This window comes from Sphingomonas sp. CFBP 8760 (genome assembly GCF_014841615.1).
Lineage (GTDB): Bacteria > Pseudomonadota > Alphaproteobacteria > Sphingomonadales > Sphingomonadaceae > Sphingomonas.
In genome coordinates, this window is the sequence record NZ_JACYUG010000012.1 from 56,178 (window position 1) to 113,848 (window position 57,671).

48 protein-coding genes and 1 pseudogene (2 of these 49 cut by a window edge) are annotated in these 57,671 nt (G+C 67.3%); 21 read left to right on the forward strand and 28 right to left on the reverse strand.

Going from position 1 to position 57,671, the window contains the following annotated elements; translation table 11 throughout:
* From IFT82_RS14515 to IFT82_RS14550, 8 genes are all read right to left on the reverse strand, one after another.
* Positions 1–561: the 5' end (the start) of a glycosyl transferase family protein gene (locus IFT82_RS14515; RefSeq protein WP_192128039.1), read on the reverse strand. 813 nt of this gene lie to the left of the window's left edge; 561 of the gene's 1,374 nt are visible here — the first part of the coding sequence; it begins with the start codon at positions 559–561; its stop codon lies beyond the left edge, outside the window.
* A 105-nt stretch (positions 562–666) separates the two neighbouring features.
* Positions 667–1,848, reverse strand: coding sequence for a copper resistance protein B (locus IFT82_RS14520; protein ID WP_192128041.1), 1,182 nt, complete (start codon positions 1,846–1,848; stop codon positions 667–669).
* A complete protein-coding gene (locus tag IFT82_RS14525; protein WP_192128043.1) occupies positions 1,845–3,629 on the reverse strand; it encodes a copper resistance system multicopper oxidase in 1,785 nt (594 codons plus the stop codon). The genes IFT82_RS14520 and IFT82_RS14525 overlap by 4 nt, the downstream gene beginning before the upstream one ends.
* 62 nt (positions 3,630–3,691) lie before the next feature.
* A complete protein-coding gene (locus IFT82_RS14530) occupies positions 3,692–4,285 on the reverse strand; it encodes an RNA polymerase sigma factor (protein ID WP_342355118.1) in 594 nt (197 codons plus the stop codon).
* A complete protein-coding gene (locus IFT82_RS14535) occupies positions 4,282–4,722 on the reverse strand; it encodes a periplasmic heavy metal sensor (protein ID WP_192128045.1) in 441 nt (146 codons plus the stop codon). Before IFT82_RS14535 ends, IFT82_RS14530 begins: the two co-directional genes overlap by 4 nt.
* The gene (locus IFT82_RS14540; RefSeq protein WP_192128047.1) at positions 4,719–4,991 is read right to left on the reverse strand and encodes a hypothetical protein; all 273 of its coding nucleotides are present in this window, start codon (positions 4,989–4,991) and stop codon (positions 4,719–4,721) included. The genes IFT82_RS14535 and IFT82_RS14540 overlap by 4 nt, the downstream gene beginning before the upstream one ends.
* Before the next feature lie 61 nt (positions 4,992–5,052).
* Positions 5,053–6,858 carry a sensor domain-containing diguanylate cyclase gene (locus IFT82_RS14545; protein WP_192128054.1) on the reverse strand — a complete coding sequence of 602 codons (1,806 nt, stop codon included), beginning with the start codon at positions 6,856–6,858 and terminating at the stop codon, positions 5,053–5,055.
* Positions 6,859–6,998: 140 nt separating this feature from the next.
* Positions 6,999–9,917 (reverse strand): TonB-dependent receptor, encoded by a 2,919-nt coding sequence (locus IFT82_RS14550; RefSeq protein WP_192128056.1) that lies wholly within the window; start codon positions 9,915–9,917, stop codon positions 6,999–7,001.
* Between the two features lie 301 nt (positions 9,918–10,218).
* Between IFT82_RS14550 and IFT82_RS14555 the strand changes: the two genes are divergently transcribed.
* A complete protein-coding gene (locus IFT82_RS14555; protein WP_244646776.1) occupies positions 10,219–11,007 on the forward strand; it encodes a TSUP family transporter in 789 nt (262 codons plus the stop codon).
* Between the two features lie 78 nt (positions 11,008–11,085).
* Here the strand turns inward: IFT82_RS14555 and IFT82_RS14560 are convergent, their stop codons facing one another.
* Positions 11,086–13,113, reverse strand: a complete 2,028-nt coding sequence (locus IFT82_RS14560; protein ID WP_192128058.1) for an alpha/beta fold hydrolase — start codon at positions 13,111–13,113, stop codon at positions 11,086–11,088.
* A gap of 165 nt (positions 13,114–13,278) precedes the next feature.
* Here IFT82_RS14560 and IFT82_RS14565 point away from each other — a divergent pair, with 165 nt between their 5' ends.
* Positions 13,279–14,577, forward strand: a complete 1,299-nt coding sequence (locus tag IFT82_RS14565) for a cation:proton antiporter (RefSeq protein WP_192128060.1) — start codon at positions 13,279–13,281, stop codon at positions 14,575–14,577.
* 7 nt (positions 14,578–14,584) lie between these two features.
* On the opposite strand, the gene IFT82_RS14570 is transcribed toward IFT82_RS14565, so the two are convergent.
* The 7 genes from IFT82_RS14570 to IFT82_RS14600 form a co-directional block, all read right to left on the reverse strand.
* Complete coding sequence (locus tag IFT82_RS14570) at positions 14,585–15,268, reverse strand: response regulator transcription factor (RefSeq protein ID WP_192128062.1); 684 nt, start codon at positions 15,266–15,268, stop codon at positions 14,585–14,587.
* The gene (locus IFT82_RS14575; protein ID WP_192128064.1) at positions 15,268–17,937 is read right to left on the reverse strand and encodes a sensor histidine kinase; all 2,670 of its coding nucleotides are present in this window, start codon (positions 17,935–17,937) and stop codon (positions 15,268–15,270) included. The genes IFT82_RS14570 and IFT82_RS14575 overlap by 1 nt, the downstream gene beginning before the upstream one ends.
* On the reverse strand, positions 17,934–18,509 hold the full coding sequence (kdpC, locus tag IFT82_RS14580) for a potassium-transporting ATPase subunit KdpC (RefSeq protein WP_192128066.1): 576 nt from the start codon (positions 18,507–18,509) through the stop codon (positions 17,934–17,936). Before kdpC ends, IFT82_RS14575 begins: the two co-directional genes overlap by 4 nt.
* An 11-nt stretch (positions 18,510–18,520) precedes the next feature.
* Positions 18,521–20,557 (reverse strand): potassium-transporting ATPase subunit KdpB, encoded by a 2,037-nt coding sequence (kdpB, locus tag IFT82_RS14585; protein ID WP_192128068.1) that lies wholly within the window; start codon positions 20,555–20,557, stop codon positions 18,521–18,523.
* 14 nt (positions 20,558–20,571) lie between these two features.
* Positions 20,572–22,275, reverse strand: coding sequence for a potassium-transporting ATPase subunit KdpA (gene kdpA, locus IFT82_RS14590; protein ID WP_192128070.1), 1,704 nt, complete (start codon positions 22,273–22,275; stop codon positions 20,572–20,574).
* A gap of 13 nt (positions 22,276–22,288) precedes the next feature.
* Positions 22,289–22,378 (reverse strand): K(+)-transporting ATPase subunit F, encoded by a 90-nt coding sequence (gene kdpF, locus IFT82_RS14595; RefSeq protein ID WP_157175503.1) that lies wholly within the window; start codon positions 22,376–22,378, stop codon positions 22,289–22,291.
* Between the two features lie 141 nt (positions 22,379–22,519).
* Positions 22,520–23,389 carry a TorF family putative porin gene (locus tag IFT82_RS14600; protein WP_192128072.1) on the reverse strand — a complete coding sequence of 290 codons (870 nt, stop codon included), beginning with the start codon at positions 23,387–23,389 and terminating at the stop codon, positions 22,520–22,522.
* Positions 23,390–23,665: 276 nt separating this feature from the next.
* On the opposite strand from IFT82_RS14600, the gene IFT82_RS14605 reads away from it, so the two are divergent.
* The 9 genes from IFT82_RS14605 to IFT82_RS14645 are packed head-to-tail and all read left to right on the forward strand — an operon-like array spanning position 23,666 to position 32,896.
* Entirely contained in the window at positions 23,666–24,844 is a 1,179-nt protein-coding gene (locus IFT82_RS14605; protein WP_192128074.1) for an inositol-3-phosphate synthase, read from the forward strand.
* 10 nt (positions 24,845–24,854) lie between these two features.
* Positions 24,855–25,748, forward strand: coding sequence for a hypothetical protein (locus IFT82_RS14610; RefSeq protein ID WP_192128076.1), 894 nt, complete (start codon positions 24,855–24,857; stop codon positions 25,746–25,748).
* On the forward strand, positions 25,745–26,854 hold the full coding sequence (locus IFT82_RS20980; protein WP_342355119.1) for a methyltransferase domain-containing protein: 1,110 nt from the start codon (positions 25,745–25,747) through the stop codon (positions 26,852–26,854). Before IFT82_RS14610 ends, IFT82_RS20980 begins: the two co-directional genes overlap by 4 nt.
* Entirely contained in the window at positions 26,851–27,858 is a 1,008-nt protein-coding gene (locus tag IFT82_RS14620; RefSeq protein ID WP_342355120.1) for a Gfo/Idh/MocA family protein, read from the forward strand. The genes IFT82_RS20980 and IFT82_RS14620 overlap by 4 nt, the downstream gene beginning before the upstream one ends.
* Positions 27,849–28,664 (forward strand): hypothetical protein, encoded by an 816-nt coding sequence (locus IFT82_RS14625; protein ID WP_192128080.1) that lies wholly within the window; start codon positions 27,849–27,851, stop codon positions 28,662–28,664. The genes IFT82_RS14620 and IFT82_RS14625 overlap by 10 nt, the downstream gene beginning before the upstream one ends.
* A complete protein-coding gene (locus tag IFT82_RS14630; RefSeq protein ID WP_192128082.1) occupies positions 28,661–30,169 on the forward strand; it encodes a YcaO-like family protein in 1,509 nt (502 codons plus the stop codon). The genes IFT82_RS14625 and IFT82_RS14630 overlap by 4 nt, the downstream gene beginning before the upstream one ends.
* Complete coding sequence (locus tag IFT82_RS14635) at positions 30,166–30,996, forward strand: sugar phosphate isomerase/epimerase family protein (protein ID WP_192128084.1); 831 nt, start codon at positions 30,166–30,168, stop codon at positions 30,994–30,996. Before IFT82_RS14630 ends, IFT82_RS14635 begins: the two co-directional genes overlap by 4 nt.
* Positions 30,972–32,210, forward strand: coding sequence for a glycosyltransferase family 4 protein (locus tag IFT82_RS14640; protein WP_342355121.1), 1,239 nt, complete (start codon positions 30,972–30,974; stop codon positions 32,208–32,210). The genes IFT82_RS14635 and IFT82_RS14640 overlap by 25 nt, the downstream gene beginning before the upstream one ends.
* Positions 32,207–32,896, forward strand: coding sequence for a PIG-L family deacetylase (locus IFT82_RS14645; RefSeq protein WP_192128086.1), 690 nt, complete (start codon positions 32,207–32,209; stop codon positions 32,894–32,896). Before IFT82_RS14640 ends, IFT82_RS14645 begins: the two co-directional genes overlap by 4 nt.
* A gap of 9 nt (positions 32,897–32,905) precedes the next feature.
* On the opposite strand, the gene pdeM is transcribed toward IFT82_RS14645, so the two are convergent.
* Positions 32,906–33,568 carry a ligase-associated DNA damage response endonuclease PdeM gene (gene pdeM / locus IFT82_RS14650; protein ID WP_192128088.1) on the reverse strand — a complete coding sequence of 221 codons (663 nt, stop codon included), beginning with the start codon at positions 33,566–33,568 and terminating at the stop codon, positions 32,906–32,908.
* A 120-nt stretch (positions 33,569–33,688) separates the two neighbouring features.
* On the opposite strand from pdeM, the gene IFT82_RS14655 reads away from it, so the two are divergent.
* Positions 33,689–34,054: a hypothetical protein gene (locus IFT82_RS14655; protein WP_192128090.1), complete on the forward strand. Its 366-nt coding sequence runs from the start codon at positions 33,689–33,691 to the stop codon at positions 34,052–34,054.
* Here the strand turns inward: IFT82_RS14655 and IFT82_RS14660 are convergent.
* Positions 34,035–35,441 carry a M20/M25/M40 family metallo-hydrolase gene (locus tag IFT82_RS14660; RefSeq protein ID WP_192128092.1) on the reverse strand — a complete coding sequence of 469 codons (1,407 nt, stop codon included), beginning with the start codon at positions 35,439–35,441 and terminating at the stop codon, positions 34,035–34,037. The genes IFT82_RS14655 and IFT82_RS14660 overlap by 20 nt on opposite strands.
* A gap of 153 nt (positions 35,442–35,594) precedes the next feature.
* Between IFT82_RS14660 and IFT82_RS14665 the strand changes: the two genes are divergently transcribed.
* A complete protein-coding gene (locus tag IFT82_RS14665; protein ID WP_192128094.1) occupies positions 35,595–35,939 on the forward strand; it encodes a hypothetical protein in 345 nt (114 codons plus the stop codon).
* On the opposite strand, the gene IFT82_RS14670 is transcribed toward IFT82_RS14665, so the two are convergent.
* On the reverse strand, positions 35,929–36,582 hold the full coding sequence (locus IFT82_RS14670) for a PAS domain-containing protein (RefSeq protein WP_192128103.1): 654 nt from the start codon (positions 36,580–36,582) through the stop codon (positions 35,929–35,931). The two genes, IFT82_RS14665 and IFT82_RS14670, sit on opposite strands and share 11 nt — an antisense overlap.
* 131 nt (positions 36,583–36,713) lie before the next feature.
* Positions 36,714–39,746, reverse strand: a complete 3,033-nt coding sequence (locus tag IFT82_RS14675; protein ID WP_244646778.1) for a sugar-binding domain-containing protein — start codon at positions 39,744–39,746, stop codon at positions 36,714–36,716.
* Between the two features lie 19 nt (positions 39,747–39,765).
* Here IFT82_RS14675 and IFT82_RS20570 point away from each other — a divergent pair, with 19 nt between their 5' ends.
* The 3 genes from IFT82_RS20570 (at position 39,766) to IFT82_RS14685 (ending at position 41,110) form a co-directional block, all read left to right on the forward strand.
* The gene (locus IFT82_RS20570) at positions 39,766–39,960 is read left to right on the forward strand and encodes a hypothetical protein (RefSeq protein WP_207105793.1); all 195 of its coding nucleotides are present in this window, start codon (positions 39,766–39,768) and stop codon (positions 39,958–39,960) included.
* A gap of 43 nt (positions 39,961–40,003) precedes the next feature.
* Positions 40,004–40,753: a FadR/GntR family transcriptional regulator gene (locus IFT82_RS14680; RefSeq protein WP_192128105.1), complete on the forward strand. Its 750-nt coding sequence runs from the start codon at positions 40,004–40,006 to the stop codon at positions 40,751–40,753.
* Positions 40,754–40,924: 171 nt separating this feature from the next.
* Positions 40,925–41,110 carry a hypothetical protein gene (locus IFT82_RS14685; RefSeq protein WP_244646789.1) on the forward strand — a complete coding sequence of 62 codons (186 nt, stop codon included), beginning with the start codon at positions 40,925–40,927 and terminating at the stop codon, positions 41,108–41,110.
* A gap of 102 nt (positions 41,111–41,212) precedes the next feature.
* Here the strand turns inward: IFT82_RS14685 and IFT82_RS14690 are convergent, their stop codons facing one another.
* Positions 41,213–43,003: a putative bifunctional diguanylate cyclase/phosphodiesterase gene (locus IFT82_RS14690; RefSeq protein WP_244646779.1), complete on the reverse strand. Its 1,791-nt coding sequence runs from the start codon at positions 43,001–43,003 to the stop codon at positions 41,213–41,215.
* A gap of 302 nt (positions 43,004–43,305) precedes the next feature.
* Between IFT82_RS14690 and IFT82_RS14695 the strand changes: the two genes are divergently transcribed.
* A complete protein-coding gene (locus tag IFT82_RS14695) occupies positions 43,306–44,955 on the forward strand; it encodes a Na+/H+ antiporter (protein ID WP_192128109.1) in 1,650 nt (549 codons plus the stop codon).
* Between the two features lie 65 nt (positions 44,956–45,020).
* Entirely contained in the window at positions 45,021–46,028 is a 1,008-nt protein-coding gene (locus IFT82_RS14700) for a zinc-dependent alcohol dehydrogenase family protein (RefSeq protein WP_192128110.1), read from the forward strand.
* Positions 46,029–46,032: 4 nt separating this feature from the next.
* Here IFT82_RS14700 and IFT82_RS14705 read toward each other — a convergent pair whose 3' ends face one another.
* From IFT82_RS14705 to IFT82_RS14730, 6 genes are all read right to left on the reverse strand, one after another.
* A complete protein-coding gene (locus IFT82_RS14705; protein WP_192128112.1) occupies positions 46,033–47,811 on the reverse strand; it encodes a methyl-accepting chemotaxis protein in 1,779 nt (592 codons plus the stop codon).
* Position 47,812: 1 nt separating this feature from the next.
* Complete coding sequence (locus IFT82_RS14710; RefSeq protein ID WP_192128114.1) at positions 47,813–49,852, reverse strand: TonB-dependent receptor plug domain-containing protein; 2,040 nt, start codon at positions 49,850–49,852, stop codon at positions 47,813–47,815.
* Positions 49,852–50,334: a YfiR/HmsC family protein gene (locus IFT82_RS14715; protein ID WP_342355122.1), complete on the reverse strand. Its 483-nt coding sequence runs from the start codon at positions 50,332–50,334 to the stop codon at positions 49,852–49,854. The genes IFT82_RS14710 and IFT82_RS14715 overlap by 1 nt, the downstream gene beginning before the upstream one ends.
* 280 nt (positions 50,335–50,614) lie before the next feature.
* Entirely contained in the window at positions 50,615–51,493 is an 879-nt protein-coding gene (locus IFT82_RS14720; RefSeq protein WP_207105794.1) for a hypothetical protein, read from the reverse strand.
* Positions 51,490–52,761: a PQQ-dependent sugar dehydrogenase gene (locus tag IFT82_RS14725; protein WP_192128125.1), complete on the reverse strand. Its 1,272-nt coding sequence runs from the start codon at positions 52,759–52,761 to the stop codon at positions 51,490–51,492. Before IFT82_RS14725 ends, IFT82_RS14720 begins: the two co-directional genes overlap by 4 nt.
* A gap of 121 nt (positions 52,762–52,882) precedes the next feature.
* A complete protein-coding gene (locus IFT82_RS14730) occupies positions 52,883–53,476 on the reverse strand; it encodes a cysteine hydrolase family protein (RefSeq protein WP_192128127.1) in 594 nt (197 codons plus the stop codon).
* Between the two features lie 274 nt (positions 53,477–53,750).
* Here IFT82_RS14730 and IFT82_RS14735 point away from each other — a divergent pair, with 274 nt between their 5' ends.
* Positions 53,751–53,906: a hypothetical protein gene (locus IFT82_RS14735; protein ID WP_192128129.1), complete on the forward strand. Its 156-nt coding sequence runs from the start codon at positions 53,751–53,753 to the stop codon at positions 53,904–53,906.
* A 359-nt stretch (positions 53,907–54,265) separates the two neighbouring features.
* Here IFT82_RS14735 and IFT82_RS14740 read toward each other — a convergent pair whose 3' ends face one another.
* A complete protein-coding gene (locus tag IFT82_RS14740) occupies positions 54,266–56,821 on the reverse strand; it encodes a TonB-dependent receptor (protein WP_244646780.1) in 2,556 nt (851 codons plus the stop codon).
* A 418-nt stretch (positions 56,822–57,239) separates the two neighbouring features.
* On the opposite strand from IFT82_RS14740, the pseudogene IFT82_RS14745 reads away from it, so the two are divergent.
* Together IFT82_RS14745 and IFT82_RS14750 are read left to right on the forward strand one after the other, a co-directional pair.
* Positions 57,240–57,338, forward strand: a pseudogene (locus tag IFT82_RS14745) (transposase); the annotation flags it as partial.
* 236 nt (positions 57,339–57,574) lie between these two features.
* Positions 57,575–57,671, forward strand: the 5' end (the start) of a protein-coding gene (locus IFT82_RS14750) for a methyl-accepting chemotaxis protein (protein ID WP_192128131.1). The gene runs 2,360 nt beyond the window's last position; the window shows 97 of its 2,457 coding nt (coding positions 1–97); it begins with the start codon at positions 57,575–57,577; its stop codon lies off the right edge, out of view.

Consider the following 57,671-nt stretch of genomic DNA (forward strand, 5'->3'; position numbering starts at 1 on the left):
CATCACCGGTAGCTGTACCACCGCATGATCGCCGATCAGCGCGTCGAAGACGGTCAGCTCGTCGGGGTGGACCAGATCCTCGGCATCGTGCAGCGCGATCGCACGGGTCGATGCCACCGCGCCGGTTGTCGCCAGATCGTGCCACAAGGTGTTGAGGCACGCCGCCTTCGTCGTCGGCCCCGGCGTGTCGCCGATCACCGCTCGCACCCGCCTGTCGCGCGATGCGACCGCCATCACCGCCGCGATCGTGCCCGGATCGTTGGGATAGAGCCCGACATGGATGCGATAATCCGGATGGCGATAGCGGTCGAGCGCGCGGGCAAGCATCGGGCCGATCACCGCCTGCTCGTCCCATGCCGGCACGAACACCACGATCCGCCCCGCGCGTTCCGGCCGCAACATGGCGACCGTCCACGCCGCCTCGCGGCGGTGCCAAAGCCTGCGCACGACGAACAACAGGTCGACCAGCAGATCGTCCAGACCACCGATCAGCAGCCCGATCGCGGCGAACAGCATCGCCTCGCGCAGGACCATATCAATCGCGGTCTGTATTGCCTCCATCACCACCGCCCCCGATCCGGCAATCCATCCGAAATGGATGTTTATCGGATCGGAAGCAATCAGACGGGGTTCAGGGCATCGTCCCGAACTGAAGCAGGTGGAACGTCAGAACCAGGTACGGACACCCAGAACGCCGACGATCCCCCCCGTCGTCGAAGCGCCGTCGGCGCGGAAGTAACGGGCACTGCTGCCATAGCGGCGTTCCCACGAAAGACCGACATAGGGCGCGAATTCGCGTCTGATCTCGTAACGCAGGCGCAGGCCGATTTCGGCACTCGACAGCCCGGCGCCGATCCCGCTGGCGGATACGTCCTGTGCGGCAAGGTTCATTTCGACGCGGGGTTGCAGGATCGCGCGCTGGGTCAGGCGTTGGTCGTACCAGGCCTCCACGCGCGCCAGCACGTCGCCCCGGTTCGAGACGAACACCGCCCCCTCGACGTCGAACCAATAGGGCGCGAGCCCTTCGATACCGATCGTCGCATAGGTGCGCCGCGCGCCGGCACCGATATCCTGCCGGACCCCCGCCTGCAGGTTCCAATAGGGGTCGATCGCGCGGGCATATAGCGCCTGCACCTCCGCCGCCTCGACCTGGCGGCCGAACCCGCCTTCGCCCTCGGTCTTCACCACCAGCCGATCGATATCGCCGCCGAACCAGCCTTCGCCGTCCCAGCGATAGCCGTCGCGACCGTTTCGCACCTGCATCTCGGCGAGGTTGAAGATGATCTGGCCGAACCGCATGCCGCCATGCTCCTGCCGCATCGCGCGGTTCGCCGCGTCCATCGCTGCGGGGTCGTGGAAGCGCGCAGCCGCCAGATCGGCCGGCGGGGCTGGCGCGGGGGCATTGCCGGCGGGCTGATCGGTGCCGGCCGGCATATCGTTCTTCGCGACAGGGGCGGCGGGGATACAATGACCCATCGCGGCATGCGCCGGCAGACACGGATCGGCGGGCGCGGGCATCGCCATGCCGGGCATGCCGCCGTGATCGGGCATCACGTCGGCCGACGGTGCGGGCGTCGGCGGCGTGGGGGTGCAATGCCCCATAGCCGCATGTTCGGGTGAACATGCCTCCGCCGCGGGCGTCGCCATTATCGCGCCGGACTTGGCGGGGGCTGCGGTTTTCGTCCGGCGCTGTGTGGCCGGAGCCTTCTTTACGACCCGTCTGACCGGCTTCTTCGGCTGCGGCGCGGGGGGGGACATCTTCATTCCCGGCATCGCCATGCCGTGCATATCGTGCATCTGCGCGGCGGCAGGCGTCGCCAGCGCGATCGAGAGGATCAACCCCTTCATGCCGCCGTCCCCTCTTCGCTATCGGGGCGGACGGTGACGACCTGCATCATCCCGGCATGCATGTGATAGAGGAGATGGCAATGGAACGCCCAGTCGCCGACCGCATCGGCGGTCAGGTCGAAGGTCGCGGTGCCGCCAGGGGCGACGTTGATCGTGTGCTTGCGCGGGGCATGATCGCCATGCCCCGTCACCAGTTCGAAGAAATGGCCGTGGAGATGGATCGGGTGCGCCATCATCGTGTCGTTGACCAGCGTCACGCGCACCCGCTCGCCCTGCCGGAACGGGATCGGCGCGGTCACCTCGTTCAGCTTCACGCCGTCGAACGCCCACATATAGCGTTCCATGTTGCCGGTCAGGTGGATGCGTAGCTGGCGGGACGGCGCGCGCAGATCCGGGTTGCGATCGAGCGCCACCAGATCGCGATAGACCAGTACCCGGTGCCCGACATCGGCAAGCCCTTGCGGCGGCTCGCCCGTCCGGTCGACCGGCATGGGCGCGACCGTCTGCACCGTCGGTGTCCTGGGCAGACCGGGGGCGTTGGCGAAGTCGCGCATCGAATGGTCCATGACGGTGGCCATCGGCGGGCCGCCGGGGGCGCAATGCCCCATAGCGGCATGTTCGGGCGAACAATCGGCGATAGCGGGGGCGGCCCCGTGATCCATTCCGGCCATACCGCCCATCCCCATGTCCTTCATGGTCGCGAGCGGGCGGCGGCGCAACGCGGGTACCGGCGCCACCATCCCGATTTGCGGCGCCAACGTCGCCCGCGCCATCCCCGATCGGTCCCATGCCTCCGCCACCAGCGTATAGGCATCGGGGCCGGCGGGTTCGACCAACACGTCATAGGTTTCGGCGACCGCGATCTGCAATTCTTCGACCGCGACAGGCCTCACATTCTGGCCATCGGCCTGCACGATCGTGAGTTTCAGCCCCGGGATACGGACGTTGAAGATCGTCATCGCCGAGGCGTTGACGATCCGAAGCCGTACCTGCTCACCGGGCGTGAACAGCGCAGTCCAGTTGTCGGCGGGTCCATGTCCGTTGACCAGATAGGTGTAGGTCGCGCCGGTCACGTCGGATACGTCGGTCGGGTCCATCCGCATTCCGCCCCACATCCGGCGTTCCCCCGCCGGCTGGTCCCTGCCCACCAGCAAACCACCCAGCGTCTGCTTCTGGTAGTTGAAGTAACCGCCCTGCAATTTGAGTTTGCGGAAGATGGCATGGGGGTGAAGCGGGCTGTGATCCGACAGCACGATCACATGCTCCCGGTCCGACACCACCGGATCGGGGCCGGCGGGATCGATCACGATCGGTCCGTAATGCCCCATCTGCTCCTGCAGGCCCGAATGGCTGTGATACCAGTAGGTCCCCGCCTGGATCACCGGAAATTCGTAGGTGAAGGTCGTTCGCGCGGGGATACCCGAAAAGCTGATTCCCGGCACGCCGTCCATCTGGAACGGCACCAGCAGGCCATGCCAGTGGATCGATGTTTCCTCGTCGAGGGTGTTGGTTACCGCCAGCCGGACATTCTGGCCCTGTTTCAGCCGGATCAGCGGGCCAGGGACGGTGCCGTTGATCCCGATCGCATGCTGCTGCCGGCCGTCGATCGTCATCATCCGGTGTCCGACCGTCAGCGCGATATCGGTGCCCGATACCGTCGGCAGCGGTGCCGCCAGCCCCTTGGATATCGGCTGTGCCCAGGCCGGCAGCCACGGCAGCGCCAGCGCGCCGCCGCCCAGCGTGGCGTCGCGCAGGAAACGGCGTCGGGTCGGTCGGGTCATGCAGGTCCTTAGGGCAGGCGGAGCGGTGTCATTCATTCATACGGGGCGCGGGTGGCGATCCCTCATGCCCGTCCTTCATCTATTGCCAGCGCGGCGCGGGCGCGCCGGATGCGCAGTTCGACCGCCTTGGCCGTGATACCCAGCGCTTCGGCCGCCTCGGCATGGCTGAGATCGTCGACCCCGCACAGCAGCAGCGGCTCACGCAGCGCGGCGGGCAGCCGCGCGATGCCGGCGAGCGTCCTGGCCAGATCGTCGCGGTCGATCGCCCATGCCTCCGCATCGGCGGCGGGATCGACGACGCGCTCGGCCGCCTCGATCGGCAGCACCCGTGTCAGGAAGCGGCGCACCTGCCGCCGCCGATGCCAGTCCCGGCACTTGTTGATCGCGATCCGCGCCAGCCAGGCGCGCAGCGAACGAGCCGGATCGTACCGGGCCAGCGCGGCATGGGCCGACACGAAGCTTTCCTGCACCAGATCGAGCGCCTCGTCGGGCTCGCCGGTCTGCGCGACGATCAGCCGGTACAGCGATTGCTTGTGCCGCCGCATCAGCACGGCAAATGCGGGTTGCCGTGCGGCGGGCAGGCCCCTGAGGTGCAACGCGACCAGCGCGGCGTCATCCAGCGCATCGGAGGCGGGCGCGTCCGGATCGACGTTCACGGTGCCGGGGTCAGCGCCCGCACCACGACCCGGTCGAACGCCGCCGTCTGGTCGGGTCGCATCAGCCTGCGCATGGCAAAGACATGCGCCAGCGTCGCTTTCTGCAACGCGCCCATCGTGTGATGCGATCGATCGACCGCTGCGGCGACGGCGGGGCCATTGTCGTGCTCCCGCTCGATCGCGGCGGCGAGGCGGGTGTTGTCGGCGCGCAACTGCGCCTCCAGCGCCGCCCGCTGTACCGCGAAACGGGCCTCCAGCCCGTCGATCGCGGCTTCCTGCGTGGCGTCGAACACGATGTCGTTATGGAGCAACGCGTGAAGCTCGGTGCCGCGATGCGGCGAGGACGACAGCATCCGGCCGCCCACCAACACCCCCGCAACCGCCGCAAGGAACGCCAGCACGACCGTCAGCGCGTTGCGGCGAAGCGCCGATGTCATCGCCCGAGCAGCAGCGTCGAGGGTGCCAGCGCGGTGTCGATACCGATCGGCCCTGCCGCCTGCGCCATGCCCCCACCCAGGCCGGTGCCGCCGATCAGCCCCAGCACCAGCGCCGCCCCCACCGACCACAGGCCGATCGTCCGACTGGACGCCCGGTGGCGGGCATCGTCGTCGATCGCCGCAAGGACATTCGCTTCGAGCTGATCGAGCGCAGGCGGCACCGCGATCCTCGCCAGCCGGGCCAGTCCGTTGTCGACGGGATCATCCATGGTGGTACAACCTCCTGATCGCCATACGCATCGGCGGCCGCGATCCCTCTACCACCCGCCGTCAGGCAGCGACGCGCAGCGTGTTGCGACCGCCATGCTTGGCCGCATAGAGCGCATCGTCGGCCGCCTGCATCAGGCCGCTGGCATCGGCCCCGGGGTGGAACGTCGCGACCCCCAGACTGGCGGTGATGGTGCGGACGCCCGGTGCCACCGGATCGGCGGTGGCGATCGCATGACGGACCCGTTCGGCCGTGACCAGCGCCCCTTCCGACGTCACTCCATCGATGACGAGCATGAATTCCTCACCACCGATCCGGCCGACAAGGTCGGTTTCGCGCAGCGCCATGCGGCACAATTCCGCCACGCGTACCAGCACGGCATCGCCCATCGCATGGCCATAATCGTCGTTGATCGATTTGAAATGATCGATGTCGAGCATCGCGATCGCTACCGGTTGGCCGCCGGTGGATGCGCGGACGATGCGCTCGTCCAGTACGGCCAGCGCCTTTCGCCGGTTGGCGATACCGGTCAGCTGGTCGGTTTCCGAGAGCGTGACCGCGCGGCGCGCCTCGTGCTCGGCGGCGTCGCGGGCGGCGTGGAGCGCCCGCACCGATTCGACCCGCGCGGTCACGTCCTGCATCATGCCGAACACCGCCACCGTCTGGTCATGACGATCGCGTTCCGCCTCACCGCGAACATGGACGTCGCGAACCGTGCCGTCCCGACGCATGATACGCGCGTCCAGGTCGAACGGCTCGCCCGTTATCATCAACTGGTTTACCGCATTCGTCATGCGTAGCTGATCGTCCGCATGGAACAGGCATAATGCATCATGACGCGACGGTGCCTCGCCATGTTCGTCCAGCCCGTGCATCCGGAACACCTCCGCCGACCAGAGCATCGATCCGTCGTCGGCGGCGAACCGCCAGTGGCCGACATGCGCCGCGCGCTCGGCCATCTCCAGCAATCGCTTGTCGCGACCGATGCGGGCCATCATCCGCTCCCGCGTGGCCAGCAGCGCCGCCAGCGGCAACGCCGAACCGAGCAGGGTCAGCAGATAGAACTGGAAGAACAGCACCGCGCGCTCGACCCCGTCGACGAACGTGACCGGCCCCAGTCCATAACCGGTGGCGACCGATCCGATGATCGCGATCAGCAGCACGCTGACGGTCGCGCCGTGCGGCCCCAGCCGATAGGTTGCGGCCAGCACCCCCAGCATCGGCAGCGTCAGCAGCGGATAGGTCGATTGCGCGAATACGCCGATGCTGAGCACCGCGACACCCGTCAGGATGAGGCCGCCCTCGATCATCACCCGCATCGGCGGCGTCGCCGGGCGCTCCATGACGATGTTCGCGCCCGTCAGCACCACGGGCGTCACGATCATCATACCCAGCGCCACCGTCGTCAGCCACGACAGGAAGACCGCGCCCGACGGGACGGGCGACACCATAATGGCCATGGTGGCGCTCACCGTACTGGCGATCACCGCCGCCAGGCAGAACCGCCCGACGCTGGCCGGATCGGCGAAGGAGAGGTCGATCGGGCGTTGCCGCCGCAACAGATACGTCGCCAGCACCGATTCGCTGACATTGATGATCGAGAAGCCGAGCGCACGAGGCCAGGCTGCGCCGGCATCCATATTGGCGGTAAAGCTGGCGACACCCGCCGCGATCATGAAGGCGGGCCAGCGTTTTGGCGGAGACAGCAGCAGCGCCGACAGCAGGATGCCGCTGGCGGGCCAGATCGTCGCGACCCCGTCGATCCCGCGGGTGAGGTGGAGCGACAGCGAGGCGAAACAGAAATAGGCCAGCCCCAAGAGGATCGGCCACAGCACGATATGGTCAATGCGGATTGAGCGGGCGGCCATCACCCCCTGCTTACGATAACCAAGATTAACGTACCACCGCCAAGCATCTGATCGGGGTCAACGCATACAAGTTTGTGGTGAAACGATTTTCAGATCGGTCGGACCGGGCGGACGGCAACGCGGCCGCCCGCCCTGCCCGATCAGAACTTCACCCGCACGCCGCCATAGACGCGCCGACCATAGGTTTCGATGATGTTGCGGCGATAGATGCTCGCCGCATTCTCGGTACGCTGCGCATTGAACACGTTCACGCCTTCCAGGAACACCGAGACGTTGTCGGTCAGCGTCGCGCTGGCCGAGGCATCCCACTGCCCGAACGGCTCACCCACCGCCGGGTTGTTGCCGCGGTCGAGCGCCGCGATCACGAAACGCGACCGCCAGTTGTACGACAGCCGGGCCGAGATCGTCCCATCGTCATAATAACCCGACAGGTTGTAGCTGTGCTTCGACAGGCCGGGGAAGGTCAGCGAATCACCGGTGAAATAGTCCCGCTGATTATATCCCTTGTCGTCCGAATAGGTGTAGTTCGCCGTCACCCCGAAGCTGTCGAACGGCTGGGGCAGGAATTCGAACGCGAACTGGCCGCCGAGTTCGGCACCGTTGATCTGCACCTTCGACGTGCCGTTGACCGGCAGCGTGATCGTGTAGTTGACGCCGTCGATCACCTCCTGTTGCGTCGTGCGGTCGACGAACGAGCTGATGTCCTTGCGGAACAGCGTCGCGGAGACGAAATTGACCCGGCTGATGTACCATTCCACGCCCAGATCATATTGCGCGGCGCGATAGGGCTGGAGGCCGGGGTTGCCTCGCGATCCGGTCAGCCCGAGGATGTCGAGCGTGAAGCGCGGCGCCAGATCGGCGGGCGACGGCCGGGCGATCACCTCCGTCGCGGTGGCGCGCAGCTGGAGCTTGTTGGGGATCAGCTCCATCTTCAGGTTCAGGCTGGGCAGGAACTCGGTATATTCGCCCTGTGACCTGAACGGCGTGACCGAACCTGGGCGATTCTGCGCCGGCACTGGTGCCACCACGACCGATCCGCGCGTGCTGGTCTTCGTATTGATGACGCGGCCGCCGACCACACCGGTCAGTCGCTTGCCGAACGGTTCGAACTCGAACGCGGCGGAGACATAGGCAGCGAGGTTCTTGTCGGTGACACCCCAGGTATCCGCCGCCACCGGATTGACGAACGGATCGGGAATGCCCGCCGCGTTGGCGACGTCCATGCCCAGGTTCAGCCAGCGGTTGATGCCGTTGAAGCCGAGATCGCCGGTGTTGAAGAAATCATGGTCGCCCAGCGTTGCGTTCGGACCGACGATGTTCTGGATCTGGCTGATGATCGCGGCATTGGTGCCGGTCGACTGGATGATCGGCTGGGACGACCCGCTGGCATAGCTGGCTTGGGTGATATTGCCGAAGCCCGGCGTATTCGCGACATACCCGTTATAGGTTCTGGTCCCGTCGAACAGACGGCTGGTGACCTTCACGTCGCGCTTCTGCACGCCGATCTTCAGCGAGGTCAGCCACGTCTCCGGCTTGTATTCGCCGTCCAGCTTGAAATCGATCTCGCGCTGGTTGTTGTAGCGCGGGCGACGCAGCACGGCGAACTGGGTGATACCCGTCGTGGTCGTCGGATCGATCGGCAGGATGATGTTGGGCGCCTGCTGGTCGCCGGTATAATCAATCGTGATCGACGGCAGCCCCTGTGCGGTCGCGGTGGCGTTGATCTCGTTATTATACGCCTTGGCCTTGGCATAGCTGGCGCGGCCGGTGACCTTGAATTGATCGGTCACGTCCCAGTCGGCGCCGACCTGCCCGTTGAACTGCTGCCGGTCGATCACGCCCAGGATGTTGCGATAGGACGCGCTGAGGCCACCGGCGCCGCCGGTTGGTCCGACGAACGTCACCTTGTCGACTGTCTGGTCAGGGCCCAGCGTCGTATTGGCGAGGTCGACGCCGCCGTTCGGCAGCCCCGACTGTGTGGTGCCGAGTTGCAGGAACTGCGTGTCGATCTTCTGCTTGCCGCGGGTATAGGTGCCCTCGACGAAGGCGCGCACATCGTCGCTCGGCCGCCACTCGACGATGCCGTTGAATGCGTAACGCTCGGTCAGTTCGCGATTGATGACGTAGCGGGGCACGTCCGGGAAGAAGTCGCCGAAGCCGTTATTGTCGATGTCGACGCAGCGGGACTGGTTGCGGCCGACGAGGCAGCCGGTGCTCGTCGGGTTGGCCGCGGAATTGGGAAAACGCTCGATCTGGCGCCAGCCGGTGGTGCGCGCCTGATCGTACCACAGGCTGCGCTTTTCGTAGGTGGCGGAACCGAGGACGCCGATCGTGTCGTTGGCGAACAGCTTGCTGCCGATCAGCGCGAACTTCGGGTCGACGCGGTCGGCAAGGTCGCCGTACACCGCCTGCGCGGAGCCGGACAGGAAACCCTCCTTGGCGTCGAACGGCCGGCGCGTGATGATCCGGACGGTGCCGCCAAGCCCGCCTTCGGTCATGTCGGCGGTGGCGGACTTCACCACTTCGAGGCGCGAGACGAACTCGGCGGGAATGTCGCGGAACTCGACCGAACGGGTCGCGACACCCGCACCGGTCGACAGCGCGGTCTGGCCGTTGATCTCGACGCGGTTGAGCGCGGGGTCCGCACCACGGATCGACACACCGGAGCCTTCGCCGCCCGCGCGGGTGATCTGCACGCCGGTGACGCGCTGCAACGCCTCGCCGACGTTCTTGTCCGGGAACTTGCCGATATCCTCCGCCGAGATCGCGTCGAGCACCTGCGCCGAGTCGCGCTTGGCACTGAGCGCATTGGCCAGACTGGCGCGAATGCCGGTGACGACGATGTCGGGGCCGCTGGCGTCGTCAGCGACCGGCGCCGGCTGGGTCGGCTGTTCGGTGGTCGATTGGACAGGCGCCGGTGTCGGCGCGGGCGCGCCTTGCGGCGTGGTGGTGATCGGTGCGGTCTGGGCCGCGGCGCCGGACGCGGCAGCCAGCAGCAGGGCGGCGCCGAGCGCCACGCGCGAGGTGCCGCTGAGTACGGCGATAGTCGAATGGGTCATCGATCCCCTCCATCACATGGGAGTGTACGCACCCGCGTAGGGGTATTTGCACCGACGGTTTCCCATTATATGGCATTGGGTCTCGTTTCTTGGATTTGCCCTACGCTTGTTGGGATGGCGGCGTCAAGCGAGCGTCATTGGTCCTCCCATTGTGCCTGTCATTCGATTGCCGTTTTCCGCCAAGGCGTTGCGGATGCCGGACGAGCCGTCACCTGCAGCTCCCTGCCGTCATCTGTCGTCATGCCCGTGGCCATCGCGACGACAGATGGCCTATGGCCGGCGAACGACATGGGGGTGTTGCATGGAACCGGAGATTGGCCTGACGATCCTGCTGATGGCGGCGGCGTTCGTCGCCGGCATGATCGATGCCGTGGCGGGCGGTGGTGGGCTCATCACGATCCCGGCGCTGCTGGCGGCGGGCATTCCACCGATCCAGGCACTGGCGACCAACAAGCTGCAAAGCTCGTTCGGCACCGCCGGGGCGGTCATCGCCTATACCCGCCGGGGCCATATCGATCTGCGGCGGTCGATGCTCCCCGCACTCGGGGCATTCATGGGGGCGGGGCTGGGAGCGTATCTGCTGACGCTGATCGATCCGGGCTTCCTTTCCGGCTTCCTGCCCATGCTCCTGATCGCGATGGCGATCTATTTCCTGCTCGCCCCCCGGATGGGTGACGAGGATCGCCATGCCCGACTTGGACCGGCGATACTGGTCGCGGTGGCGTTCGGCATCGGCTGCTATGACGGGTTCTTCGGGCCGGGAACGGGATCGTTCTTCACGACCGCACTGGTCGCGTTGTTCGGGCTGGGCATGATCCGTGCCGTGGCGCGGGCCAAGTTGCTTAATCTGGCGAGCAATCTTGCCGGCCTCGCCGTGCTGACGATCGGCGGCCATGTGCTGTGGGTGACGGGGCTGGCGATGGCGGTCGCCAGTGTCGCGGGCGGACAGGTCGGCGCCTATGCGACGATGCGGTTCGGGTCGGGCGTGGCGCGGCCGCTGCTGATCGTCGTGTCGTTGGCACTGACCGCCAAGCTGCTCGCGGACCCCGCCAACCCACTGACCCGCACCGTGCTGGGCTGGTTCGCCTGACTTTGCCGGCAGGTCGGAATAGTCTCGGCAGCAACGAGGTTGATGGCGTCGCGGCAGGCTGGTTAGGGCACCACGCCCTCATCCAGCCGGCGCAAACGAAAAGAGTTGCGTCTTGATCGACGCCGGTGCCCCCGGCTTGAACCAGTTGGTGTCCTGGATATGGCTGGCGGTCACATACAGCCGCCCATCGGGCCCTTCGGAAAAGGTATCCGGCCAACGCAGGCGTGGATCGGTCAACACCTGCTCGACCCGGTCACCCACCAGTCGCGACACCGCATTGTCGGTCGGCGAGGTCAGGTAGAGCACCCCCGCCCTGCTCATCCACAATCCATCGGCGACATGCGTCTGCGCGACCGTCGTCACCCTGCCGGCGCGTTCACGTTCGTCGATTTCCGGACGGAGCAACTGCGTATCGATGCTGTAGAGCGTCCTGCCGGTCAGCGCCTGATAGTAAAGCGTGCCGCCGTCGTTGGAGATCGCGATGCCGTCGGCGGCGAACGCCGGTTGGCGGCCGTCGGGCCGGACCAGCGGCTTGCCGTCGGTCGTCACCGTCACGGTCGGGTCGACCTGGGTGGAGGGATGACCGTCGAGCGCGCGGAACGCCGTGCCGCTTTCCAGATCGATCACGATGATCGCGCCGCGCGTACCGCTGTCGGTGATGTATCCCGTCCGGCCATCGGGCGAGAAGCGGATATCGTTGAGGTAGGTGCCCTGCAACGCGACATCGCCCGCCACCTTGATGACCTTCGTCACGCGATCGGTCGCGAGATCGATCTTCACCAGCTTGGGCGCCCCTTCGAGAATTTTCTCGTTCCCCGGTGCGCCGGGGTCAAGCACCCAGAGATTGCCCTGGCGATCCGGCACGATCGACTGGACGCAGACGAAATAGTCACCGACCGGCAGTTCGTTGGCGCGCGCATTGCGCCAGCTGTTCCACTTGCCATCGGGATAGGGTTTGAGCGAACCGTCCTCCAGCACCTCCGCGACCGAGATCGGCGCATCGTCGGTCCAGCGCGGGAAGTTGACGAAGCGGCGGCCATCCGCCGTCACCGCGACGCCGGTGACCTGATGATCGAACTCTGCGACCTGCGTCAGCGGGCCGGCCGTGCGTTTCGCCTGCGCGACACCAATCGCGGCGGCGGCGATCACACCCAGCGCCGCGGCCCCGGCGAGGTAGGGCTTGCCCTTGTGCATGTAGAGGCTGCGGTCGGTGGTGTCGGCGAGATCGGCGGGATCGCCGGTGAACAGCGCCAGCAGATGCCGCGACACGGCCTGCGGGTTCTCCCGCTGCGGGAAATGGCCGACGCCGGCGAGGGTGACGACGGCGAATGGTCCATCGAACCTGGCCGGCACGTCCTTGCTGGCGGATGGCGGATTGATGCCGTCGACCGCGCCCTGAACGTACAAGGCCGGCAGCGACAACGTCTTCGTCTCCCTCACCTTGTCGTCCAGCCATCGACTGCGGGGATCGGGGGACGCCTCGTCCCACCGGGCACGGTAGCTGTGCAGCGTGACATCGGCCCAGTCGGGATTGTCGAACGAGCGCGCGACCCGGTCGAACGTCTCCTCGTCGAACCAGCCGGACGGCGACCAGTTGCGCCAGTGGATATGGGCAAAGCCTGGGCGATCGTCCCGCACCGCCTGCGCGCCGCGCGCGGTCGCCATGAACCAGTGATACCATTGCCGCTGTGCCTGTTCGAACGGCGGGGTCGGCATTCCGCCCAGCCGGGGCGGGGTCGACAGCATCGCCAGCCGCTCGACCCGGTCGGGCCAGCCGACCGCCAGTGCCTCCGCGGCATTGGCGCCCCAGTCATGGCCGGCGACCATGAACCGGTCGACCCCCAGCGCATCCATCAGCGCGATCGCATCGAGCGCCAGCACCGCGCTGTCGCCGGTACGCGCGGCATCCCCGATGAAGGTCGTCGCCCCGAAACCACGCAGGCTCGGCACGATCACCCGCAGACCGGCAGCGGTCAGGGCGGGTACGACCGCGTCCCACGTCGACGCATCATCGGGCCAGCCGTGCAACAGCAGGACCGGCGTTCCCGCCGGATCGCCATGATCGGCATAATCGATGTGCAGATGCTCGGTGCTGATGGTCGGCATGGGGAACGATGCTCCTGTCGTTCTTGGCAGAACCCGGTCCGCGCGGCCTGCGTTCCCGGAAAACATGCCTGATCTACGTCGGTTACATCGGATCGCGGCAGGTGTTCGCACCATCCGCCGCAAGAGCCGATGTAGCCATGCCCCCGGATCATCCGTTGAGCGGCCATGACGTCCGACCTTTACCCCGATACCTATATCCTCGTCATGACCGGCGCGGGGCTGCTGATCGCGCTGGTGGCGTGGTTGCCGCTCGCGTTGAAGCGGCTGCCGTTGTCGCTGCCGATCGTGTGCATCGCGATCGGCGCCGTGCTGTTCCTGCTGCCGCAGGTGACGCTGCGCCCGCTGCCGATCCGGTATCCGGAGGTGACCGAACGGTTCGCCGAATTCGTCGTCATCATCGCCTTGATGGGCGCGGGCCTGAAGATCGACCGGGTGTTCGGATGGCGGCACTGGTCGATCACGTGGCGGCTGCTGGCGATCACCATGCCGCTGGGTATCGCGGCGATCACCCTGCTCGGCATGACCGCGCTCGGCCTGCCGCTGGCGGTCGCGCTGCTGCTGGCCGCCAGCCTCGCCCCCACCGATCCGGTGCTGGCCGCCGACGTGCAGGTCGGGCCGCCCAAGACCGGCGACGAGGACGAGGTGCGCTTCGGCCTGACGTCGGAGGCGGGGCTGAACGACGGCGCGGCCTTTCCCTTCGTCCACCTCGCGATCATGCTGGCCGCCGCGCTACCGATGGGCAAACCGTGGTTGGCGGAATGGCTGACCTATCGGGTGTTGTGGGAGATCGTCGGCGGGGTCGCCGGTGGGTGGCTGGTCGGGCGGATCTTCGGCTGGCTGACCTTCCACATTCCCGCCGAGACGAAGCTGGCGCGGACGGGGGACGGGCTGATCGCGCTGTCGGCCACGTTCGTATCCTATGGCCTGACCGAGATCGTCCATGTCTATGGCTTCCTCGCGGTGTTCGTCACCGCACTGACATTCCGCAGCACGCACCGCGACCACAAATTCCAGCGTGAAATGCACGCGATCACCGAACAGATCGAACGGCTGGCGATGATGGTGCTGTTGATCCTGTTCGGCGGAGCGCTCGTCAGCGGGCTGCTCGCCTCCGTCACCTGGGTCGATGGCGCGGTGGCGTTGGCGATCCTGCTGGTGGTGCGGCCGCTGACGGGGTGGATCGGGCTGATCGGCCACCCCGCCGATCGCGGCGAGAAACGGACCCTCGCCTTCTTCGGCATTCGCGGTGTCGGATCGATCTATTATCTCGCCTATGGCACCAACCACATGGCGGTGCCCGACGCGACGCATCTATGGGGCATCGTCGGCCTGATCGTGCTGTTGTCCGTGCTGTTCCATGGCCTGACCGTGACGCCGATCATGCGCTCGCTCGACCAGCGGCGCGGCGTCGATCCCGACGCGGAGGGTGTACCCCCGCCGGGCCTGCAAGGGCCAGCGGCATAGCCGGCGGTCAATGGTCGGTGCGCAACCGGTAGCCAACGCCCAGTTCGTTGGCGATGACGCTGCCGACCGGCCCCGGCGCTTCCAGCTTCTGGCGGAGGTTGCGCACGACGATCCGCAGATATTCCACCCTTGGGTCCTCGTCGCCGGTCCACGCCGCCGCCAGGATGCGATCATGGGTGACGACCCGGCCGGCATGATGCGCCAGCATCGCCAGCACGCCATATTCCTTGCGGGTCAGGTGCAGCTCCTCCCCCGCCCGGCAGACGATCCGCCGGTCGAGGTCGATGACCAGATCGCCATGACGCACGATCTTCGCCGTCGCCACGCCGCCGCGATGGCGCAGCGCGACACGCAGGCGCGCGAGCAGTTCATCGGTGTCGAACGGCTTGGACACGAAATCATGCGCGCCGAGATCGAGGGCGGCGACCTTTTCGTCGGTGGCGTCGCGGGCGGAGACGACCAGGATGGCGGGATCGGCATCCTTCAGCAGCAACGGGATCAGCCCCAGCCCGTCCCGGTCCGGCAGGCCGAGATCGAGCAGGATCGCGTCGGGATGGTCGGATGCCGCCCGCAACAGCGCCGTGCGGGCGTCCGGTGCCTCCACCACGGCATGGCCCGCGCGTTCCAGCGTGTTGCGCAACAGCCGCCGGATCGAGGATTCGTCGTCGACGACCAGTATCGTGGCAGGCATCAGATGTGACCTTCGGGAGCATGGCGGACAATCAGCCCGGCCGGAAAGACCAGGGTAAAGACGGCCCCGGGTTCGTCGTCGCGGCTACCTGCTTCCACCGTCATCCCCATCGCCTCGGCGAACGCCTTGACGATCGCGAGACCCAGGCCGGTGCCACCGACCACGCGGTCGGACCCTTCGAGGCGGTGGAACGTCTCGAAAACCTCCGCCTCCCGCCCCGGCGGCAGACCCGGTCCATGATCGCGCACGACCAGCCTGATCTCGCCGTAGCGGTGGGTCGCCGCGACGACGATGTCGGTACCGGGATTGCCATAGCGGCCGGCGTTATCAAGCAGGTTGAGCAGGCAATGGTGCAGCAGTTGCGGATCGACCCGGACCAGCGGCAGCGACGGCGGCACGTCGAGGCGCACGTCATGGCCCTGCAGCGCGCGGCGGGCATCATGTGCCGCGCCCGCCACCGCGTCGCTCAGATCGGTCGCCTCGATCGCCAGTTTCAGCGCACCCGCTTCGACACGGGCCATATCGAGCAGGTTGGCGACGAACCGGTTGAGCCGGGCGGACTCGCTGCGGATGGTCGCGACCAGTTCCGGGGTGGCACCATGGTCGAGCTGATCGGCGGCGGCCATCACCGCGGTCAGCGGCGTGCGCAGATCGTGGCTGACCGACGACAGCAGCGCCGTGCGCAACCGGTCGCGGGTGCGCACGGCCTCGACATCGCGCATCTCGCCTTCCAGTCGCAGCCGTTCGAGCACCAGCGCCGCCTGATCGATCAACCCGCTGAGCAGGGGCAACCGGTCGGCCCGCACCGGATCGCCGCCGCTCTCCCGCGCCACCCCGATCACTGCAAGCATCCGGTCGCCCGCCGCCAAAGGCTGGAACAGCCATTCCGATGCGGCCAGCGTCCCAGATCCCTTGCCGGCAGCGGTGCCGTTGTCGAACGCCCAGTTCGCCGCCGCCATATCCATCGTATCGAGCCGATAGTCGGTGGTGCTCGCCGCCTGCACCGCCAGCCCGGTCCCACCGGAAGGGGCCAGCACGACCGTCTCCACGTCGAACAGCCCGGCGACGTCGTCACAGATCATCCGCGATGCGATCACGGGATCGTTGACCGCGCTCAACCGGCGCAGGAAGCCGGCCAGCGTGGCGTTGGTGCGGGCGCTGGCCGCGGCCATGTCCGCCTGCGTTCGCACGCGCGCGGTCAACTGGCTGGTCGCGATCGCCACGCCGAGCAGGACGAAGACCGACACCAGATTTTCGGGGTTGCTGACGCTCAACGTCCCCACCGGCGGCAGGAAGAAGAAATTATAGGCAAGGCTGGAGGCGATCCCGGCGAACAGGCCGGTTCGCAGCCCGAACAGGCTGGCCGCCGCCATCACCGGCAGCAGATACAGCAACGCGACGTTGCCGAGTTCCAGGATATGAAACAGCGCACTGGCCAGCGCCGTGACCAGCGCCACCAGCACCAGCGCGACCGCGTAACCCGCCCCCGGCTCCCGGACCGATCCCGATCGACCGGCGGGAGACGGCGGAGCATTGTCCTCCAGCGGTAGGACATGGATCGTCACCCCCGGCGTTTCGCGGATGAGACGATCGACGACCGATCCGTGGAGGAACTCGAACCAGCGCGACCGCCGCGACTTGCCGACGACCAGCTGGGTCGCGCGGGCATCGGTCAGGAAACCACGGATACCCTCCACCACCGATGGCGCCGGCACGGTGGCGACCGCCGCTCCCAGCTGCGTCGCCAGCGTCATCACCGCGGCGACCCGCTGATGCTGCGCATCGCCGAACTGCGCGGTTCGCGGGGTTTCGACGAACAGCGCGGTCCAGGGGCCATGCAGCCCGTCCGCCACCCGTTTGGCCGCCCGCACCAGTCCATCGGCACCGGGCAGTTCGTTGATCGCGACGACGATGCGCTCGCTGCCCGCCCATGTCCCGCCCACGCCCAGGGCGCGGACATGCTCCAGCATCTGCGCATCGACCGCCTGCGCCGCGCGGCGCAAGGCGAGTTCACGCAGCGCCGACAGGTTGGAACGCGAAAAGAAATGGCCCAGTGCGCGGGTCGCCTCGTGCGGCAGATAGACCTTGCCCGCCTTCAGCCGTTCGATCAGTTCGTCCGGCGGGATGTCGACGACCTCGATCTCCGCCATTTCCAGGATACGGTCGGGCACCGTCTCGCGCACCCGGACTCGGGTGAAGCCCGCGACGATGTCGTTGAGGCTTTCGACATGCTGGATGTTGACGGTCGAATAGACGTCGATCCCGGCGGCCAGCAGTTCCTCGACATCCTGATAGCGTTTGGGATGGCGGCTGCCGGGGGCGTTGCTGTGTGCCAGTTCGTCGACCAGCACCAGCCGGGGCGCCCGCGCCAAGACGGCGTCCATATCCATTTCGCCGAGCGTATGACCCTCATAGGCCACCGCGCGCCGGGGCACGATCTCGTGACCACGGGTCAGCGCCTGGGTCTCGACGCGCCCGTGCGTCTCGACCACGCCGATAACGACGTCGACGCCGTCGCGGCGGCGGGTCGTCCCCTCGGACAGCATCTCGAAGGTCTTGCCGACACCCGGGGCGGCGCCGAGAAAAATCTTCAGCCGCCCCCGCCCCTCCTGCGCGGCGGCGCGCAACAGGGCATCGGGATCGGGTCGGTTGCCGCCGCTGGCCGTCATCGGCGCGGCGTGGCGTCCAGCGCGCGGTTCAGGCCAAGAACGTTGACGTGCGCCTCGCCGAAGGGCGACCGCTCGGTCGCCGCGATGACGATCCCGCGCACGGTCGCCTCAGGCAACGCGCGAACCCGAGCGATCCGCGGCACCTGCGCCAGCGCCGCCGCGGGCGACAGATCGGGATCGAGGCCGGAGCCGCTGGCCGTGACGAGGTCGGCGGGCAACGGCCCTTCTACCCCCTCGGCGCGTTGCCGGGCGATGTCGGGCTTCACCCGATCGACCAATGCCCGGCTGGCGGGACCGAGGTTCGATCCCGACGAGGCGAGCCCGTCATAGCCCTTGCCCGCCGCCGATGGCCGGGTGCGGAAGTAACGGTCGGCGGTGAAGGCCTGCCCGACCACCGTCGATCCGATCACCCGACCGGCGGCGTTGCGCACCAGGCTGCCATTGGCCTGCTCCGGAAAGATCGTCTGCCCGATGCCGGTCATCGCCAGCGGATACACGATCCCGAGCAGGGCTGCGAACAGGATCGTCATGACGATCGCGGGGCGCAAGGCGGAGGAGAAATCGTTGCCCATGATGGTCTTCCTTATGCGAGGCCGATGCCGCCGACGAGCAGGTCGATGGCCTTGATGCCGACGAAGGGGGCCAACAGCCCGCCTAGCCCGTAGATGGCGAGATTGCGGGCGAGGAGCGGCCCGGCCGCCATCGGCCGATAGGTCACGCCGCGCAGCGCCAGCGGTACCAGCATCGGGATGATGACCGCGTTGAAGATGATCGCCGACAGGATCGCACTCTGCGGGCTGCCCAGCGCCATGACGTTGAGCACGCCGAGATCGGGATAGAGCGCCACGAACATCGCCGGGATGATCGCGAAATACTTGGCGACGTCGTTGGCGACCGAAAAGGTGGTGAGCGCCCCGCGGGTCATCAGCAGTTGCTTGCCGAGGCCCACGACCTCGATCAGCTTGGTCGGATCGCTGTCGAGATCGACCATATTGCCCGCCTCGCGCGCGGCCTGCGTGCCGGTGTTCATCGCGACGCCGACATCCGCCTGCGCCAGCGCGGGCGCATCGTTGGTGCCGTCGCCGCACATCGCGACCAGCCGGCCACCCCGCTGTTCCTGCCGGATCAGCGCCAGCTTGTCCTCCGGGCTGGCCTGCGCCAGGAAATCGTCGACACCGGCCTCCGCGGCGATCGCCGCGGCGGTAAGCGGGTTGTCGCCGGTAATCATCACCGTGCGGATGCCCATCTGCCGCAGCTCGCCGAACCGTTCGCGGATACCGGCCTTGACCACGTCCTTGAGGAAGATCGCGCCGAGCAGGCGGCCGTCACGGGCGACCGCCAGCGGCGTGCCGCCCGCGCGGGCGATCTCGTCGGTGATCCGGCGCAGTTCGGTCGCGGCGGCGGTTTCACCGAGCCCCGGATTGGCCTTCAGGATCGAATCGACCGCCCCCTTCTGCACCAGCATGTCGGGCGTCCGCACGCCGGAGATGCGGGTCTGGGCCGTGAACGGGATCACCTCCGCCCCCCGTGGCAGATCGGTGGTGCGCACCCCGAACCGGTCACGCGCCAGCACGACGATCGAGCGGCCCTCCGGCGTCTCGTCGACCAGGCTGGCGATCAGTGCCGCCTCCGCCAGTTCCGCATCGGTCGCGCCGCCCACGCTGCGGAACGCGCTGGCCTGACGATCGCCAATCGTGATCGTGCCGGTCTTGTCGAGCAGCAGCACGTCGATATCGCCTGCCGCCTCCACCGCACGCCCCGACTTGGCGAGCACGTTGAAACGGACCAGCCGGTCCATGCCCGCGATCCCGATCGCCGACAGCAGTGCCGCGATCGTGGTCGGGATCAGCGTGATGAGCAAGGCGGCCAGCATCGCGACGGGGATCGATCCGCCGGCGTAGCTGGTGAAGCCGGGAATGGTGCCGACCGCGATCAGGAAGATGATGGTCAGTCCGACCAGCAGCAACGTCAGCGCGATCTCGTTGGGCGTCTTCTGACGCTCGGCCCCCTCGACCAGTGCGATCATCCGGTCGAGAAACCCCTGGCCCGGCATCACCGTCACACGCACGCGGATCTCGTCGGAGATGACCCGCGTGCCCGCGGTGACGGCAGAGCGGTCGCCACCCGCCTCGCGGATCACGGGTGCGCTCTCGCCGGTGATCGCGGCCTCGTTGACCGAGGCGACGCCTGATACGACCTCGCCGTCCGACGGGATCAGGTCGTTCGTCTCGACGAGCACGATGTCGCCGACCTTCAACTGGCTGGCGGGCAGGTCGTCATACTGACGGCCATCGCCACGCAGCCGCTTGGCGGTCAGTTCCGCCTTGGTGGCGCGCAGGGAAGCGGCCTGCGCCTTGCCGCGTCCCTCCGCCAGTGCCTCGGCAAAAGTGCCGAACAGCACCGTCAGCCACAGCCAGACGACGAGTTGCAGCTTGAAGCCGATGGTCAGCCCGTCGTCGCCGATGGCAAGCAGCACCGTCATCAGGGCGGCGACGACAGCGGTGACGAACATCACCGGGTTGCGGATCAGTTCCGCAGGCCGGAGTTTGACGAACGCGGCCTTGATCGCGGGCACGACCAGGTCGGCGGTGAACAGGCTCTTGCTGGGGGTCTTTGCCATATCGGGCCCGCCTTTCAGGACAAGGTGCCGTGGATCATCGCGAGATGATCGGCGATGGGACCGAGCGCGAGGCTCGGCAGGAAGGTGAGGCCGCCCAGGATCAGCACGATCCCGACGAGCAGGCCGATCCACAGGCCACCGGTGGTCGGGAACGATCCGGCGCTTTCCGGCGTGTGCTTCCTGGCGGCGAGGCTGCCGGCGATGGCGAGCATCGGCACGATGATGAAGAACCGCCCGATCCACATCGCCACGCCGAGCAACCCGTTGTACCAGGGCGTGTTAGCGGTAAGGCCGGCGAAGGCGGAGCCGTTGTTACCGACCGCGCTGGTGAAGGCGTACAGGATCTCGGTGAATCCGTGCGGTCCCTTGTTGAGCGGCCCGGCCAGCCCCTGCGCCAGCACGGACGACAAGGCGGTCAGTCCCAGGATCGTCAGCGGCAGCACCGCGATCGCCAGCACCGCCAGCTTCACCTCACGCGCCTCGATCTTCTTGCCGACATATTCGGGGGTCCGCCCCACCATCAGCCCGGCGACGAACACCGCCAGGATCGCGAACAGTAGGAACCCGTAGATGCCGGCGCCGACGCCCCCGATCACCACCTCGCCCAGTTGGATGTTGAACAGCGGGATCATCCCGCCCAGCGCGGTGAAGCTGTCGTGCATCGCGTTGACCGCGCCGCATGACGCGGCCGTGGTCACCACCGCGAACAAGGCCGAGGCGGCGATGCCGAACCGGGCCTCCTTGCCCTCCATGTTGCCGCCCGCAATACCCAGCTGGTGCAGCACCGGATTGCCCGCCGCCTCCTGCGCATAGGTGACGGTGGCCCCGGCGAGAAACAGGATCACCATCGCCGACAGGATCGCCCAGCCCTGCCGCGTGTCGCCTACCGCACGGCCGAACGTCCAGGTCAGGCCGAAGCCGATCAGGAAGATCGACAGCATCTGGATGAGGTTGGTCAGCGCGGTCGGATTCTCGAACGGATGTGCGCTGTTGGCATTGAAGAAGCCGCCGCCATTGGTGCCGAGCATCTTGATCGCCTCCTGGCTGGCGACCGGCCCCAGCAGCAGCGACTGTTTCGCACCCTCCAGCGTGGTGACGTCGACCACCCCCGCCAGCGTCTGCGGCACGCCGCTGGCGATCAGGAACGTCGCATAGACGATGCTGATCGGCAGCAGCAGGTACAGCGTGACCCGCGTCACGTCCGCCCAGAAATTGCCGATCGCCGCCGCTTCGCGCCGCGCGAATCCGCGGAACAGGGCGAAGGCGAGCGAGATGCCCGTCGCCGCCGACAGGAAGTTGTGGATCGTCAGCCCCAGCATCTGGCTGAGGTTCGACATCGTCGTCTCGCCGCCATAGCTCTGCCAGTTGGTATTGGTCGCGAAACTGACCGCGGTATTGAACGCCAGCGGCGGCGACAGCCCTGCCAGCCCCTGCGGATTGCCCGGCAGCACGCCCTGCAACCGCAGCACCGCATAGGTGAACCCCATCAGGACGACATTGAAGACGATCATATGGACCGCGTAACGTCGCCATCCCTGCTCCTGACCGGGGTCGATGCGGGCCAGCTGGTAGAAACCCGCCTCGACAGGGCCCAGAACCAGATGGAGCGGCGTGCGGCGGCCTTCGTACAGCGCGAACAGCCACGCGCCGACCGGCTTGGCGAGCGCGAGCAGCATGGCGACGAAGCCGAGGATCAGGAACCAGCCCTGGATGGTCATGCGTCCGCTCCCTTCAGAAGCGTTCGGGGCGGATCAGCACCGCCACCAGATAGAACAGAAGGCCGAGCGCGGTCAGTGCCGCCAGCCATAGATCGAGGGTCATCGCGTCACCTCAGGCCCGGGTTGAAGCCGGGGTTCGAGCCCGGCACTAAGCATTGTCGCACAGGCGGGCATAGGCGAGCGTCGCTGCCACCAATCCGGCGATGATGGCGATCCAGAGCAGGTCTTCCATTGCCGGTGCTCCTCAAAACGCCGCGGTCAGCGACGCGACGACGGTGCTGCCCGCGATGGTGCCGGTGCCGTCCTGCCCCTTGCTGAAGCCGGGCCGCAGATAGGTCGCCTCACGTCGCGCAATGTCGGTGTCGATGTACGAAAGGCCGACCGTCAGCTTCTGCCAGACCGCGTCGATGCCGAGCGACCAGTCCCAATATTCGCCGGTCGGCGCGATCGCGGTGGCGTTCGGCCCAAGCCCGTCCTGCCCGCGACTGTGGCCGATATGCGCCTTGCCGGTGAACGGCGTGCCCGCGACCGCCACGGCACCGTTACCCCACAGATACAGGTTGTCGCCCCTGTCGCCCGGATGGTCGTACACCCCGGCCGCCGCGGCGGCACCCGTGTCGTACCACTTTCCGATCGCCTGCTGTTTCGGCGCATAGGCGACACCGGCGGTCAGAGTCGCCGGGCCTGCGGTACCGGTAAGCTTGGCATAGGGCTCGGCGAAGTCGGTCTTGTCCGCGCCGCCCGGATACATGTACCAGGTCAGCCCGACGTCCAGCGTCGCGTTGTCGGCCAGCGCCGCCTTGTAGCCGCCGATCAGGTCGAGCTCCATATTGGCGCCGCCGAAGGTACCCCAGCCGGCAAGGTTGGAAGCCCAGGCGCCGACGTACGGGCCGCTGTCGTGGGTGATGGTGATGCCGCCCTGCACGGCCATGTTCCGATCGGATTGCGATACGCCGCGAAAGCGGTAGTCGGACGCGATCGATGTCGATCCGCTGACGGTGATCGCGGGTGGTGGCGTGGTCCCGGTCGCGACCTTGTCTCCGGATGTCGACTGCGCCAGCGCGGCGGCGGGCATCCCGACAAACGCGACGATCAACGATGGTGTAAGCTTCATTCTTGCCCCCGACGGAACCGGCCGCCGCTGGGTGCGGATGCGGCCTTAGGGACGGGGGATTAGGCGCATGTCGCGTAGCAATTCGAGATCGATTCCGGGAAAGGGCATATAGCGCGCATATAGCCGGCGCGTTTTTCGACCGTGGTCGCGGCACGAAGACTCCGCCGGGCAACCTATGTATCCCATCGTCGAGTTTTACCGCGTTCTATTAACCACATAGTTGGACATTGCGTCCCGGTTGGCTAGCCAGCCCGTCCAAACTTGAAGGACGAACCTATGGGCGAACGGGTCGGAATCGCAGTGATCGGGCTGAACGGGGCGGTGGCCACCACCGCTGCGGCGGGGATCGCGATGATACGGGCGGGATCGAACGATCTGTCGGGGTTGCCGCTGGCGGCGCGCGACGTCGACGGCATGGCGGCGTATCGCGATCTGTATTTCGGCGGCTGGGACCTCAGCCACGACGATCTCGCCACCGCTGCGATGCGTCATGGCGTGATCGGTGAAAAGGAACTCGCCAGCGGCGCGTCCAGCCTGTCGGCGATGCGGCCATGGCCGGCGGTCGGCTCGACCGACTTCTGCGCGAACATCGATGGCGCGAACAAGATCGCCGCCCCCGGCCACCGTGCCGCGGTCGAGCGCATCCAGCAGGATCTCGCGACGTTCAAGGCAGACCAGAATCTCGACCGGGTGGTGATGGTCAACCTCGCCTCGACCGAGCGCAAGGCCGATCTGGACGCCCCGGCGCTCGCCAGCGTCGACGGATTCGAACGCGGGCTGGACGAGGACGATGCAGCGATCAGCCCGGCGATGCTCTATGCCTATGCGGCGATCGCCAGCGATACGCCCTATGCCAATTTCACCCCCTCGGTCGCGGCGGATGTCGCACCACTCGCCGAACTCGCCGGACGGCGCGGCGTTCCGGTGGCGGGCAAGGACGGCAAGACCGGGCAGACGCTGATGAAGACGGTGATCGCCCCGGCGCTGCGCGACCGGGCGCTGCATGTCGATGGCTGGTTCTCGACCAACATCCTCGGCAATTCCGACGGGCTCGCCCTCGACGATCCCAAGAGCCTCGCCTCCAAGGTCGACACCAAGAAATCGGTGCTCGACCAGATTCTCGGCTATCCGGTCGAGGATCACATCATCATGATCCATTATTACAAGCCACGCGGCGACAACAAGGAAGCGTGGGACAATATCGACCTGACCGGCTTCCTTGGTCAGAAGATGCAGTTGAAGCTGAACTTCCTGTGCAAGGATTCGGTGCTGGCCGCGCCGCTCGCGATCGAGATCGCCCGTTGCCTCGCGCTGGCGCAGCGGCGCGGCGATGGCGGCGTGCAGGAGCAGATGGGTATCTTCTTCAAGATGCCGCAAACCGCCGGCGGCAACGAGGCGATCCACGCGTTCGGCGAACAGCAACTGATCCTCGATCGCTGGCTCGACACGCAGTGAGCGGACAGGCGTGAGACTCGACGCCTCGGCGCTGCCGCTGCTGCGCGAACTCGGCGACCTGAAGCGTATCCGCTCGGCGGAGCGGGACGGGTCGATCGCCGAGCGGCTGTTCATGCGCGGCTGGGCGGCGCTGACGGCAGGCGACCCGCCCGTGTCGGTAATGCGGCGCATCGTCGCCGCCGCGCTGGCCGCCGCAAGGCTGGGTGACCTGGATCGCGCGACGCTGGCCGATCTCGGCCTGTCGGATGCGGAGGCGCTCGCGGTGCTGGAACGCGGGTTCGACGAGGTGACAGTACGGCTGGAACCGGCGCTCGCGCTCGAACTCCGCGAGGCGCTGGCGGACGGCGCGCCGCCCGCCGGGCCGGTGCCGCATTTCGCGGTGCAGCAGGCGGGCCAGCCGCGTGCGGGGGTCACCTGTCCCGGCCGGCCACGCCTGTTGCTCCAGCCGCCGGAAAATCATGCCGAACATTGCCTGATGGTCGCGGTGTACGGCGTGCTGGCCGCGCCCGGCTACGGCGCCGACGCCACGGAGGTGTTCCTGGCAGGCATGGCGCATCATTTCCACAATGCCGCGATGCCCGATGCGGGCTTCACCGGCGAGGTATTGCTCGGCGACCTGCTCGACCGCGTCATCGTGCAGGCGCGTGAGCGGGCGATGGCGATGCTCGATCCCGCCGTCGCCGCCCCGGTGCGCGCCGCGCTTGCCCCGATCGGTGGCGATGCCACGCCGGCGGCGCGGGCCTTCCATGCCGCCGACGTGATCGACCGCGTGCTGGAGATCGAACAGCATCTGCGCGCCGCCTCCGCAACGATGGATACGGTGCTGCACACCTACGAACTGGTCCATGCCGGCCCGGTGAAGACGTTCCATGACCGGGTGCTGGCGGAGGTCGGGCTGCTGTGACGCCGCCGGTTGCGATCTGGCGCTCGCCCGTCACCGGCCGGGTGCTGACGCCCGACACTCCGCACTCGCTGGCGGCGCCGGGCGAGCGGTGGCCGGTGGTCGACGGCATTCCCTATATGCGCACCGACAGCGAAGGGCTGGTAGCGGTGGCGCTCGACCATCTCGATGCCGGATGCCCAGACGATGCGCTGGTCGCGCTGCTGACCGATCAGGACGCCTGGTGGACCGGCCCGGCGACCGATCTGCGCGAGTTGAAGCGGCTGGTGCGCGAGCGCGACACATTGTCGCTGCGTGACGCGATGGCGCTGCTGCGGATGGGGCCGGTGGCGGATTATTTCGCGCATCGCTGGTCCGATCCGACCTATCTGGCGGGGCTGGCGCTGGTCGAGGCGCATTGGCAGTCGCCCGCTACCGCGTTCGAACTCGCATGTGGCATCGGCCATTATCTGCGCGACCTAACGACATGCGGCGTCGCCTGTCTGGGGGCGGATGTGGTGTTTGCCAAATGCTGGCTGGCGAAACACTGGGTCGCGCCGCTGGCCGATTATGTCGTGTTCGATGCCGCCGCCGGCTGGCCGATTACCGGAAGGCGCTTCGATCTGGTCCAGTGCCACGACGCCTTCTACTTTCTGCCCGACCAACCCCGCGTCGCGGCGCGGTTGCGCGAAGCGGTCGCGCCCGGCGGCGTGCTGTCGGTCGGCCATCTCCATAATGCCACCGTCACCGGCGGGGCGAAGGGGCCGGCGCGGCCGGCGGCGGATTGGGCGGCGCTGTTCCCCGATGGCGTGGTCTATGACGAGCGCGAACTCCGCCGCGCCTTGTTGGCGGGCGATGCACCGGTATCGACCGGATGGTCGGACGATGCGGGGATCGAGGCGTGGTCGGTGGTCGAGGGCGCGACCGGGCCATTACGACCGCTGACCGGCGGGCTGGCGATGCCACCGGCGGACGCCAGATTGCGGCCCAATCCGCTGCTGATCGACGGCGTCCCGCACTGGCCATCGGATCGATACCGCGACGAATATGGCGACACCTGCACCTGGACGACGATGGCGGGCGATCCCGTCCGCACCCGTCGTTTCATCGACCTGCCGGTGCGGTGGTGAGCGCGCGGTGGGGCATCGCCGGCTTCGGCTGGGTCGCGCGCGACTATATGGCGCCGGGTATAGAGGCGGCGGGCGGTACGCTGGTCGCGATCGCCGACCCCTCGCCGCTGGCGCAGGCGAGCGCCGAATCCGCCGGGTTGCTGGCACATGACGATATCGCGACGATGTTGGCCGGTGGCGGGATCGATTGCCTCTACGTCGCGACCCCCAATCATCGCCATGCCGATCCGGTCCGCGCGGCACTGGCGGCGGGCGTGCCGGTGCTGTGCGAGAAACCGATCGCCGCCACCCTCGCCGATGCCGAGGCGATCGGCGCGGCGGTGGGCGACCGCCTGTACGGCACCGCGTTCGATCAGCGTCATCATCCCGCGCACCGCGCGATGGCCGGGGCGATCCGCGATGGCGCGATCGGACGGCCGGTCGCGGTCCGCATCGTCTATGCCTGCTGGGTCGATCCGGCATGGTCGCCGGACGGTGGCGAGGCGGGGGCAGCCTGCAACTGGCGCGCCGATCCGGCGGCGGCGGGGGGCGGCGCGGTGATCGACCTCGCGCTGCATGGGCTCGATCTGGCGGAACTGCTGCTGGGTGAGCCGTTGGCGCGGCTGCACATCGCCTTGCAACGCCGCATCCATGATTATCCGGTCGACGATGGCGGCATCCTGTCGGGCCGGACCGACAGCGGCATCCTGTTCCAGAGCCATGTCGCCTATAACTGCGCCGAGGTGCTGCCACGCCGCCGGCTGGAGGTGCTGGGCGAACACGGCCTGCTGGCCGCCACCGACACGATGGGCCAGACCGCCGGCGGCACCGTGACACTGCGCTGCGGCCGGACGGGGGCGGAAAGCGCCCTGCCCTTCGACGCCGCGCTGTCCCCCTTCGCGGCGCAGGCCGCCGCCTTCGCCGCCGCGACGCGGGGCGAACCGCATGATTTCTCCATTGACCGGGATCTGTCGCTGATGCGCCTGTTCGACGCCGCCTACAGCCGGGCATTGTCATGCCTTTGAGTTGGTATGCCTGCGCGCATTGCGGATTCTGGCAACGCCATTTCGCGCCCGCCGACTGCCCGGTCTGCACCGATACCCGCAACGACCTGCCGGAGGATGGCTGGCATTTCCTGCCCGAGGCGGAGGTGGCCGCGACGCATGAAGGCGGTTGGCGGCAGGTCGCGGACGATCTCTGGGCGTTCACCACTACGCCGCATCTGGGGCTGGGCGGCACCGGCTGGCTGATCGTGCGCGACGGCGGCAACATCGCGTTCGAGGCGGCGCCCTATTACTCGCCCGCGATGCTGGCGCAGATCGCGGCGCTGGGCGGCATCCGCTTCCTCGCCGCCAGCCACGCGCACGGGTACGGCGCGCTGTTCCAGTTGCAGCGGGATTGTGCGCCGGAGATGCTGGCGATCCACAAGGACGATCTGGCGATGACCAAGGCGTTCCGCGTCACCACCCCGTATGACGACGTGCTGGAACTGGCGCCCGGCTATACGCTCCATCACGTCGGCGGCCATTATGCGGGGCAGGCCGCGCTGCACGACGCGCCCGGCCGCCGGCTGTTCTGCGGCGACATGTTCAAGATCGATCAGGATGCGGCCGGCGTCAGCCACGCCATTTCCAGCCACAAGGCGTTCCACAAGGACATCCCCCTGACCCATGGCGAAATCCGCCAGTACCGCGACGTGATCGCGCCGCTGGCGTTCGACGCCGTGCTGACCCCATTCGAATATGCACCCGAGGTCGGTCGCGACATCGCGGTCGCGGTGCTGGACGAGGCGCTGACCCGCGCGCCCGGCGTGAAGAGGATATCGTTATGACCACATCCCGGATCACCGGCCTGCCGGGTGGCCTCGGCCCCGCCTGCCGCACCTATCTCGATGCGTTTCCGGCCGGCGATATCGTCGCCTTTCCGATCGATCCGATCGACCGGATCGGGATTCCCGTCTGGATAGTAGCGCTGTTCCCCGACACGCCCGCGCTGGACGGCATCATGCCCTACGGCGTCGGCTACGGCGCGGATGCGGAGTCCGCGATCCTCGGCGCGCTGGGCGAGATCGCCGAGATGGTGTGGCCGACGCTGACCCTGTCGTCGCGGGCGAAGACGCGGGGCAGCTATACGGACCTGCGCGACAAGGTCGGTGCCAGCGGCATCGCCGATCCGCTGACGCTGTGCCTGCCTGCCGGATCGCCGGTCGGCCGGGACACCAAACTCGACTGGGTGGAGGCGCGGCGCTGGGCGGACGGATCGGCGGTGCTGGTGCCGATCGACCTCGCCGCCTATTCCTCGCGCGAGCTGACGCCGGGTTATGTGCCGTTCACGACGATCATCTCCAACGGGATGGGCGCGGGACCGGACCTCGACTGGGCGATCGGGCACGGCTTGTGCGAAATCCTGCAACGCGACGGCAACGGGCTGCTGTTCCGCGCGCTGGACCGGGGCGTCGCGATCGATCTGCCCGACGAGCCACCGGCGGCGATCGCCGGGCTGGTCGACCGGTTCGCGGCGGCGGGGGTGCGCGTCGTCCCCAAATTCGCGACCGACGAATTCGGGCTGGCCAACGTCTATTGCGTCGGCATCGACGAGGGTGCCGAACCGGCGGTGCCGATCATGGCGACCGGGTGCGGCGAAGCGGCGCATCCCGACCGGACGCAGGCGCTGGCGAAGGCGATCGCGGAATATGCCGCCAGCCGCGCGCGCAAGGCGTTCGCGCACGGCCCGATGGCGCTGGCGGAGGCGATCGCGCCGCCCGGCTACATCGCCCGCTTCATGGAGCAGGCCGGCGGTGCCGCCAAATCCAGCGACGGCCGTGCCTTTACCGAGATGCAGCGCTGGACCCGCACCGATGCCGCGACGCTGCGCGGCTGGCTGGCGGACACGATGCTGGCCGAACGCACGCGCATCGATGCCGCCACGCTGCCGGCAGCGACGGTACCCGATGCCCGGACGCGCGGACAACTGGCACGGGCGGCGGTGGAGGCGGCCGGGTTCGACATCCTCTATGTCGACATGTCCCCCGCCGATGGCGCGGTCGCGGTGGTCAAGGTGATCGTACCGGGCATGGAGGTGGAGACGATGAGCTATTACCGGATCGGCGAACGCAACGTCGCCAAGCTGGTGGCGATGGACAGCCCGCTGATCGGTTTCGGCGGGGAGGCAAGCGCGACGCGTCGTCCGGTCCGCCTGACCGACGAGGCGATCGGGCGTCTTGGCGGTCAGCCCTTCTTCGATACCGCCGCCGCCGATGCGATCGTCGGCCCGCTCTATCCCCTGTACCGCGAGCCGGAGGCGCATCACGTCGCTTGGGCGGAGGCGACGGCATGACGCTACGTTTCGCCTACAACACCAACGGCGCGGCCAATCACCGGCTGGACGACGCGCTGACCCTGATCGCGGAGGCGGGGTATCACGGTGTCGCGCTGACGCTGGATCACCACCATCTCGATCCCTTCGCCGATGGCTGGGCGCGCGAGGCGGAACGCGTCGCCGCCCGCCTGCGCACGCTGGGGCTGGGCGCGGTGATCGAGACGGGCGCGCGCTACCTGCTCGATCCCCGCGACAAGCACGAACCGACTTTGGTCACCGCCGATCCCGCCGGCCGCGCCCGCCGCGTCGCCTTCCTCGCCCGCGCGGTCGAGATCGCCGCGATCGTGCAGGCGGAGACGGTGTCGTTCTGGGCCGGCGTGCCCAAGCCTGGTGTCACCCGCGCCGATGCGCTCGACTGGCTGGACGCCGGGCTGGCACAGGTGATCGACCATGCCACGCGCATGGCCATGCCCGTCAGCCTCGAACCCGAACCGGGCATGGCGATCGAGACGGTCGCCGATTACGACCTGCTCGCCGTCCGGCATCCCGATCTGCGGCTGGCGCTGGACACCGGCCATTGCCTCGTCACGCAGGATATCGCGCCGGACGCCGCGATCCATGCCTATGCCGACCGGCTCGGCACCGTCGCGATCGAGGATATGCGCCGGGGGGACCACACCCACCTTCCTTTCGGGCAGGGCGACATGGACATGCCCGCGGTGCTCGGCGCGCTGACGGCGATCGGGTTCGACCGGCTGGTCTGCGTCGAACTGTCGCGCGAAAGTCCGCGCGCGCATCTGGCGATCCCGGAGGCGATCGGGTGGCTGCGCGGGGCGATGGCCTGATGCACGTCTGCTTCGTATCGCGGCGGTTCTTCCCGGCGATTTCGGGCATGTCGATCTATGCGATCAACTTGCTGCGCCAGCTCGTCGCGGGTGGCCATGACGTGACGATGGTCAGCCAATATTACGGCGATCCCGTCCGCGCCCTCGTCTATGGCGGCGGGCCGCCGCCGCCGGTGCCGGGCGTGCAGGTGATTGGTCTCGAAGCCGTGGGCGAGCAGGACGGCGGCGATTTCGAGCGCGATATCGATGCGATCGTCGCCACCATCGTCCGAGAACACGCCGTGCGCGCGTTCGATGTCCTCCATGCGCAATATGGCTATCCCACCGGCTGGGCGGCGATGATCGCGGCAGCGCGACTGGGGCTGCCCTGCGTGGTGTCGATCCAGGGCGGCGATGGCCATTGGGTCGGTTCCTGTTGCGAGACGCATCGGCTGGCGATGGTGCGGGTGCTGGACCATGCCGGCGCGCTCCTGATCGGCGGCGCCAGTTTCGCGGGCGAGGTCCACGACCGGCTTGGCACCGCGCGCGACCGGTTCACGATCGTGCCCGGCGCGGTCGATACCGGCCACTTTACGCCGGCCATCGACCAGGGGGACGCACGCGACGGCCCCGTCCGCCTGTTCTATCATGGCCGTGTCGACCGACGGAAAGGCGTGCTCGACTTCCTTCATGCCCTGCCGAGGGTGACGGGCGACTGGCGGGCGACCATCTCCGGCATCGGTCCCGATGTGGAGCCGGCACGGGCATTGGCGGCAACACTGGGGCTGGACGATCGCGTCGCCTTTACCGGCTATGCCGATTACGACGCGGTTCCAGCGCTGTATCGCGCTCATGATGTATTCGTTTCGCCGACCTATGCCGAGGGTTTCTCGAACACGATCCTCGAAGCGATGGCGAGCGGGTTGGCGGTGCTGTCGTGCCACGCGGTCGGCGTGGTCGATTGCCTGCGCGATGGCGATAACGGGCTGCTCACCGAACCGGGCGACGTGCCCGCGCAAGCCGCGGCGCTGTCGCGGCTGATCGCCGAACCCGATCTGCGTCGCCGGCTGGCGACCACCGCCCTGGCGGAGTGTCGCCGCGTCTATAGCTGGGACGCAGTCGGACGGCAGATCATGGTCATCTACGCCGATCTGCACGGCCGGCCGCAGCCGGCGTTCGACACCGTCCTGCCCCTTGCCCCTTGTCGTTTCCGCCTGGAGCCGCACCTGCTGTGAAGCTCCTCGCCATCTCGCCGCATCTCGACGATGCCGCCTTTTCGGCGGGCGGCCTGCTGGCGGCACGGGCCGATCGGGGATGGGACGTGACGGTGGCGACCTGCTTCACCGGCAACGTCGCACGACCGGCAGGTTTCGCGCTTGCCTGCCAGCTGGACAAGGGTTTGGCGGCCGGCATCGACTATATGGCGCTTCGCCGTGCGGAGGATATCGCCGCCTGCCGCGAACTCGGTGCGCGCGTCATCCACCTGCCTTTTCTGGAGGCACCGCATCGCGGCTATGACACGGCGGCGATGCTGTTCGAGCCACGGTTGGAGGACGATCATATCGTCGATCCGCTGACGACGGCCCTGGGCGCGCTGGTGCGGGCGGAACGACCCGACCTCGTGCTGGGGCCGCTATGCCTGGGGGATCATGTCGATCACCATGCCGTGCGGGACGCGATGACGCGGGCCTGCGCCGACCGCGACATGCTGCTGTGGGAGGACTGGCCCTATGCAGATCGACAAACCCCTGTCGCCGCCACCCCGGCGCTGATCCAGCCGCTGACCCCCGACCTCCACACCCGGCGGATCGCGGCCTGTGCCGCCTATGCCTCGCAACTGGGTTTCCAGTTCGGCGGTGTCGAGGCGATGGCGACGCGGATCGGCGCGATGGCCGAGGAACGCTATTACGCCCCGAACTGACCGATCGGGTCAGGCCGCCAGCGGAAAGCGCAACAGCCGGTTCGCCACCGGTACCAGCGCCTGCGCGGCGGTGCCGACCGCGCGGACGATCGCGGGATGGCCGGCATCGAGCCCGCCGGTCAGCGATCCGAAGGCGGGCAGGATCAGCTTGGTCGCGCTGGCGACGAAGCACCGTCGTGCGATCTGACGACCGCGCACGCGGATGCGCAGCTTGGGATGGAAATGACCCGACAGTTCGGGCCGGCGATCGGCGGGATCGGCCTCGTGCCGCAGGACGAGTCCGTCGATCGTCACCTCGGTCGCGACCGTGCCGCCACAGGGTCCGGCGATCGCGGGATCGTGGTTGCCGGTGATCCAGGTCCACGCCACCGCATCGGTCATCGATCGCAATATCGCCTGCGCGGCGGCGGGCAGACGCTCCCCGCCGCCCACGTCGTGGAAACTGTCACCCAGGCACCAGATCGCCCGCGCGCCCGTGCGCGTCGCCAACGCCGCCAGTGCCTCCAGCGTGGCGATCGAATCATAGGGTGGCAGGAACTGGCCGCCGCCCGCCAGCCAGCTGGCCTTTTCCAGATGCAGGTCGGCGACCAGCAGCGCGCGATGCGCCGGCCAGAACAATGCGCCCTCGGACAGCGCCTGAAAATCATGTCCGCCGAACGAAAGGGGAACCATGACCCGGCCATGCCCGGCTCGTGCCGCCCGCGCAAGGGCGGGCAGCGATGGTGGCCCATTCGCCGGGTGCATGACGGCACCACGGGGTCTATGCAGGCGATCCGTCACAAGGAATTGCCGATGATCCTGTCGCTTCTGCTCTCCGCCGCCGCAACCCAGGCCCCCGCCGCCGCGCCGGCCCGCCTGTCGCCCGAAGCGGCGGATGCACGCTGCGTCGTGGTGCTTGGCTTCATCAACGCGCAGGGCAAGCTGACGCCGGAGCGGGCGGAAGCCGTGAAGAACGGCACGATCTATTATCTGGGCAAGCTGCGTGGCCGCAATCCGGGTGTGAACTTGCCCGCGACACTGGATGCCGCCGCCAAGCTGGCGACCGCGCAGAAGGTGAATGTCGGGTCGGAGGCGCAGCGGTGCGGCAGCGAACTGGCGCAATTGAGCGCCGCCACCGCCCGCCCCGCGGGCGTGTCCGCTACCCCGCGTAAGCCCTGACCAGATCGAACAGATAGTCGCGCGCGTCATAGAGCGAGCGCACGCGCACCCGCTCGTTCAGGCCGTGCGTCCCGCTGCCATCGCGATCGACGAACATGCCCGGCACCCCATAGACGGGAATGCCGATCGCCCCCAGGAACACGCCGTCGGTCGCACCGGTCGACATGAACGGCGCCATCGGCACGCCGGGGAAGTGCTTCGCCGCCAGCTTGCGCGCCGGCTCGACGATCGCGGGATTCAACGGCGGCGGCACGGCGATCGGGCGGACCGGCTGGTTGGCGGTTACCGTCACGGCCGGCCCCGCCAGTCGTCGGAGCGTCGCCAGCGTACCGTCCACCGTCTCGCCGGGAAAGATGCGGCAGTTGACGTTGGCGGTGGCGCGCTGCGGCAATGCGTTTTCGGCATGGCCCGCCTTCAGCAATGTCGTGACGCAGGTGGTGCGCAGCGTCGAATGGAACGCCTTGTCCGCGCTGACGATCGCATCCGCCGCCTGGTCGGTCGGATCGGCGAGCAGACGGGTGATCGCGTTCGCCATCGGCGGCGCGCCCGTCCTGGCGGTGGCGGTGAAATAGGCGCGGGTCGTATCGGTGAAATGGACCGGGAATTCATACCCCTGCACCGCCTTCACCGCATCGGCCAGCTGGTAGATCGCATTGACCGGTACCGGTTGCGAACTGTGCCCGCCGGGATTGGTCGCCGTGAAGGTGTAGTTCTGCGCCGCCTTCTCCCCCACCTGCAACGCCAGCGCCTCGCGCCGGCCATCCGCACCCAGCCGGCCGCCGCCACCCTCGTTCAGCGCGAATTCGGCAGCAATCAGGCCCGGCCTGTTCTGCGCCAGCCACTGCGCGCCGTTCCACGCGAAGGTCGTCTCCTCGCCACAGGTCAGCGCCAGCTTGATCGTCCGCTTCGGGCGCGGGCCGGCGGTGCGCAGCCGGATCAGCGTATCCGACCAGATCGCCGCCTGCGCCTTGTCGTCGATCGTACCCCGGCCATAATAATAACCGTTCTCCTCGATCAGGGTGAACGGATCGCGCTCCCAGTCGGCCCGGTTCGCCTCGACCACGTCGAGATGCGCCAGCAGCAGCATCGGCTTCCTTGCCGGATCGCTGCCCGGCAGCGTCGCGACGATCCCGCCCTCCTTGGGATGCTCGGGCACCGAGAAAGACACGAGATCGGCATCGGCGAACCCCGCCGCCTTCAGCCGTGCGCCGATCTGCGCCGCCGCCTGTGTGCAACTGCCCGCCGACAGCGTCGTGTTCGTTTCGACCAGTTGCTTGTAGAGTTCGAAGAATGCCTTTTGATCGGCCCGATCCTGTGCCGCCACCGGCGTCGCGCCGCCCAGCACTGCGATGATCGCCACGCCCGCCATCGCCCTGATCCGCCGCATCGCCCTATCCCCCAAGTCGCTGACCGGGCAGTAAAGCCGGTCAAGGCACGCCACGCAACCGGCATCGACCGACGCCGGCTGGCGGACCGATCGGGGGCAGATCGAAACGGTGGTTGACCTCGTCAACGACTATCTACCCCCCGGCGGCAGCTCGTGCCCGATGCCCGCGTCGCCGCCGATATCGCCATCGATCGATCCGTCGATCATGTCGAGCGCGATGATGCCGGCCGGTGCCGCGCGGTATCCATCCGGATGCTTACCTATTTTTCACTTGGCGTGGGACAGATAACGGCGTCACATCGCGTATACGCACCACGCCCGCAATTTCAGGATCGGATCAGATCGATGACCAAGGTGGCCGACACGCCAGCGATTGATATTGCACTGGATCATCTGCAATCCGTGCTGGCCATCCTCGATCAGGCAGATCTGACCGTGGAAGCCGCCATGACCGATCATGTCATCCAGATGCTGAAGGCGACGCGTACTAGCCGGTAATCGGTGTCAGGGTCGCGGTCAGCAGCCGCTCCACCTTCACCAGCCCGTGATGCGTCAGTTGCACGGCATCGGGGCGCGCCGCATCGGACTGCGCCAGCCCATGCTGCCGCAACGCCTTCAGCCAGCGCAACACCATCCCCGGGCTCATTGCCAGTGCCTCGGCAATGTCGGCGATGGTCAGCGAGCGCCCCTCCGCCTCGGACAGATAGATCTGGATCAGGATCGCCCCGACATAATCGCCGAACAGATCCTCGCCCAGTTCCACCATCCGGCACGAATACAGATGCCGCATCTGGACCGCCGCCTTCCACATGTGCAGGGGCGACACGGCGAGCAGTGACGGTTCCTGCCAGAACAGGGTCGACACCAGATGCCCGGCATCGTCGAGGCGCGACACGAGCAGGTCCGCCTCGATCACGCTGCCGTCCGGCCGGTGGTAACGCTTGCGCAATTTCGTCGGGACGGCCCGGTCGACCAGCCCCTCCAGCATCTGCTGGCTTTTGGCGATATCCCCGGCGACGGTGATCGCCCGGTACGACTGGCCCACCAGATCGCTGCCCGGCCGCCGCACCATGTCGCAAAAGGCGGCGTCGACGCCGCGGATGATCCCCGTCCGGGTCGATACGCAATGGGCCGTAGGCATGATCGCTCCTTGATCCGGTGGGGCGGCACGGCCCACTGGACAGACTAGTTTGATCCGTATCAACCTTTTAGTGCCAAATCATCCATGATGGTAGTACGACGCGGCACCGGTCGTGATGTCCGCACATCCGGTTATTTGTCCGGGGTGGCGACCGGTCCGTGAAAGTCCGCCTCGACGATCGCCAGCCGCCAGCCGACGGGAACCGCATCGGCACCGGTATCGCCCGATTGCCTAGCGGTGCCGAGTTCGACGATCCGGCCGAACGCGTCGCGATCCGCAGTCGGCCCCGTCTGGGCGATCCGCAGGACGCTGCCGGTCGCCGCCGGAAAGGCGATCGTGGCATAGCCGAGTTGCCGCTCGGTCTCCCCCTTCCACACTTCCCTGCCATCGAGCGTCAGGCGCAGGGGATAGGCACGCGATCGCCAGCCGATCAGTTTCAGTTCGATCTCGTTCAGCGTCACGGGCCGGTCGAAACGGTATTCGATCCAGGCGGTATCGGGCTTGCCGTCGCTCGCCCAGCGCGACAGTTCGTTGTCGTCGATGGTCTTCGCCGCCTCGGCCGGATTGGACCCCGCGACGATGCCCGTCGGCACCATGGTAGCGCGGGTGATCCGGTAGGACGGCCCCGCCGGGGTCGGGCCGCGGGTCAGCAGGCCGGGCTGCGCCTCCTCGGCAAAGCTGCGCGACAGCCCGCCGTGAACCTTACCCGCCGCGACGGTGGGGATGACGAGCGTCGCGCCCTTCAGACCCGCCGCCGTGGCGGTAAGCCGGACCGGACCGCGCTGCGTGCCGGCACGCAGCAGGATACGGTTGATGCCCGCTTCCACCGGCAGCGTCTTCGACAGGATGTAGTTGTCCTCGCCACGTGCGGTGCCGGCGGTCGGCGTCGTGCCCGGAATGGCTTCGGCCTGCACCGCGACGGCGGCGCGGGGCTTGCCGGAACTGTCGCCCTGCGCGATCCCGCCGCGCCATTCGGCAGGGCCGGTCAGCGCGAAGGCGACCTTGTCGTTGGCGGTGGGCACGCGCCGTCCCCGGGCATCGACCACCTCGACATCGACCAGCGCGATGTCGGCGCCGTCCATCACGAAGCCGCGCGGGCCGGTACGCGGCACCAGCCGCAACGCGACCGGCGGCCCGGCGGTCTCCACGGCATGCCCGGACCGGCGGCCATCGCCCCCCGTCGCCACCGCGCGCAACGTGCCCGCCTGCCAGGCCACGCCCGGCCAGGTGAACAGGAACCCGGTCGACCGCTTCCCCGGCCCCAACGAGCGACCGTTGAGGAACAGGTCGATCGTCTCGCCATTGGAGACGACGCTGACGTCCTTCGTGGTGCCCGCGGGATAGGTCCAGTGGCCGATGATGTGGGTGGCGGGCGTCTCCGGATCGACCCAGCCGTTCCACATGACCTGGTGTGCGAAGAATCCCTCCTTGGGCAGCCGCACCGCGTCGACCTCGCCAGAGCGACGATAATTATTGTCGCCGCGATAATGGGTGTTGCTGTCCGACCAGATGATGTTGACGCCGCCCGAACTCACCCGTCGGCCGGTGCCGGGGCGGATACGGTAATAATCCCACCAGCGCCGCACATCCTCGATCGCGTGGCTGTCCTGATTGCGATTATAATCGGGCGCGTTCTTGTGGAAGGGCGGCGTGAATTCGTCCTGATACAGCCGGGCGCCCTCGTCGCGGCTATATTCCATCGCCCACATCGGGTGCTTCGCACTCTTGTTGATATAGAGCATCTCGCCGCCATATTCGGCGATCCTGCTGTCGAGCATCTCCCGCGATCCGATCGCACGGCCGCCATGCGGATCGTAGCGGTCGCGGATCGCCTTCATCTCGATCATGTGCGGCTCGCTGATGCTTTCGTTGCCGCTTTCATAGAACAGGATCGAGGGGTTGTTGTGGTTGTAGACGATCGCGCTCCGCATCTGCTCCTTGCGCTGTTCCCAACGGCGCCCCTCCACGTCGTGCTCGGCATCGCCCGCGGGCATCGCCTGCGGCATCCCGACCCGGTCGGCGGATTCGATATCCTGCTTGGACGGGGTGATGTGCATCCAGCGGACCATGTTGCCGCCGCTTTCCACCAGCATCGCATTGGAGAAATCGCTGATCCAGGGCGGGATCGACACGCCGACCGCCGGCCATTCGTTCGACGTGCGCTGGGCGTAGCCATGGACCTGCATCACCCGCCCGTTCAACTGGATCATGCCGTCGCCGAACCGCGTGCTGCGGAAGCCGGTCAGCGTGTCGACCGCGTCGATCGCCTTGCCGCCCTCGATCAGGCTGGTCGTCACCCGGTAGAGATAGCCATAGCCCCAACTCCAGAAATGCAGGTCCGACAGCCGTCCCGCCGCCGCCAGCACCCGCGTCTCGCCCGGCGCCAGCGTCACGGTGCCGCCGTCCAGCCGCCCGACCAACCGACCGTCGCGGTCGCGCACCTCGGCCCGGTAGGCCAGCGTGCGCGGGCGCACCTCCTCATTGCGGACCTGCGTTTCGGCATGGACGGTGGCGGCGCGACCGGCGATGTCGAACCCGTCCGCCCAGATATACTGGCCGGTGGTGCCCAGATCGGCGTACAGCGGCAGTGTCTGGTAGGTGCGCGGCGTCAGGTGGAGCCGGACGTTTCTGGTGATGCCGCCGTAATTGACGTTGAAGTTGCGGTCGTTCCACTGAAAGCCGCTGCCGCCGGCCCGCTCCTTGTAGCGCCAGTCATTGTCGACGCGTACCGCGATCAGGTTCTCGCCGGGCCGCAGCGCCGCCGAGATATCTGCGCCGAACGCCATCGCGCCGCTTTCCGACAGGATGACCGAGCGGCCGTTGACCCAAACCTCGGCGGCCTGCCGCACCCCCTCGAACTCCAGGAACGCCTTGCCCGTCGCGGCACCGCGCGGTAGCGTGATCCGCTTGCGATACCAGATGATGCCGGTCGACAGGTCCTTGATATCGCGCGCGAACGCCTCGCGCTCGTTGAACGCGTTGGGCAATGTCACCGTCTGCCAGCCGCGATCGTCGAAACCGGCCTGCGCCGCGCCTGCCGGATCGCCTGTCGTCATCCGCCAGTCGGGATTGAGGTTGAAGGTGCTGCGGCCCGAGGCGACGACGCGGGAGGCATCATGGGCGGATACCGCAGGCGTGCCCAGCGCGATGGCGGCAACCGCCATAAGGGAGCGCCGACGCATCATGCGCGACACGGCGGCAAGCGGCTTCGGGCACCGCCCGATCTGGGTCTTCAACATCCTGCCCGCTCCATCCCCATCCGACGATTTCCAGGAAGGTTCGGCAACTTCCGTTCCCTCCCGATTTCTCATCTGGCCTGAGCAGAGTGCACATGTTGGTCAGACATGGCAAGCCGGTGATACCGGATCGCTGTTCTAACAGCTTGTCTTGCCTCCATATCTCCTCTGCCCGAAAAGGCCCCATGATCCACGGCACCCAGAAATTGTACCAGCGCGTCGCCGAAGCACTGGCGGCGGCGATCGCGGCGGGGCGATATGCGGTGGGCACCCGCCTGCCGGCGGAACGTGATCTGGCCGTGGAGTTCGCGGTGAGCCGGCCGACGATCCGCGAGGCGATGATCGCACTGGAAATGCGCGGCATGGTCGAGGCGCGCAACAAATCCGGCGTTTATGTGATCGGCGACAAGGCCAGCGATGGGCGACTGAACGAACTGGATGTCGGCGCCTTCGAACTGATCGAGGCGCGAACCATGGTCGAGGGGGAGGCGGCGGCGCTGGCAGCGGTGGCGATCGACGAGGCGACGATCGGCAAACTTCGCGAACTGCTGGACGCGATGACCATCGAGGCGGACCAGCGCGACAAGGTCGATGTCGACCGCGACTTCCATCTGCTCGTCGCGGCCGCCTCCGGCAACAGCCTCGTCAGGTCGATGATCGAATCACTCTGGGACATCCGGGAGAGTTCGCCGATGTGCGTCCACATGTTCGCCCAGGCACGGCGCAACGGCGTCGCCCCACGGGTCGGGGAACACCGTGCCATCGTCGATGCACTGGCCGCCCGCGACAGCAAGGCGGCCCGCCATGCGATGCGCAGTCATCTGATGCGCGTGACCGAGGACCTGCTGGAAGCGACGAGGCTGGAACTGATCCAGCGCGCCGAAGCCGATTACGATGCGCGGCGCAGCCACATCAATCGGCGGACCGGCGCCTGATGGCCGCAGCCTGTCGAAGGCCGATGGCGAAAGTCATGGGAACGCGACCCGCTGCGCCGCTACCCGTTGTCTCCGCCCGTTATCCCTGCCCGTTGCCGATCGCCCGATCCATCATCTGACATGGCACGTTCTGCTGTCCCATCGGTTGAAAGCGACTGTAGGAGAACAGCCGTGCCGTCGGACCGTATCGTAGCAGTGGGCTTCCTGACCCAGAGTGATCTGAAACTTCTGGGTCAGGGTTTCGATCGCCTGTTCCCGGTGACCGACGATGCGACATTCGACGATCTCCTGAAACAGCTGGAAGGGATCACGGGCGTTCCGACCGACGAGAATGCCGGTAAAGCGGCCGGAAAATGACACGTCTTCCCGGCGTCCGATATGGATCGCCGACACCGACGATGCCGTGCGCCCGCCTTGGCAACGACTGCCACCGTCCTTCCGGTCGATAACTTCCGGCCCTCAAGCAGCGCGTGACGACGGTCGGCCCTGCTGTTGCCGATCCGTGATCCATCGCATGAATGGCGCGGGCTGCATCGGCCGGGCAAACCAGAAACCCTGCGCTTCCTCACAGCCGAAACCGGTCAGCACGGCGGCGGCTTCCGCCGTTTCGATGCCTTCCGCCACGACCCTGAAACCCAGTTTATGTGCCAGCCCGATCATCGTCTCGACCAGCACGAAGTCCGGTCCGGTCGCACCCGTCAGGTTGCGGATGAAGGCCTGATCGATCTTCACGACCCGCGCGGGCAGACGCTGGAGATAGGCGAGGCTGCTGTGCCCGGTACCGAAATCATCGATCGCGAGGCAGATGCCCGCCGCCGCCAGTTCGTGGAGCATGGCGAGCGCCCGGTCTGGCTGGGCCATGATCGCGCTTTCCGTCAGTTCGATTTCCAGCCGGTCGGAACGCAGCCCCCGCTTCAGGAGGCCAAGCTGGATGCGCTCGATCAGATCGTCCTCGCTGAAATTGGCTGCGGAGATGTTGACGGACACCGCGATATCGCAATCGGGCCATTCGGCCAGTTGGGTCATGGCGGCGTCAAGCACCCACTGCGTCGTCGGCCGGGCCAGCGAGGTCTGTTCGATGATCGGAATGAATTCGCCCGGAGATATCTCGCCCAGACGGGGGTGACGCCAGCGCAGCAGCGCCTCTGCGCCGATGCAGCGCCCCGTCGCCAGTTCGATCCGCGGCTGATACTCCAGCCGAAGCTGATCGCCCGCGTCCAGCGCCGCGCCGAAATCGCGCAACAATGCGTATTGGCGGCGATGCGCGATGTCGTTCGATGGGGAATAGAGCGCGATCGCGCCGTCGACGCTGCGCGCATCCTGGGCGGCGCTGGCGGCCCCGCGCAACACGTCGTCCGCCGACACGTCGCCGAGGGTGAACGGGCGTAATCCGATCGCGACGTTCGTGACGAAGCGGACCGACGACGATGCCCGGATCGCCGCGAAACCGGCGCGCAGTTCCTCCTGGTACGCGGCATGCTCGACGCCGGGGGGCGACAGGAACGCGAACTGTGCGGCCCCGACATGATAGGCGGGACGCGCCGATCCCAACGCGTTGCGCAACGCCCGTGATGCCTCGCGAATCATCTCGTCGACGCGCGCACCGCCCATCGCCCGGGCGATACGGCTGATCTGGTCGTCACGCGCCAGATCGACGACGACCGCCAGCCGTGACTCGCCCGGACGATCCCGGGCGAGATCGATCAGATCATCGTGGAACTGGCTTCTCGTCGGCAGGCCGCTGACGGGATCGATCCGTCCGAAGGCATGTTGCAGTTCGATCTGCGCCATGACCATCGCCGCCAGATCGACCAGCGCCGCCAGTTCGGCCGGAGACGCCCGTCGCGGTGCCATCCCCAGCACGCACAGCGCGCCCAGCCCATGCCCATCGCGGGTGACCAGAGGCGCCCCGGCATAGAAGCGGGTCCCCGCCCGCCCCAGCACGCTGTCGGCATAATATGGGTCCGCCTGAAAATCCTCGATCACCAACGGCTGCGTCGTCGCCGCCACCTGCGCGCAGGGCGCCGTGTCGCGAGGAATGCTCCAGTGATCGATCCCGACCCGTGACTTGAACCATTGGCGGTCGCGGTCGGTCAACGAGACGGCCGCCACCGGCAGGCCGAATATCTGGCTGGCCATCCGCGTGATGCGATCGAAGCTCTCGCTGGGCGAGGTGTCGAGCAGCGAGAGCTGGTACAACGCGTCCAGTCGAACTTCCTCGCGATGATCGCAGACTGAATAACTCATCATTCGAGAAGTAATTTCAATATCTTAATGGTTGGTAAGACCGACCGTTGAAATCGCCTGCCCGCCCGGTGCCGATCCGGCCGGCCGGCCGATGTACCTGCGTGGCCCGGAGCCCATGCTGCGGGTGGCGATCCGACGCCCCATGCGCGCCTATGCGCTTGCTGACGGCGAATCGCGGCAAGACAGACCTCTACAGGGCCTCGCCGGCAGGATTCCGCCGACGCCTTCCCCCGTTCGGTCGCGACGATGGGGAACCGCTACGGCCTCTGCACCGTACCATCGGAGGATCATGGGAGCATTCGCGTTTGGACGTCGTCACCCTTTGCCTGTTTCTGCTGCTCGCCGTCGTCGTCAGCGGCATTCTGTCCCGCCTCCTGCCGTCCGCGCTGCCGCGACCATTGGTGCAGATCGCGCTGGGGGCGGTGATCGGCACCGCGGCGGGAACCCGGGTCGAACTCGATCCCGAACTCTTCTTCCTGCTGCTGGTCCCGCCGCTGCTGTTCCTCGACGGCTGGCGCATCCCCAAGGACGAACTGTTCCGCGACGGCAAGGCGGTGCTGGGCCTCGCGCTGGGACTCGTGTTCCTGACCGTGCTGGGTCTTGGCCTGTTCGTCCACTGGCTGATCCCGACGATGCCGCTGGCGGTGTCGTTCGCCCTGGCGGCGGTCGTGTCGCCGACCGATCCGATCGCGGTGGGCGCCGTGGCGCAGAAGGTGCCGATCCCCAAGCGCATGATGCATATCCTGGAGGGGGAGTCGCTGCTGAACGATGCCTCCGGACTGGTCTGCCTGCGTTTCGCGATCGCGGCGGCATTGAGCGGCACCTTCTCGCTGGCCACCGCGGCGGGCACCTTCGTATGGATGGCCCTGGCGGGCGTGGCGATCGGTGGCGCGGTGACGTGGCTCGCTATCAGCGGCAAGGCGCTGTTCGCCCGGCATTTCGGCGACGATCAGGGGTCCAGCATCCTTGTCAGCCTGTTGTTGCCGTTCGGCGCCTATCTGGCCGCCGAGCACCTCCACGCATCGGGGGTGCTGGCCGCGGCGGCAGCGGGTATCGCCATGACGTTCGCCGGCAGCGGGGCCGCGGTCGGCGCCTCCACCCGCATCCGTCAGCGGGCGGTGTGGGACATGCTCCAGTTCACTCTGAACGGCGTCATCTTCGTGTTGCTGGGGGAGCAATTGCCCGGCCTGCTCATCGGCGCGCGGGCGGCGGTCGCCGGCACGGGGCACGAGGGCGCCGGATGGCTGGCCGTCTATGTCATCGCGATCGTCGCCGTGCTGGCGGCCCTGCGCTTCGGCTGGGTCTGGCTGTCGTTGCAACTCACGCTGTTCCGGGCGCGGCGCAGGGGCGGTGCCGATCCGGGCAGTCCCCCGCGACGCATCATCGGCGCGATGTCGGTGGCGGGGGCACGCGGGGCGATCACGCTGGCCGCCGCCCTCACCCTGCCGCTGACGCTGTCCGACGGCACGCCCTTTCCGGCGCGCGATCTGGTGATCCTGCTGGCCTCGGGAGTGATACTGGCATCGCTCGTCATCGCCTCGATCGGATTGCCGTTGCTGCTTCGGGGGTTGCGACTGCCGGTCGATGAGGGCGCGGCGGGCGAGCGCGACCATGCCCGGATCGTGACGGCCAAGGCGGCGATCGCGGAGATCGAACGCGTCCAGCACGACCTCGCGGCGAACAGCGACGAGGCCGATCGTTACACCGATATCGCGGCAAGGCTGATGGCGCAGTATCGCGAGCGGATCGAAAGCCTCGGCGCCGACGAGGAACGACGGATCGAAGAGGACAGGAATCGGGGCATCGACCGGGAACTGCGCCTCGCGGCGATACGGGCGGAACGGCAATCGCTGTTCGCGATGGCCGAGCGACGGGAGATCGGCCTTACCCTGGCGGAACAGCTCGGCCGCGAACTCGATCTGAGCGACGCCCGCCTCACCCGCCTGGGCGGCTAGGCGCGAGGGGGCGGAGCATGGATCGATCTGGTCCGCACCACGCTCTGGTACCGAAGGAGACGACGATGAAGGCGATGACATTGCATGCCCCGGCGGGTCTGGACAATCTGCGCTTCGGCAAGCGGGCCGATCCGGGCGAGCCGGGGCCGGGCATGATCCGGGTCGCGCTGCACGGCAGTTCGCTCAATTTCCACGATCTCGGGGTGGTCATGGGCAAGATGCCCAGCGCGGACGGTCGCGTGCCGCTCGCCGATGGTGCCGGTATCGTGGAAAGCGTCGGCGCGGGCGTGTCGGAATTTGTCGCGGGCGATCATGTCGTATCCTGTTTTTTCCCCGACTGGCTCGATGGCCCGCCGACGATCGCGGATTTCAGCCGCACGCCGGGTGACGGCATCGATGGCTTCGCGCAGGAATATGTCGTGCTGCCGGCGACCGCGTTCACCAGCGCGCCCAGGGGTTATGACGCGGTCGAGGCGGCGACGATCACCACCGCCGGATTGACCGCCTGGCGCGCGCTGGTCGTCGATGGCAAGCTGAAGGCCGGCGATACCGTGTTGCTACTGGGCACCGGCGGCGTCTCGATCTGGGCGTTGCAGATCGCCAAGGCGATGGGGGCGATCTTGGCGATCACCTCGTCGTCGGATGCGAAGCTGGAACGGGCCCGGACGCTGGGCGCCGACTTCCCGGTGAATTACGGACGTGAACAGGCATGGGGACGACAAGTGGCCGACTGGACCGGTGGCCGGGGCGTGGACCATGTCGTCGAGGTGGGCGGGCCAGCGACCCTCGCCCAGTCGATCGAGGCGGTGCGCGTGGGCGGGCATATCTCCCTGATCGGCGTGTTGACCGGCCGGGGTGGCGAGGTGCCGACCGCCGCCCTGATGGCGAAGCAGGCGCGGTTGCAGGGGCTGATCGTCGGCAGCCGCCGCGAGCAGCAGGATTTCGTCCGGGCGCTGGAAGCCACGTCGATCCGGCCCGTCGTCGATCGCCGTTTCCCGCTCGAAAAGCTTGCCGAGGCCTTCGCGTTCGAGGCGGGCGGCGGCCATTTCGGCAAGATCGGGATCGAATGGTAGGAACCTATCGCCTTTGTGCGGTGGTAAAGTGGCCGGTGAACGTTGCGGCTTCCACGGACAGCTTATGCAGCATCGCCTTTAGCGCCAGACTGCTTTTCCGCACCTGATCGAGCGAGACGGTGTTGTCGTTGACCGAGACGATGATCTCCCGGCTCGCTTCCGTCAGTGCCTGGCTGCGATCGCCGACCGCCGCGATGCGACCGTTGAGGTTTTCGATCGAGGCAGTCTGGCCCCGCGACATCGCCGCGACCCGGCCGGCGCCGTCGTCCATCTCGGCGATCAGCGACCCCAGGCTTTCCGTGCTGGTGACGATGGACCGAATCTGCCGCTGGACGTTCTCGATCGCGGTGCGCACGTCATTGGCGTTCTCGCCGGTGCGCCCCGACAGCGACTTGATCTCGGCGGCCACCACGGCGAACCCAGCGCCAGCCGGCCCGGCCCGCGCCGCCTCGATCGTGGCGTTCAGGGCCAGCAAGTTGGTCTGCTTGCTGATCGAACCGATGACGTCGGCGATCTGTTCGATGCTGCTGGCCTGCGCCTGCGACAGCGCGACGTTCTCGTTCGCCTTGCGGGCATGGACGCTGATCGATCGGGCGGCACTGCTCGTCCCTGCCGCTTCGCGGTCGATCTCGTCGAAGGCGCGGGCGAGCGAATGGGTTTCCTGCCCCGCCTCGTGCATCTCGGTGGCGAACAACTGCGCCACGGTGTCCAGTTCGGCCGCAAGCCGCCGGTTGCCGTCGATCAGGCCGGCCAGATCGCTGGCGTTGCATTCCAACTGATCCATCGCCTGCTGCGCATCGCGGATGGTGCCGGCAACCTGCCGCTCGAAAGCATCGGCCAGCGACCTGAGGGTCGCGCGGCGTTCCTCCTCGCCCTGCCGTTCCACCGATGCGATCACCTGCGCCTGACGCTGTTCCTCCTGCTCCGCCTGCCGGCGCAGTGCCGTGGTCTGGGTTTCCAGCTCGCGGGCCTTGTGACGCTGCGCCTGGAAGCCGGCCAGCGCGGTCACGACATGGCCCAGTTCGTCACCACGCCGGAACGCATCCAGATCGATGGCCCGGTTGTTCATCACCGCATCGGTTGCAGTGGCGATATCGGTGATCGATGCCACAGTGGAACGCCCGATGACATAGGCCATGAGCAGCCCGACCGCCGCCGTCACGGCAAAGGCGAACAACAGGATGGCCAGGGTCAGCCTGGTCGCGAACAATGCACCGGCCGCGCTGTCTGTGGCCCGGGTGACCCCCGTTGCGGTGATCTGCCGGATACGCATCTCGACCTTGCGGGCATTGGCACGGAACGGCTGGATCATCGTCGCGGTGCTGGCGAAATCGATCTCCAGCATCGATGTCAGCACCTCGACGGTTTCGACATAGCGATCGATATCGGCGATCAGGCGGGCCAGTTCGCTTTGTGCCGGGTGACGGCGGCGATAGTCGACGACGGCGACCCGGACATCGCGCAGTTCGTCGCGCACCGCCTGCGTCTGTTCGCCGATCGGCGTCGCAGGCGCGGCGGCGCGGGTCACCAGCAGGTGATACACGTCCGAATTCGCGCTTTCGAACTTGCGGGCCGCGGCGTTCAGCTGGGCGATGTCCCGCATGTCGTCGTTGACGATCTTCGACACGCTGTGGCCGGCGACCAGCAGGGCCGCCGTGCTCGTCGCGGCCATGACGACGAACAGTACCAGCATGATGACCGGCGTGGCGGCGACCTTCAGGGCGATCGAGCGGTCGGACAGCCGCAAGCGGCTACCCAGCCGCCGGGATAGCGCATCCAGCATGTCAGATCGCGAACCGCAGACCGATCCGGATGCGCCGATCGGCCGGAATGGGGGAAACCGCCGCTCCACCAGTCAGCGTCATGTTTTCGCCGGCACCGAAGACCTCGATCCCGGGAGCAAGCGAGAAACCCGCCCGCAGATCGACCGCCATCGCATCATCGACCGGATAGAGCGACAGTTCGGAGGCGGACGAGAAGGCGAACTGACGGGTGCCGGAGGTATATCGGGCCACGCCGGACAGTGACAGCCGTCCGACCGTATAGCCCAACGTGATGTTGGCCTTGTGCACCGGGGTGGTCGATCGGGGCGAGAGGGCATAGGGGATGGGTATCGTGAGGGAGGCCAATTGCTCGTCCGTGCGCGTCCAGGTGTAATTGCCACGCCATGTCAGGCCACCGGTCATGCCAGAGACGGACAATTCCGTACCATAGGTCGTGTAGTCGCCGATCGCCGCGAACCGCGCCACCAGCGAGGGAAGCGGGGTCAAGAACAATTCGGTCCGCACACCGTCGCCCGGCGAGGCGATCGCACCGTCCGTTCGTGTGACGAATGCCGTCAGTTCCAGTTGTGCCGGGCCGACCATACGCACGTACCCGACCTCGCCGCTCCACATGCTGGCCGGGTCGATACGCGCCGACCCGACCGCAAAGACGGGAACGGGCAATGGCGTGATGATCTGCAGCCTCGTGCCGAAATTGACCAGCGACGGCAGTTGATAACCATGGCCGCCATTGATCCGCAGCGAACCTTGCTCGTCGAGGCGAACCAGCAGCGCGGCGTTGAAGCTGAACCTGGTGAACGCCCGATCGAACGCGCGCGGATCGTCATAGGCGGGTTGAACGATCGCACCGCCCTGATGCAACCACAGGCGATCGAGCCGTCCCGCCACCGTCAGCGACAGGCGATCGTCGGGATGCAAATCCAGCATCGCGTTCGCCGACGCCACGTCATAGGAGATCCGTTCCGCGAACTGCTGCGCCGAACGCAGCCGGTTGTTGCGGTACTCGGCGCCGAGGCGCAGTGTGTCGCTAGTACCCAGCCGGACCAACGTCGACGCCTGGGTGACGATGATCCGGTTTTTCAGGATGACGGGAATACCGGCATCGGCCGTCGTGCCGATGCCATATCGTACGTCCAGCCAGTTGACGTACCCGTTCAGCGTGATCCCGCCCCATCCCGTGTCACGGGTCGCGGTGGCATGGACATTGTCGTTGCGGTAACGCTGGTTGGACAGCAACTGGCTCGGCAGATACTCGATCTGTTGATTGGTGGCATGGCCACCGCCCACCGTCATCCCTAGTCCGTCGAACGAACCGATGACCTCGCCCGATATCTGACCGCTGTCGGTATCGACCACCATCGGAGGTCGCAACAGAGGCGCGGGGATGCGGCGTTCGTTTTCGCTGGCATGGCCCCCCGCCACCTTAAGACCGATCTTCGGCGTGACGGGCAGCATCACCGATCCCGCCAGCCTGCCGATACCGTAATTGCCCCATTCCGCCGTGGCCGTCGCAGCAGGTGAATTACCGACGCGGCGGGTAATGATGTTGACGACCCCGCTGGCGGCGTTGAATCCGAACAGCGCGTTGGCGGGTCCCCGCACCAGCTCGATCTGCTGGATCTCGTCGAGTTGCACGCCGAGCAGGTTCCAGTCGGTCATCCCGTAATGGTCGAGATAGACCTGCCGGCCATCGACCAGCACGAGCAACCGGGCATTGTAGGTCTGCGCACCGCCGCGCACCGCGACGTCGCGTTGACCGGCCGTCCACTGGTTCACGTCGATCCCGGCATAGGTCTTCAGCAGCCCCGGCACGTCGCGCGCTGGCGAACGCGCGATCTCCGCCTGCGTGATGATGATCGTCGAGGCGGGCAGTTCGGATGCGCGTTGCGGCTTGCCGGTGACGCTGGTCGTCACCGGTTCGCCGATCGCATCCTGCAACGCCTGATAGTCAATCGATTGCGCGACCGCAGCCGGTGCTACGGCGGTGGCACCGGCGAGCACGACGGCACGGAACGCGCTTTTTCGCAAGGACGCGGGCATCAGATTTCCTTGACCAGCATCAGGAATGCCGATCCGAACCGGATATTGGCCGCCCGCGCGGCGGCACGGCTGACGGTGATCTGCACCTTGGGACTGGTGGCGATGCCGACCACGCAATGGCCCGCCTGCACGCAGGCGGGGTCCGATGAGATGGTCAGCACCGACGAGCGCGCGGCCGCCGCTGATATGTCGCCTTGCTCGCCGCGCAGGCCGGCCGTCACGAATGCGACCTGATATCCCGTCAGGTTCCCCATCGATCCGATGGGCACGCGCCGCGTCTTGAGCGTGCCCCGGCCGGCGGCGATCCCCGACCCCGTCATTCGCTCGATCGCGTCCGCCTCCGCTTCCGATGCCTCGTTGCCGGGGGCGAACAGGATAGCTGCCGGGACAGCTCCGGCACGGGCAGGCTGCACGAACGACACGACCCGTGCCGCGATCGGTACGTTAAGACCAGCCGACGTCGGCGTCGCCCATCCCAACACTGCCAATCCACATGCCAACCTGCCTGAATGCAACGGAACACCCCTATCAATCTGCGAGGTTTCTTAGGGGATTGCCACTATCCAACTGGTTAACGCGACCCGCGAAACACAGTCGCCAACGCTGAATCTATCACGCGGACAAACGGTAACCCCTTGGGCCGTCGGCATCGCTTGCGCTGCCACCCGGGGGGGTTGGGATGGTGCTGGTGCTGGCAGGAGTGATCGGCATATTGCGGGTGCGCGGGGCATCCTGAATCCGTCGCCGCGACAGCGCCCGCCCCTACCAGACGAACGCGACGGACAGCGTCGCATGGGGTACGATGCGCGCCGTCGTGCCGCCGGGCGAATCGAGCCGGCGCAACCGGTCGTCGCGGATCAGGGCGAGCATCGCGGCCTGAAGCGTCGCCCTCACCCCACCGAGTCGAAGCGGCCGGTCGAGCGTGACCCCGCCACTACCATATATCCGGTCGCCGCTGCCGGCGGCGTAGAAACCATGCCAGCCGATGCCGACGGTGACCGGCAGGCCCAGCCTCGTCGCATCCTCGCCATCGGACAGCGCGACCGACGGCGCGATTCCCAGGATCGTGTAGAACCCCCCCTCACCTTTCGTTCGCCGTGTGATCGCGACACGCGGCCGGAGTCGCCCGATCCCGCCATCGGTCGCATGAAGAAACGTCAGGCTGGCCTCGTGGCTCGTCGGTGCGACGCCGTTCGGGCTGGTCTTGATCGCATAGGTGACGGCCGCATCGACACCATTGGCCGGCCGCCAGGCAAGGCCGATCAGGTTGTTGCTCTCATACCAGGCGCGCGGACCCGCCCGCTCGTCGCGACGTGGCGCATGGAAGCCGTTCGAACTCTGGCCCATCAGGAACACCGTTCCGCGTCGTGCCGCGTCACGGTGCATCACGACCACGCCGCCGACCGCCACATGGACGGGTATACGCCCCAGCCCCGCGTCGTCATCGTCATAGGCACCGCGCGCATAATCGCCGTTGCGCCCGTCGACCGACAGGATCGGATGGACCCCGGCATCGTCCACATCGATCCGCGTCAGCGTCGCATCCTCGGTGTCGGCAAACGGAACCGTCTGTGCCGGTGCCGCGGTCGCACCGGTCAGCGCGGCGATCAGAAAAAGGACGCCCTTGCCCGGATCGCTCACGATGTTGGACGAACGAGCCACACCGTGTCACCGGCATCGTCGACCACGAAGATCGCCCCGTCGTCTCGCGTCTGGATACTGACCGGGCGGCCATAGACGTCGCCTTTCTTGGCATCGGCCACGAAGCCGGTCAGGAAAGGCTGTGGTGCCGCGGTCGGCCGCCCTGCGGCGAACGGCACCGCCAGTACGTCATAACCGCTGAAGCTCGACCGGTTCCACGAGCCATGCCGCGCGACGAAGGCCGTCTGCGGACCCGCCTTGGAAAAGGCAAGCCCCAGTGCAGCACTGTGCGGCCCGACCGCCACGTCGGGCAACAACGTGGTCGGCAGCAGATCGCGACGGTCGTTGGCGTGGCGGGGATCCTGCTTGCCGTAATAGCTGTAGGGCCAGCCATAGAATCCGCCCTCGCGCACCCCCACCAGATAATCGGGGGCGATGTCGTCGCCGATCTCGTCACGCTCGTTGACGGCGGCCCACAACGTCCCGCTATCCTGCGCCCAGGCCATGCCGACCGGATTGCGCAGGCCGGAGGCGTAGAGCCGTTCCCGACCCGTCGCGAGATCGACCGCCAGGATGGCGGCACGGCGCTTCTCCTCGTCCATGCCATGTTCGCCGACATTGGATGCCGAGCCGACCGACACGTACAGCGTCCTCCCATCCAGACCCAACAACAGGTTTCGCGTCCAGTGGTTGTTGTAACCGCCCGCCGGCAGCGCGATCAGCGGCCGGGGCGCATCGGCGATCCGCGTCTGTCCGGGGCGATAGGGAAAGCTCACCACCCCGTCGGTATTGGCGACGTACAGGCGACCGTTCGCATATTGGATACCGAAAGGCTGGTTCAGCCCCTCGCGCAGCACGAAACGCTGCTCGGCGACGCCATCGTGGTTCGCATCGCGCAACAGGGTCAGGCGATTGGCGCTGTATCCCGTCGTCTTCGACAGCGCCTGTCCGCGTTGTACCTCGGGGTCCGCATCCAGCTTGGGTTTGGTGCGGGCTTCCGCGACGATCACGTCGCCATTGGGCATCAGCAGCGCCTGACGGGGATAGTCCAGTCCGCCGGCGAACCTCACCACCTCATACCCGCGCGGCGCCACCGGCTTGCGCCCCTCGGGCCAGCCGATCGTGCGGGGATGGTTGACCACCGACCCGGTGGCATAGGGTTCGGGCTGCGTCCCCAGTCCGATCACCTTCGCGGAGGTTTGCGCCTGCGCCGTCCCACCAGACATGGCCGAGGCGAGAATCAGGCTGGCGAATACGGCGTTGGTCATGACGGCTCCCGACTTGCTGGGACGAGAACAATCCGAACTGGCCGTTTATCCTCGGGGCCAAAGCATTATTTCCGGCTTATGTCGCTATCACAGGTATTTACGTCGATGGCACGGCGGAGCGTCAGGACAGCACCACGTTCCGCCCCGCCCAGTCGTCGACGGCAAGCGCATCGATCTGCCGCACGATCCCACGAGTCATCGCCCGCGGCACGACCACGTGGAAGCCGCGCGCCAATAATCCCTCCACCGCCCAGCGCACGCAGAAATCGGCCGCGACGCCCGTCACGATCACCTCGTCGACGCCGCGCGTCTTCAGGTCGGCGAAGAAGCGGTCGCGCGGTATCGCCGGTCGATCGGGCGCACGGACATCATCGATCGTCACGTGCGGTTCCTCCCACATCGCGAACACGCCCTTTTCCAAGCGGTAGAGCGGCACGGCCGGATCGATCGCCGCCGGGTCGAGCGCCGATCGCCACCCGGCGCTGCCGCGCACGCAATGCAACGGAAACTGCGCCGCCTCCCCCGATGAGGGATAGGTTGCGGCATCATGCGTGTCGAAGGTCATCAACACGCCGTCGATATCGCCCGGATCGAGCGCGGCCAGCCAGTCGTTCATCGGCCCGACCAGCGTTTCGGCGCCCGCCACGTACAGCGCGCCGTCAGGCAGCATGAAATCCCGTTGCGCATCCACCACGATCACGAACCTGCCGGTCATCTTCCCATCCTCCGTATCCGCAACACCCGACATAAAGGCGAAACGCCTGTCATCGGGCGATCGCCCACGCGGGCGAAGCCTCGAGTCCATGATATCGGGCGATGCATACATCGTTGCCATCGACAATAATTCTACTTGGCCCGAACCGCCATGCGACGGCAGTATGGCCGATATGGCACCAATATCATCCATTCTGATGCTGACAGCCGCGTTGAGCGGCTTGGCGACCACCGAAATCTCACAGTCCGCCCGGCATGCGCAAGACCCGGCACCGATGGGCGAAGATAGCCCGGCTACGCGCTTCACGCTCGCCAACGGGTTACGGGTGGTGGTGCAACCCGACCGGCGGGTGCCGATCGTCTCTGTGGTGCGGCAGCGGAGTGACGCGCCTTATGGCCGGGATCAGGCGACCTGCGTGCCATTAGCGTAGAGCGGGCACGACAGTGGTTCCGCGATTTCTACGGCCCCGCGAACGCCACGCTGATCGTTACCGGCGCCTTCACGCGCACCGGATACCGGTATCTAACGCCCTCCACCACGCCGGGCAACGTCATCCTCGCGCAGCCGCGCGACGGCTATAACGTCTACGGCTTCTATACCCAACCGATCGTCTCTTGAGCCGATGACCCCGGTGTGGGTCATCGGCAATGCCTGCACAAACGGCTGGCGCCGATGGCCTGGTCACCGACGCCAGATCGGCCAATCACCTTGTCGATCTCGATATCGTCCATCAGATACCGGCGAACCGACGAGTGTTGGCGTGGCGGCCCGATCGGGCGGGTATGACAATCAGAACAGCTTGCGGATACCCACCCGGATCGACCGGCCGACCGGATCGATGAAGGCGGGCTGGAACCGGTTGGGTACCGCCCCTGTCCGGTCGGTCACGTCGATGCGGTCGTTCAACAGGTTTTCGACCGTCAACTGCATCGACAGGCGTTTCGTCCACGGCCGCGCGACCAGCTTCTCGATATCGATCTGGCTGTAGAGCACGATCCAGGTCCTTCCCGAGAAACTCAGGTCGGAGGCGGCAAGATCGCTCCTGATCCGCGTCGGCCCTTGCAGGCGCGAAAAGGTGCCGAGATTGAACGGACCCATGTTGCCGCCGATATGGGCCTCCACCTCCCAGCGCGGCCGGCCGCCGGTGCCGTTCAGCGTCTCGCCGTCCAGCAGGTCGAGCGGTGCGAGGCCGGGGCGCAATGTCACCACATTGTCCAGCCGTATCGACGTCGTCACCGAGGCGAAGATGCTGGGCCGGGGCTTGGGCGGCGCGGGGGGCGGCGTCGGCACGGTCGCCGACAGCCCGGCCGGCGGGGCGGGCGGCGGCGGTGGCGTCGGCCCAATCTGCAGGTACAGGCTGGTCGTCAGCCGCAGCTTGCGCTCGCGCTCGCGGTCGATGTTGACCGAACGCAGATCGACCTGCGTCAGCACGCCCCCGGCATCGCGCACGAACCGGTCGGGAAAGGCGCGCTGCACGGCCGGTGTCGCCGCCCCCAGCATCACTGCCTGATTACGGATGCGCGTGTCGAGATAATCGATGCCCAAGCGCAGGTCCTTGCCCTTGAGCGGCGTGACCGCGATGCCCAGCGTCGTCACCCGCCGCCGCTCGGGTGCCAGTGCGGCATTGCCGCCGGCCACCGTCGTCACCAGCACGCTGTTCCCGGTCGCGAAGTCGAAGAACGGGATGTTGGGGGCCGCCAGCGTCGGATCGGTCAGTAGCGAGATCGCGGGGGCCGCCTGCGTCTCGTTGACCGAGGCGTTGAACTGGACCGGCCGCATCGGCGCCCAGTTCATCCCATAGTTCAGGTTCAGCAACTTGCCGAAATCCGACACGTCCGACAGGCCGATCATCCCGTTCGCGCTCAGTTGGCCCAGGCGGGTCAGGAACTGCCCGTCGGGGCGGGCGATCGGCAGCGTCGCGTTGATGCTGCCACCCCGGGTCGTCCGTGTCAGGTCGACGCGCGTATCGGCGATCGCGGACTGGAACCCGCTGCTCGACGACCGGGCATAGTCCGCCGTCAGCGTCACCTGCGCGGGGCCGGCGGGCAGGCGCAGTGTGGGGCCGGTCGCCACCACCTTGCTCACCACGGTACCGGTCACCGTACGGCTGCGATTGGCGATCAGCACCGCCTGTGCGGGATCGATCGGTGCCAGCGGATTTCCGCCCGCCACCACCGCATCCTGCAACGGATCGACCGCGATCCCCTGGTCCGACACGGCCACCCCGCGCACCCGGTCGTAATTGGTCGTGGTGTTCCACGTCCACCGCCCGATGCCGCCCTGCAGGGTACCGCCGGCATGGAGGTTCAGGCTGGTGTTGCGCTGGCGCAGGACGGTATCGGGCAGATAGCGATAGAGCAGCACGTCATCGGCGAACGGCAACGCCGGATTGTCCCCCGGCACCGTCAGCAGCACCGGCGCCAAGCCGTTGCGCCCGACGCTGCGCTGCGCCTCCATCGACAGGTTGAGCGATCCGTCGAGGGAGCGGCCGATCGGCGATCCGATCGTCGCGTCCACGGTCACCCGGTCGCTGCGTGGCTGCAACCAGCGCCAGGGCCCCAGATCGGTGACCGCCGGCCGGTTGGCCGTCGCAAGGTAGCCGGCCAGCGCCCCACGCGCCGCCGGATCGGTGGGTACCGCCGCGACCGGTACCGTCACCCCCGCCAGCGCATCCAGCCGCGGATCGAGGCTGGCGCCGTTGATGCCGGTGACGTTGCCCTGCACGGCATACAGCACCGCCGGATCGGGGAGGATGCGGCGCTGCGTCTGTTCGACCGGGTTGATGCGCAGATGCGACACCGACAGCGAGGCGCGACGCGGCCCGTCGATCCGCGTCGCGGTCATCTCGGCGTAATTGGTCTCGCCGCCACCCTCGGTGGCGGTGCCAGGCAGCAGCTGCACCGTTACCGCGCGAAACTGCTTCTTGGTGATGAAATTGAGGATGCGCACGGTCGGCGCGAACCCGAAACGCGCCGCCTCCGCCTCCGGCAGCACCTCGGTCCGCTCGATCGCCTCGGGCGGGATCGACTGCAGCTCCTGATAGCCGGAAATGCGCCGTCCATTCAGCAGCAGCACCGGCTCGCCGCCAGTCGCCGACGTCGTCAGCGGCTTCAGCCGCTCGATCAGCTCCTTCATGCTGACCGCGCCCAGCGCATGGATCGCATCCGGGTTCAGCACGGCGACCGGTTCGATCTCGCCGATCGCAGAGCCTGCCATGCGCTTGCCCATGACGAGGATGTCAGCATCGTTCGCCATCGGTATCGCGACCTGCCCGCCAGCATCCGCCGTGGCCGTCCCTGCCTGCATCGTGGCGGCGGACAGACAGGCGAAAATCCCGATCACCATTCCCGCGCTCCATCGATACGGCCGGAACGACACCGCCCGGCCCGGACTGCCTGTACGGAATTTGTGGCGACTTTTTGACGGAAATGGCGATCGAACCACTGTATCTTATTTTTTACATTTGATGACCGATGACGGTGCAAGAACTAGTAAAATATTGGATAACTGCTGACCTATTGGCAAACTTGCATCCGACTTCAATAAGATCGTCAACATCCGATGTGGTCTGGACGTTGCCTCCGCACGACCTGCCAAAGCCCTTCCGTTAACTTGCCCCTTTGCCGACGGCACGTCACGGCGTTGCCTGTCGATCCGGATGCGATCGACGACGTACGCGCCGAATCTTGACCGAAACCGACGACTGACCTGCTCCCCAGGCATCAGGCCATCGGCACGTCAGCTTATCTGATGGAGACGGGCGATGCGGCGAGGCCGTTTTACTGAGGATCGGATCATTGGCGTGTTGCGCGAGCATGAGGCCGGCGTGACGACCGCCGACCTGTGCCGGAAGCACGGCATCGGCTCTGGGCTATGCTTGGACATCGGGTGCAACGTCACCGTGTAGGACCTGTTGTGTCGCGGCCGTTCGCGCCCGTTCGCGCCCATTCGGGCTTGTTCGGGCCGGTGTGTATCCCGGCGTCCGCCGAACTGCCGAAATTTCAAGCGTATAACCGCCCACTGCCGCCGGAGGCGGAGCGCCGGCTCTATAATGGGCTGATCGGGTTAGCGCCCCAGCCCTCGGCGAAGAGACACGTCATGACCGCACAATTTCCTCAGGCAACCCTTCAGCCACCGGCCGCCGATGCGGGTCTGCACGAACTCGGTATGATCCTCGACGATACGCAGGCGGTGA

What these genes read in the sequence shown, in the direction of transcription:
- IFT82_RS14670 (WP_192128103.1), bottom strand. Translation starts at nt 36,582, where the DNA reads ATGCCTACGGCCCATTGCGTATCGACCCGGACGGGGATCATCCGCGGC.
- IFT82_RS14660 (WP_192128092.1), bottom strand. Translation starts at nt 35,441, where the DNA reads ATGCGGCGGATCAGGGCGATGGCGGGCGTGGCGATCATCGCAGTGCTG.
- IFT82_RS14520 (WP_192128041.1), bottom strand. Translation starts at nt 1,848, where the DNA reads ATGAAGGGGTTGATCCTCTCGATCGCGCTGGCGACGCCTGCCGCCGCG.
- IFT82_RS14655 (WP_192128090.1), top strand. Translation starts at nt 33,689, where the DNA reads ATGATCCTGTCGCTTCTGCTCTCCGCCGCCGCAACCCAGGCCCCCGCC.
- IFT82_RS14560 (WP_192128058.1), bottom strand. Translation starts at nt 13,113, where the DNA reads ATGCCGACCATCAGCACCGAGCATCTGCACATCGATTATGCCGATCAT.
- IFT82_RS14540 (WP_192128047.1), bottom strand. Translation starts at nt 4,991, where the DNA reads ATGGATGATCCCGTCGACAACGGACTGGCCCGGCTGGCGAGGATCGCG.
- IFT82_RS14570 (WP_192128062.1), bottom strand. Translation starts at nt 15,268, where the DNA reads ATGCCTGCCACGATACTGGTCGTCGACGACGAATCCTCGATCCGGCGG.
- kdpB (WP_192128068.1), bottom strand. Translation starts at nt 20,557, where the DNA reads ATGGCAAAGACCCCCAGCAAGAGCCTGTTCACCGCCGACCTGGTCGTG.
- IFT82_RS14710 (WP_192128114.1), bottom strand. Translation starts at nt 49,852, where the DNA reads ATGCCCGCGTCCTTGCGAAAAAGCGCGTTCCGTGCCGTCGTGCTCGCC.
- kdpA (WP_192128070.1), bottom strand. Translation starts at nt 22,275, where the DNA reads ATGACCATCCAGGGCTGGTTCCTGATCCTCGGCTTCGTCGCCATGCTG.
- IFT82_RS14690 (WP_244646779.1), bottom strand. Translation starts at nt 43,003, where the DNA reads ATGATGAGTTATTCAGTCTGCGATCATCGCGAGGAAGTTCGACTGGAC.
- IFT82_RS14565 (WP_192128060.1), top strand. Translation starts at nt 13,279, where the DNA reads ATGACGTCCGACCTTTACCCCGATACCTATATCCTCGTCATGACCGGC.
- IFT82_RS14635 (WP_192128084.1), top strand. Translation starts at nt 30,166, where the DNA reads ATGACGCTACGTTTCGCCTACAACACCAACGGCGCGGCCAATCACCGG.
- pdeM (WP_192128088.1), bottom strand. Translation starts at nt 33,568, where the DNA reads ATGGTTCCCCTTTCGTTCGGCGGACATGATTTTCAGGCGCTGTCCGAG.
- kdpF (WP_157175503.1), bottom strand. Translation starts at nt 22,378, where the DNA reads ATGACCCTCGATCTATGGCTGGCGGCACTGACCGCGCTCGGCCTTCTG.
- IFT82_RS14600 (WP_192128072.1), bottom strand. Translation starts at nt 23,389, where the DNA reads ATGAAGCTTACACCATCGTTGATCGTCGCGTTTGTCGGGATGCCCGCC.
- kdpC (WP_192128066.1), bottom strand. Translation starts at nt 18,509, where the DNA reads ATGGGCAACGATTTCTCCTCCGCCTTGCGCCCCGCGATCGTCATGACG.
- IFT82_RS14625 (WP_192128080.1), top strand. Translation starts at nt 27,849, where the DNA reads ATGCCTTTGAGTTGGTATGCCTGCGCGCATTGCGGATTCTGGCAACGC.
- IFT82_RS14525 (WP_192128043.1), bottom strand. Translation starts at nt 3,629, where the DNA reads ATGACCCGACCGACCCGACGCCGTTTCCTGCGCGACGCCACGCTGGGC.
- IFT82_RS14740 (WP_244646780.1), bottom strand. Translation starts at nt 56,821, where the DNA reads ATGGTGATCGGGATTTTCGCCTGTCTGTCCGCCGCCACGATGCAGGCA.
- IFT82_RS14535 (WP_192128045.1), bottom strand. Translation starts at nt 4,722, where the DNA reads ATGACATCGGCGCTTCGCCGCAACGCGCTGACGGTCGTGCTGGCGTTC.
- IFT82_RS14730 (WP_192128127.1), bottom strand. Translation starts at nt 53,476, where the DNA reads ATGACCGGCAGGTTCGTGATCGTGGTGGATGCGCAACGGGATTTCATG.
- IFT82_RS14700 (WP_192128110.1), top strand. Translation starts at nt 45,021, where the DNA reads ATGAAGGCGATGACATTGCATGCCCCGGCGGGTCTGGACAATCTGCGC.
- IFT82_RS14545 (WP_192128054.1), bottom strand. Translation starts at nt 6,858, where the DNA reads ATGGCCGCCCGCTCAATCCGCATTGACCATATCGTGCTGTGGCCGATC.
- IFT82_RS14605 (WP_192128074.1), top strand. Translation starts at nt 23,666, where the DNA reads ATGGGCGAACGGGTCGGAATCGCAGTGATCGGGCTGAACGGGGCGGTG.
- IFT82_RS14705 (WP_192128112.1), bottom strand. Translation starts at nt 47,811, where the DNA reads ATGCTGGATGCGCTATCCCGGCGGCTGGGTAGCCGCTTGCGGCTGTCC.
- IFT82_RS14675 (WP_244646778.1), bottom strand. Translation starts at nt 39,746, where the DNA reads ATGGCGGTTGCCGCCATCGCGCTGGGCACGCCTGCGGTATCCGCCCAT.
- IFT82_RS14555 (WP_244646776.1), top strand. Translation starts at nt 10,219, where the DNA reads ATGGAACCGGAGATTGGCCTGACGATCCTGCTGATGGCGGCGGCGTTC.
- IFT82_RS14550 (WP_192128056.1), bottom strand. Translation starts at nt 9,917, where the DNA reads ATGACCCATTCGACTATCGCCGTACTCAGCGGCACCTCGCGCGTGGCG.
- IFT82_RS14680 (WP_192128105.1), top strand. Translation starts at nt 40,004, where the DNA reads ATGATCCACGGCACCCAGAAATTGTACCAGCGCGTCGCCGAAGCACTG.
- IFT82_RS20570 (WP_207105793.1), top strand. Translation starts at nt 39,766, where the DNA reads ATGCGCGACACGGCGGCAAGCGGCTTCGGGCACCGCCCGATCTGGGTC.
- IFT82_RS14725 (WP_192128125.1), bottom strand. Translation starts at nt 52,761, where the DNA reads ATGACCAACGCCGTATTCGCCAGCCTGATTCTCGCCTCGGCCATGTCT.
- IFT82_RS14630 (WP_192128082.1), top strand. Translation starts at nt 28,661, where the DNA reads ATGACCACATCCCGGATCACCGGCCTGCCGGGTGGCCTCGGCCCCGCC.
- IFT82_RS14735 (WP_192128129.1), top strand. Translation starts at nt 53,751, where the DNA reads ATGGGCGAAGATAGCCCGGCTACGCGCTTCACGCTCGCCAACGGGTTA.
- IFT82_RS14575 (WP_192128064.1), bottom strand. Translation starts at nt 17,937, where the DNA reads ATGACGGCCAGCGGCGGCAACCGACCCGATCCCGATGCCCTGTTGCGC.